General features: G+C 65.8%; 49 protein-coding genes (2 of these 49 cut by a window edge). 26 read left to right on the forward strand and 23 right to left on the reverse strand.

From position 1 onward, the window contains the following. A protein-coding gene (fliE, locus tag FG91_RS04865; protein WP_037512591.1) for a flagellar hook-basal body complex protein FliE crosses the window boundary here: on the reverse strand, positions 1-223 show its 5' portion. Its footprint begins 131 nt before the window's first position; 223 of the gene's 354 nt are visible here — the first part of the coding sequence; it begins with the start codon at positions 221-223; its stop codon lies off the left edge, out of view. A 251-nt stretch (positions 224-474) separates the two neighbouring features. Here fliE and FG91_RS04870 point away from each other — a divergent pair, with 251 nt between their 5' ends. Beyond that, the gene (locus FG91_RS04870; RefSeq protein ID WP_037512592.1) at positions 475-1296 is read left to right on the forward strand and encodes a flagellin N-terminal helical domain-containing protein; all 822 of its coding nucleotides are present in this window, start codon (positions 475-477) and stop codon (positions 1294-1296) included. Positions 1297-1507: 211 nt separating this feature from the next. On the opposite strand, the gene FG91_RS04875 is transcribed toward FG91_RS04870, so the two are convergent. The 7 genes from FG91_RS04875 to FG91_RS04905 all read right to left on the reverse strand — a co-directional run bounded on the left by FG91_RS04875 (position 1508) and on the right by FG91_RS04905 (position 14105). Further along, positions 1508-4786, reverse strand: coding sequence for an error-prone DNA polymerase (locus FG91_RS04875; protein ID WP_037512593.1), 3279 nt, complete (start codon positions 4784-4786; stop codon positions 1508-1510). Continuing rightward, a complete protein-coding gene (locus FG91_RS04880) occupies positions 4783-6333 on the reverse strand; it encodes a Y-family DNA polymerase (RefSeq protein WP_037512594.1) in 1551 nt (516 codons plus the stop codon). Before FG91_RS04880 ends, FG91_RS04875 begins: the two co-directional genes overlap by 4 nt. Continuing rightward, positions 6236-7024: an ImuA family protein gene (locus FG91_RS04885; protein ID WP_037512855.1), complete on the reverse strand. Its 789-nt coding sequence runs from the start codon at positions 7022-7024 to the stop codon at positions 6236-6238. The genes FG91_RS04880 and FG91_RS04885 overlap by 98 nt, the downstream gene beginning before the upstream one ends. 82 nt (positions 7025-7106) lie before the next feature. After that, the gene (locus tag FG91_RS04890; protein ID WP_037512595.1) at positions 7107-8510 is read right to left on the reverse strand and encodes an efflux transporter outer membrane subunit; all 1404 of its coding nucleotides are present in this window, start codon (positions 8508-8510) and stop codon (positions 7107-7109) included. Then, positions 8507-11707: an efflux RND transporter permease subunit gene (locus tag FG91_RS04895; protein WP_037512596.1), complete on the reverse strand. Its 3201-nt coding sequence runs from the start codon at positions 11705-11707 to the stop codon at positions 8507-8509. The genes FG91_RS04890 and FG91_RS04895 overlap by 4 nt, the downstream gene beginning before the upstream one ends. Positions 11708-11713: 6 nt before the next feature. Next, the gene (locus FG91_RS04900) at positions 11714-12895 is read right to left on the reverse strand and encodes an efflux RND transporter periplasmic adaptor subunit (protein ID WP_037512599.1); all 1182 of its coding nucleotides are present in this window, start codon (positions 12893-12895) and stop codon (positions 11714-11716) included. Positions 12896-13049: 154 nt separating this feature from the next. Next, positions 13050-14105 (reverse strand): LacI family DNA-binding transcriptional regulator, encoded by a 1056-nt coding sequence (locus tag FG91_RS04905; protein WP_037512601.1) that lies wholly within the window; start codon positions 14103-14105, stop codon positions 13050-13052. A gap of 171 nt (positions 14106-14276) precedes the next feature. Between FG91_RS04905 and kduI the strand changes: the two genes are divergently transcribed. The 4 genes from kduI (at position 14277) to FG91_RS04925 (ending at position 18539) form a co-directional block, all read left to right on the forward strand. Continuing rightward, positions 14277-15119: a 5-dehydro-4-deoxy-D-glucuronate isomerase gene (gene kduI / locus FG91_RS04910; protein ID WP_037512602.1), complete on the forward strand. Its 843-nt coding sequence runs from the start codon at positions 14277-14279 to the stop codon at positions 15117-15119. 93 nt (positions 15120-15212) lie between these two features. Continuing rightward, on the forward strand, positions 15213-15965 hold the full coding sequence (gene kduD / locus FG91_RS04915) for a 2-dehydro-3-deoxy-D-gluconate 5-dehydrogenase KduD (protein WP_037512857.1): 753 nt from the start codon (positions 15213-15215) through the stop codon (positions 15963-15965). A 47-nt stretch (positions 15966-16012) separates the two neighbouring features. Continuing rightward, positions 16013-17026, forward strand: a complete 1014-nt coding sequence (locus FG91_RS04920) for a sugar kinase (protein WP_037512605.1) — start codon at positions 16013-16015, stop codon at positions 17024-17026. Then, entirely contained in the window at positions 17013-18539 is a 1527-nt protein-coding gene (locus FG91_RS04925) for a carboxylesterase/lipase family protein (RefSeq protein ID WP_037512606.1), read from the forward strand. The genes FG91_RS04920 and FG91_RS04925 overlap by 14 nt, the downstream gene beginning before the upstream one ends. On the opposite strand, the gene FG91_RS04930 is transcribed toward FG91_RS04925, so the two are convergent. From FG91_RS04930 to FG91_RS04940, 3 genes are read right to left on the reverse strand one after another with little or no spacing between them, the layout of a single operon-like run. Beyond that, positions 18536-19510, reverse strand: coding sequence for an alpha/beta hydrolase (locus FG91_RS04930; protein WP_037512607.1), 975 nt, complete (start codon positions 19508-19510; stop codon positions 18536-18538). The two genes, FG91_RS04925 and FG91_RS04930, sit on opposite strands and share 4 nt — an antisense overlap. Beyond that, entirely contained in the window at positions 19507-19908 is a 402-nt protein-coding gene (locus tag FG91_RS04935; RefSeq protein WP_037512608.1) for a cupin domain-containing protein, read from the reverse strand. Before FG91_RS04935 ends, FG91_RS04930 begins: the two co-directional genes overlap by 4 nt. Positions 19909-19910: 2 nt before the next feature. Further along, the gene (locus tag FG91_RS04940) at positions 19911-21284 is read right to left on the reverse strand and encodes a pectate lyase family protein (protein WP_037512610.1); all 1374 of its coding nucleotides are present in this window, start codon (positions 21282-21284) and stop codon (positions 19911-19913) included. A gap of 260 nt (positions 21285-21544) precedes the next feature. On the opposite strand from FG91_RS04940, the gene FG91_RS04945 reads away from it, so the two are divergent. Both FG91_RS04945 and FG91_RS04950 read left to right on the forward strand, forming a co-directional pair. After that, positions 21545-24373, forward strand: coding sequence for a TonB-dependent receptor (locus FG91_RS04945; RefSeq protein ID WP_152568003.1), 2829 nt, complete (start codon positions 21545-21547; stop codon positions 24371-24373). 93 nt (positions 24374-24466) lie between these two features. Continuing rightward, on the forward strand, positions 24467-26062 hold the full coding sequence (locus tag FG91_RS04950) for a family 43 glycosylhydrolase (protein WP_037512859.1): 1596 nt from the start codon (positions 24467-24469) through the stop codon (positions 26060-26062). On the opposite strand, the gene FG91_RS04955 is transcribed toward FG91_RS04950, so the two are convergent. Next, positions 26059-27555, reverse strand: coding sequence for a UxaA family hydrolase (locus FG91_RS04955; protein WP_037512620.1), 1497 nt, complete (start codon positions 27553-27555; stop codon positions 26059-26061). The genes FG91_RS04950 and FG91_RS04955 overlap by 4 nt on opposite strands. 103 nt (positions 27556-27658) lie before the next feature. Here FG91_RS04955 and FG91_RS04960 point away from each other — a divergent pair, with 103 nt between their 5' ends. From FG91_RS04960 to FG91_RS04975, 4 genes are read left to right on the forward strand one after another with little or no spacing between them, the layout of a single operon-like run. After that, a complete protein-coding gene (locus tag FG91_RS04960) occupies positions 27659-28450 on the forward strand; it encodes a 2-keto-4-pentenoate hydratase (RefSeq protein ID WP_327195779.1) in 792 nt (263 codons plus the stop codon). A 22-nt stretch (positions 28451-28472) separates the two neighbouring features. Next, entirely contained in the window at positions 28473-29780 is a 1308-nt protein-coding gene (locus FG91_RS04965; protein ID WP_052187315.1) for an MFS transporter, read from the forward strand. Between the two features lie 4 nt (positions 29781-29784). Then, complete coding sequence (gene uxaC, locus FG91_RS04970) at positions 29785-31197, forward strand: glucuronate isomerase (RefSeq protein ID WP_037512634.1); 1413 nt, start codon at positions 29785-29787, stop codon at positions 31195-31197. Then, positions 31194-32513 (forward strand): mannitol dehydrogenase family protein, encoded by a 1320-nt coding sequence (locus FG91_RS04975; protein ID WP_052187316.1) that lies wholly within the window; start codon positions 31194-31196, stop codon positions 32511-32513. The genes uxaC and FG91_RS04975 overlap by 4 nt, the downstream gene beginning before the upstream one ends. Here FG91_RS04975 and FG91_RS04980 read toward each other — a convergent pair. Next, on the reverse strand, positions 32510-33397 hold the full coding sequence (locus FG91_RS04980; RefSeq protein ID WP_037512636.1) for a LysR family transcriptional regulator: 888 nt from the start codon (positions 33395-33397) through the stop codon (positions 32510-32512). The genes FG91_RS04975 and FG91_RS04980 overlap by 4 nt on opposite strands. Positions 33398-33495: 98 nt before the next feature. On the opposite strand from FG91_RS04980, the gene FG91_RS04985 reads away from it, so the two are divergent. The 12 genes from FG91_RS04985 to mmsB are packed head-to-tail and all read left to right on the forward strand — an operon-like array spanning position 33496 to position 42634. Continuing rightward, complete coding sequence (locus FG91_RS04985) at positions 33496-34989, forward strand: CoA-acylating methylmalonate-semialdehyde dehydrogenase (RefSeq protein WP_037512639.1); 1494 nt, start codon at positions 33496-33498, stop codon at positions 34987-34989. A 4-nt stretch (positions 34990-34993) separates the two neighbouring features. Next, entirely contained in the window at positions 34994-35383 is a 390-nt protein-coding gene (locus tag FG91_RS04990; RefSeq protein ID WP_037512643.1) for a RidA family protein, read from the forward strand. Then, positions 35380-36297 (forward strand): polysaccharide deacetylase family protein, encoded by a 918-nt coding sequence (locus tag FG91_RS04995; RefSeq protein WP_052187317.1) that lies wholly within the window; start codon positions 35380-35382, stop codon positions 36295-36297. Before FG91_RS04990 ends, FG91_RS04995 begins: the two co-directional genes overlap by 4 nt. A gap of 59 nt (positions 36298-36356) precedes the next feature. Further along, the gene (locus FG91_RS05000; RefSeq protein ID WP_037512645.1) at positions 36357-36893 is read left to right on the forward strand and encodes a hypothetical protein; all 537 of its coding nucleotides are present in this window, start codon (positions 36357-36359) and stop codon (positions 36891-36893) included. Positions 36894-36915: 22 nt separating this feature from the next. Continuing rightward, on the forward strand, positions 36916-37224 hold the full coding sequence (locus tag FG91_RS05005) for an I78 family peptidase inhibitor (protein WP_235211946.1): 309 nt from the start codon (positions 36916-36918) through the stop codon (positions 37222-37224). Beyond that, the gene (locus FG91_RS05010; RefSeq protein ID WP_037512650.1) at positions 37217-37627 is read left to right on the forward strand and encodes a RidA family protein; all 411 of its coding nucleotides are present in this window, start codon (positions 37217-37219) and stop codon (positions 37625-37627) included. The genes FG91_RS05005 and FG91_RS05010 overlap by 8 nt, the downstream gene beginning before the upstream one ends. 2 nt (positions 37628-37629) lie before the next feature. Then, a complete protein-coding gene (locus FG91_RS05015) occupies positions 37630-38775 on the forward strand; it encodes an acyl-CoA dehydrogenase family protein (protein ID WP_037512651.1) in 1146 nt (381 codons plus the stop codon). Continuing rightward, on the forward strand, positions 38772-39815 hold the full coding sequence (locus tag FG91_RS05020) for an enoyl-CoA hydratase/isomerase family protein (RefSeq protein ID WP_037512652.1): 1044 nt from the start codon (positions 38772-38774) through the stop codon (positions 39813-39815). Before FG91_RS05015 ends, FG91_RS05020 begins: the two co-directional genes overlap by 4 nt. Next, on the forward strand, positions 39812-40156 hold the full coding sequence (locus FG91_RS05025) for a YunG family protein (protein WP_037512653.1): 345 nt from the start codon (positions 39812-39814) through the stop codon (positions 40154-40156). Before FG91_RS05020 ends, FG91_RS05025 begins: the two co-directional genes overlap by 4 nt. A 14-nt stretch (positions 40157-40170) precedes the next feature. Continuing rightward, positions 40171-40953: an enoyl-CoA hydratase-related protein gene (locus tag FG91_RS05030; protein WP_037512655.1), complete on the forward strand. Its 783-nt coding sequence runs from the start codon at positions 40171-40173 to the stop codon at positions 40951-40953. Further along, the gene (locus FG91_RS05035; protein WP_037512869.1) at positions 40953-41747 is read left to right on the forward strand and encodes an arginase family protein; all 795 of its coding nucleotides are present in this window, start codon (positions 40953-40955) and stop codon (positions 41745-41747) included. Before FG91_RS05030 ends, FG91_RS05035 begins: the two co-directional genes overlap by 1 nt. 11 nt (positions 41748-41758) lie before the next feature. After that, on the forward strand, positions 41759-42634 hold the full coding sequence (gene mmsB / locus FG91_RS05040; RefSeq protein WP_037512880.1) for a 3-hydroxyisobutyrate dehydrogenase: 876 nt from the start codon (positions 41759-41761) through the stop codon (positions 42632-42634). 138 nt (positions 42635-42772) lie between these two features. Here the strand turns inward: mmsB and FG91_RS05045 are convergent, their stop codons facing one another. From FG91_RS05045 to FG91_RS05090, 10 genes are all read right to left on the reverse strand, one after another. Beyond that, entirely contained in the window at positions 42773-43009 is a 237-nt protein-coding gene (locus FG91_RS05045; protein ID WP_037512657.1) for a hypothetical protein, read from the reverse strand. A gap of 233 nt (positions 43010-43242) precedes the next feature. After that, positions 43243-45276: a 3-hydroxyacyl-CoA dehydrogenase NAD-binding domain-containing protein gene (locus FG91_RS05050; protein ID WP_037512659.1), complete on the reverse strand. Its 2034-nt coding sequence runs from the start codon at positions 45274-45276 to the stop codon at positions 43243-43245. 61 nt (positions 45277-45337) lie between these two features. Then, positions 45338-46540, reverse strand: coding sequence for a serine hydrolase domain-containing protein (locus FG91_RS05055; RefSeq protein WP_037512662.1), 1203 nt, complete (start codon positions 46538-46540; stop codon positions 45338-45340). A 13-nt stretch (positions 46541-46553) separates the two neighbouring features. After that, positions 46554-47357: an SDR family NAD(P)-dependent oxidoreductase gene (locus FG91_RS05060; protein WP_037512664.1), complete on the reverse strand. Its 804-nt coding sequence runs from the start codon at positions 47355-47357 to the stop codon at positions 46554-46556. Next, positions 47357-48133, reverse strand: coding sequence for an SDR family NAD(P)-dependent oxidoreductase (locus FG91_RS05065; RefSeq protein WP_037512667.1), 777 nt, complete (start codon positions 48131-48133; stop codon positions 47357-47359). Before FG91_RS05065 ends, FG91_RS05060 begins: the two co-directional genes overlap by 1 nt. Then, positions 48130-49197, reverse strand: coding sequence for a phosphotransferase family protein (locus tag FG91_RS05070; protein ID WP_037512668.1), 1068 nt, complete (start codon positions 49195-49197; stop codon positions 48130-48132). The genes FG91_RS05065 and FG91_RS05070 overlap by 4 nt, the downstream gene beginning before the upstream one ends. Beyond that, the gene (locus tag FG91_RS05075) at positions 49194-50285 is read right to left on the reverse strand and encodes a Zn-dependent alcohol dehydrogenase (protein ID WP_037512670.1); all 1092 of its coding nucleotides are present in this window, start codon (positions 50283-50285) and stop codon (positions 49194-49196) included. Before FG91_RS05075 ends, FG91_RS05070 begins: the two co-directional genes overlap by 4 nt. Before the next feature lie 22 nt (positions 50286-50307). Then, positions 50308-51597, reverse strand: coding sequence for an acyl-CoA dehydrogenase family protein (locus FG91_RS05080; protein WP_037512882.1), 1290 nt, complete (start codon positions 51595-51597; stop codon positions 50308-50310). A gap of 110 nt (positions 51598-51707) precedes the next feature. After that, on the reverse strand, positions 51708-53165 hold the full coding sequence (locus FG91_RS05085) for an MFS transporter (RefSeq protein WP_052187319.1): 1458 nt from the start codon (positions 53163-53165) through the stop codon (positions 51708-51710). Then, the gene (locus FG91_RS05090) at positions 53162-54019 is read right to left on the reverse strand and encodes an SDR family NAD(P)-dependent oxidoreductase (protein ID WP_037512672.1); all 858 of its coding nucleotides are present in this window, start codon (positions 54017-54019) and stop codon (positions 53162-53164) included. The genes FG91_RS05085 and FG91_RS05090 overlap by 4 nt, the downstream gene beginning before the upstream one ends. Positions 54020-54192: 173 nt before the next feature. Here FG91_RS05090 and FG91_RS05095 point away from each other — a divergent pair, with 173 nt between their 5' ends. The 3 genes in view from FG91_RS05095 to FG91_RS05105 are tightly spaced (at most 17 nt apart) and all read left to right on the forward strand, a layout consistent with a single transcriptional unit that may run on beyond the window. Continuing rightward, positions 54193-55374 carry an acyl-CoA dehydrogenase family protein gene (locus tag FG91_RS05095; RefSeq protein WP_037512674.1) on the forward strand — a complete coding sequence of 394 codons (1182 nt, stop codon included), beginning with the start codon at positions 54193-54195 and terminating at the stop codon, positions 55372-55374. Between the two features lie 3 nt (positions 55375-55377). Beyond that, positions 55378-56496, forward strand: a complete 1119-nt coding sequence (locus FG91_RS05100; RefSeq protein ID WP_037512676.1) for an acyl-CoA dehydrogenase family protein — start codon at positions 55378-55380, stop codon at positions 56494-56496. 17 nt (positions 56497-56513) lie between these two features. Continuing rightward, positions 56514-57096 carry the 5' portion of an SDR family oxidoreductase gene (locus tag FG91_RS05105; RefSeq protein WP_037512680.1) on the forward strand. The gene runs 221 nt beyond the window's last position, so 583 of the gene's 804 nt are visible here — the first part of the coding sequence; it begins with the start codon at positions 56514-56516; its stop codon lies beyond the right edge, outside the window.

Genomic DNA, 57096 nt, shown 5'->3' on the forward strand with positions numbered 1-57096 from the left:
GTTCATAGGCTTCGGTGATCTGGCTCGCCTTCGACTGCTGCGCGTTGACCTGTTGCAATGCATTGTTGATCGCCGCGCCGAAATCGGGGGTGCCCGCTGCGCCGCCGACGCCGCCTTCGGCCCCGCCGATGCCGCCGCGACCTGCGGCGCGCTGCAGCGCCTGGTTTTGATTGAGGATCGAACTGCGCATCTGCAGCAGCCGGCTCGGGTCAATCGTGCTCATTGCTTCTTCATCCGTCCTGGTGCGCGGCGGTGCGCCGCACGCACCAAAGAAGAATGCAAAGCTCGTGCCAAAAATTTTAATGGCGTATTTTCAATATATTGATCTAGATGGCCTCGGACTTTCGGGAGCTTTCGGCGTTTTTTTGACGCGCGCGCTTAATCGCCTCCGCGACCCGCCGTTACTGCTTTTCGTGACCGCTCCTCGAGCCCTCACATCACGGGAATGGCCATCGAGGCCGGAAAGGAACAAAGATGACTGTCATCAACACCAATGTGAGCGCGCTTCGCGCCCAGAACAACTCGCGCGTCGCCAGCCAGGCGCAGTCGCAGGCAATGGAACGCCTGTCGAGCGGCAAGCGCATCAACAGCGCCAAGGACGATGCCGCCGGCCTCGCCATCGCGACCCGCATGGAAGCCACCACCCGCGGTTTGACCCAGGCGGTCCGCAACGCCAACGACGGCATTTCGCTGGCGCAGACGGCCGACAGCGCTGCCGGCAGCATTTCGGACATCCTCGTCCGTATGCGCGAATTGTCTGTTCAGTCGGCCAACGGCACCAATGGCACCACCGACCGCGCTGCGCTGCAGACCGAAGTCGCCGCTCTGATCTCGCAGATCGGCGACATCGCGACGCGCACCGACTTCAACGGCAACAAGCTGCTCAACGGCAGCGCCGCGACCGGCTTTAACATCCAGACCGGCACCGCGACGGGCGAGACGGTCAATATCACGATCGCCGATATGCAGGCCGCTGCGCTTGGTGTCGGCGCACTCGATATTTCGACCTCGGCGGGTGCATCGGGTGCACTCGCAACGCTCGACACGGCGATCCAGACGGTCGCGACGCAGCGCGCCAACCTCGGTGCCCAGCAGAATCGCCTGACCTCGGCTGTCGATAATTTGACGTCGACCGTCACGAATCTGTCGGAATCGAAGTCGCGCATCGAAGACGCCGATTTCTCGGTCGAATCGACGAACCTCGCGGCTGCCGGTATCCTGGCGCAGGCATCGACCGCGATGCTCGCCCAGGCGAACCAGAGCTCGCAGGGTGTGATGACCCTGCTCCGCGGCTAAACTTCGCGAACAAATTTCAGGCTATATTCGGTTGGTCCCTTAGATAGCCTGATCCGATGCCCCGGCCCCCACAGCCGGGGCATCATCTTTTTCTGCGAAGGTGCGGCACCGGCCCGCTCCCCCACCCGACCTCCCCACGATAGTATCCTATGGGAGGCCGGGTGGGGGAGCGGGCCGGTGCCGCTTCCGGCGTCAGCCGGAAAACAACCAGCTAATGAAAATCCCGCGACTTGGGCAGGATGCGGACGTCGCGCGGGTGGCCATGCTTCGCCGCATAGCCGCGCGGCAGCTGCGGATGCCGGACCTCGTCGGCGCGGCAGACGTCCGGGTCGAAGCGCCGGTCGCTGCCCAGCGTATCGAGCATCGCGGTGCGATCGACGATGCGCGTCGCCATCAGGTGGATCACGCCTTCCTTGCTCCGCTGCACCTCGCCCTCGGCGAGCATCAGCCGCGACGCCATGACGGCGCGGCGATAGCGTTCGAAATGGCGCGCCCAGAGCAGGATATTGACGATCCCGCCCTCGTCCTCGAGCGTGATGAAGATCGCATTGCCCTTGCCGGGACGCTGGCGGATCAGCACGACGCCAGCGGTGCGCACGATCGATCCGTTCTTCGCCGCCATAACCTCGGCCGCGCTCAGCACGCCCTCACGCGCGAAATCGCGGCGCAGGAAGGCCATAGGATGGCCTTTCAGCGACAGCCGCGTCGTCTGATAATCGGTGAGCACATGTTCGACCATCGGCGTCGGCGGCAGCGCGGCATCCTCCTCGGCGCCGAGCTCGTCGGTTTCGGCTGCGCCGAACAGTGGCAGCACGCCCTGCCGGACGCGCCGCGCGTCCCACAGCGCCGGTCGCCGTTCGAGCCCCATCGAGCGGCACGCATCGGCCTCGGCGAGCAGGCGCAGCGCGCGCGATGGCAGATTTGCCCGACGCGCCAGCTCCTCAATCGACGTGAAGGATGTCGTGCGCGCGTCGACGATCTGTTCCGCCCATTCCTCGCGAAACCCGTCGACCTGCCGGAATCCGAGCCGCAGCGCGAGGCTGCCGTCGACCTTCCGTTCGAGGCTGTTGTTCCAGTCGCTGGCATTCACATCGACCTCGCGCACCTCCACACCATGCTCGCGTGCATCGCGCACCAGCTGTGCGGGCGCATAGAAGCCCATCGGCTGTGAGTTGAGAATGCCGCAGGCGAAGACCGCGGGGTGATAATGCTTGATCCATGACGAGACATAGACGAGCCGCGCGAAGGACTGGGCATGGCTCTCGGGAAAGCCGTAGCTGCCGAAACCCTCTATCTGCTTAAAACAACGCTCGGCGAAGTCTTGCTTGTAGCCCCGCGCGACCATGCCACCGATCATCTTCTCCCGGAAATTCTCGATCGTCCCGACGTTGCGGAAGGTCGCCATCGCGCGGCGGAGGCCGTTCGCTTCTTCGGGGGTGAAGTCCGCCGCGACCATCGCCAGCTTCATCGCCTGTTCCTGAAACAACGGAACGCCGTATGTTTTGCCTAAAACATCATGCAATTCATCGGGCGGGTGGGGCGAAGCGGGTTCAGGAAATTCGACCGGCTCTTCCTTGTTCCGGCGACGCAAATAGGGATGGACCATATCGCCCTCGATCGGGCCGGGGCGAACGATCGCGACCTGCACGACCAGATCGTAGAAAATCTCCGGGCGCAGCCGCGGCAGCATGTTGATCTGCGCCCGGCTTTCGACCTGGAACACGCCGATGCTGTCGCCCTTTTGCAGCATGCCGTAAACCTCGGGATCGTCACAATCGATGTCGACTTCCAGCGTGTGGTTTCCAAGGTCATGCTCGCGCATCAGGTCGAAACATTTGCGGATGCAGGTCAGCATGCCGAGCGCCAGCACATCGACCTTCATCAATCCCAGCGCGTCGATGTCGTCCTTGTCCCATTCGATGAAAGTGCGATCCTCCATCGCGGCATTGTGGATCGGCACCAATTCATCGAGCCGTCCTTCGGTCAGAACGAAGCCGCCGACATGTTGCGACAGGTGACGCGGGGCTTTCAGCAACTCGCCCACAAAGCGGTGCAATCGCTCGATCTCGCCATTGTGCGGATTGAGCCCCGCCTCAACCAGCCGTTCGACCGGCACCTCGTCGCCCCAGCTTCCCCAACTCGTGTCTGCTAGGCGTGCGGTGACATCCTCGCTGAACCCCAGCGCCTTGCCGACCTCGCGGATCGTGCTGCGCGGGCGATAGTGGATGACGGTCGCGGCGATCGCGGCGCGGTCGCGTGTATAGCGATCGTAGATATATTGGATGACCTCTTCGCGGCGCTCATGCTCGAAATCGACGTCGATGTCGGGCGGCTCGTCGCGTTCGGCTGACACAAAGCGCGAGAAGAGAAGGTCGTGCTTCATCGGATCGACCGAGGTCACGCCAAGGAGGAAGCAGACGATCGAATTGGCGGCCGATCCACGCCCCTGGCAGAGAATCGGCGGGTCTTGCGCGCGGGCAAAGCGGACGAGGTCGTAGACTGTGAGGAAATAATAGACGTAGCCGCGGCGGCGGATCAGCCGGAGTTCGTTGCCGGCAAGCTTGCGGACCTTTGGCTTCAGGGGAGCGCCATAACGCTTCTCCGCCGCCGTTTTCACCAGATGATGAAGATAGTTGAACGGCTTCCAGCCCGGCGGCACCGGTTCGTGCGGATATTCATAACGCAGGTCATCGAGCCGGAAATCGATGCGGGCAAGCAGCTTCGCGCTCTCCTTGATCGCTTTCGGATGATCCTTGAACAATCGCTTCATTTCGGCGGGCGCGCGCAGATGGCGTTCGCCATTCGCACGCAAAAGCTTGCCGGCCTTTTGGACCGTGGTGCCTTCGCGGATGCTGGTGATGACATCGTGCAAGGGGCGCTGGGCGATCGTCGCATAGAGCGCATCGTTGGTCGCGAGCAGCGGGACACCCGTTGCGGCCGACAGGCGTTCGAGTTCGATCACCCGCCGCGCATCGGCACCCGATCGCGACATGGTTGCGGCGAGCCATAGCGACTTTCGCCGCGCCTGTTTGAGCGTGCGGAGCAGTGCTTCATCGCCGCCCGTCGCGATCAGTAACAGGTCGTCGCAGTGGTCGAGCAGGTCCTGCAATTCGAGAATGCAATCGCCCTTCTGTGCACGCAGATTCCCGGTCGAGAGAAGGCGTGTCAGACGGCCCCAGCCGTGACGACTGACAGGATAGGCGACGATGTCGGGCGTGCCGTCGGCGAAGACGAGCCTTGCGCCGACCACCAGCCGGAAGCCCTCTACCATCTCGGGCTGCTTCACCTGTTGTTCCTTCAGGAACGCCCATGCCCGCACCACGCCCGCGACGCTGTTACGGTCGGCGATACCGATGCCTTTCATGCCGAGGTTGATCGCCTCCGCAACCATTTCGGCGGGATGCGATGCGCCGCGCAGGAAGCTGTAGTTGGTCGCGGCGACCAGTTCGGCGAAGCCAGGATCGGGGCCGGTTTCAGACGCCTCGTTCATGCGAAGACCCCGTGGATATACCAGCGCGGGTCGGGCTTTTCGTCGTAGAGGCCGTGGCGGAAGAGCCAGAAGCGGCGGCCCTGCGCATCCTCGACGCGGTAATAATCGCGCGTCAGCCCGCCATTGTCGCGGCGGCGCCACCATTCGGCGGCGATGCGCTCGGGGCCTTCGTAGCGGCGCACCGCGTGCGCCTGCCGGCGCCAGCGGAACTGGTGCGGCGGGCCATCGGGCACCTCGGCGATCACCTCGATCGGCTGCGGCGGGTCGAAAAGGTGGAAAGGGCGCGTGGGCGGCTCGCCGGGATCGGGTTCCTGCCAAGGCAGCGGGGGCGGTGCGTCGGCCGCGGGGAGTTCGAGCTGCGCCTGCTCGGGGATATGCGTGTCGGCGGGGCGGAAACGTCGCACACGACCGCGCCCGAGCCGCGTTGCGAGACGGTCGGCGAGCTCGTCGATTGCAGCGCTTTCGTTCGCCGCGCGGACCGCGCCGCCCTCGAGCTTCAATTGCGTCGCGCCGAGCGCCTCGAGCCGGGGCACCGCGAGGCGGATCATGTCGAAGCCGAAGCCGGGGTCGAGCGGGTCGGCGAGGCTATCCATACGCTCGGCGAACAGGCGCATCACCAGCCCCATGTCGCGCGTCGGATGGCCGGTTTCGATCGCGATGCTGCGCGCGAGGCCGTCGCTGCGAAAGAAGGTCGCGCGGAAATGGCGCCCGCCCTTGCCGCGCTCGCCAAGCGCCTCGATCGCTTCGCCAGCGAGTTCTGCCAGCACTTTGGTGGCGTGCGCCGTGCTGCCGAGCGGCTCGGCAAAACGGCGTTCGGCGACCACGGGCGGCAGCGCGATCCGCGGGTCGAGCGGGCTCGGCGCATCGCCGAGCAGGCGGCGCAGCGCCATCGCGGCGTCGGCGCCGAAGCGCGCGGCGATATTCGCCATCGGGCGGCTCGCGAGGTCGCCGATCGTCTTGAGCCCGGCGCGAACGAGCGCGGTCGTCGCCTCGGCTTCGAGTTCGAGCGCGGCGACGGGCAGGCGGCGGATCGCCTGTGCCTCGTCGGGGGCGGGACGCGTCTGGTAACGTGCGAGCGCGCGCGCCGCATCGGCGGTCGGGCCGAGCGCGTGGCGCAAGGTCATGCCGAGCCGCGCAAGGCGCCTTTCGACATCGCGCACGAGCTCCGCTTCGCCGCCGTAGAGATGTTCGGCGCCGGCGATGTCGAGGATCAGCCCGTCGGGTGCGTCGAGCGCGACGAGCGGCGAGTAGCGCGCGCAGCCCTGCGCGAGGCGGTCGAGCCAGTCCTGGTCGAGCACGGGGTCGTGCGGAACGACGGTAAGCTCGCCGATCTGCGCGCGCGCATCGGCGAGCGGCATGCCGACACGCAGCCCGACGCCCAGCGCCGCGGCATCGACGCTGGAAAGGCGCATCGCGCCGCGCTGTTTCTCGGCGAAGACGAGCGGGGCGTCAGGCGGCCGCGGCGCCGTGCGAAGCCATCGCTCGGCGGGCAGGAAGGGGAAGAAGAGCGCCAGATAGCGCCGCTTCCCGGAAAGATTGTTCGTCATGGTTCCAGTCCAGTCGCCAACGCGCGGGCGCAGCGCCGCCGCGCCAGCGCAGCAATTCGAGGTCGAAGGCGGGCGCGCCGGGGGCGTTCGCTTCGAGCGCGTGCGAGGCGGCGGCGGCGACACTCCAGCGCGTCTCGGCGACGCTCGGCGCCGGGGCGGCATTGAGGCGGAGCATCAGCAACGTGGTGCCCGCATCGCGCGCGCCGAGCGCGAGGCGGCGCCCCGCAGTGAGGTCGAGCAAAGGGAATTTGCCCCAGCTTTCGACGATCACCGCCGCCGATCCCGTACAGCGGATCGCATCGTTCGCGCAGGCGAGCAGCATCTTCGGATCGGCGGTCTCGACGAGCAGCAGCCGGTCGGGGTCGCCGCCGAGTTCGGCGATACCGGGCGCGTAGATATGGCCGGTGCGCTTGCCGGCGTCGCTCGTGCGCAGCCAGATCAGCGGCGCCTTGCCCGGCGTGCGCAGCGCGATCAGTGAGGCAAAGGCGGCTGCGCTCGTCGCGTCGAGCGCGTCGGTGGCGAAAAATTCATGGCATCGCCCGATCGCGAGCCCGCCGCCGATCGCCGCGTCGAAGGACGCGTGTCCGCTCGCCAGCCAGCCCTCGGTCCGGCGGCTTTCGAAACCGCCATCGGCGGCCAGCCGGGCGATGCGTTTCCGCAGCCCGGCGAGTAGGGGAGACGACTCGCGCATCATTTGTTCCTGATATGTTCTATTAGCGCTTTCGGGATGGCGCTTGTCAAGATGAGTCAGGAAATGGTGCGGTTATAGGAGGTTAGCGCACACCTGTTTCGCTCCCCGCGCTGCTGTCACCGCCCAGTGTGCGGAACAGCGCGATTCGCGTCTGGGTGAGCAGCAATTGCGTCCCGACCTCGCTCCGCCGCGCCGAATAGAGGCTGCGTTGCGCGTCGAGGCTCGACAGGAAGCTGTCGACGCCGCCCTTGTAGCGCGCGTCGGCGAGCGTTGCGGTGTCGGCGGCGGCTTCGGTGTTCGCCGCCGCGGCGCGGACGCGCTCGGCAATCGTGCCCTGTACCGCGAGCGCATCGGCGACCTCGCGGAACGCGGTCTGGATCGCGCCTTCATAACCCGCGAGCGCCGCGTCGCGCTGCGCTTCGCTGACCGCGACCCCCGCACGGCGGCCGCCGGCGTCGAAGATCGTCGCGGTGGCATCGCCGCCCGCCGACCAGCCCCACGATCCGCTGTCGAACAGGCTGCCGAGCGCATTGCTGGCAAAGCCGAGCAGCCCGGTGAGCGAGATCGACGGGAAGAGCCGCGCGCGCGCGACGCCGATGTCGGCGTTGGCGGCGCGCAGGCCATATTCGGCCTCGATCACGTCGGGACGGCGGAGCAATATTTCGGAACTGACCCCGGCGGGCAGCGACACGATCGCGGGCGTCACTTCGGTCAGGCTCGCCGGGAGCAGCGCGCGGTCGATATCGCCGCCGACGAGCAAGCGGATCAGATTCTCGTCCTGCGCGAGCGCGGTCCTTTGCTGCGCGATCGAATCCTCGGCGGTCGCGAGAATCTGTTCGGCCTGGCGGAGATCGGTGCGCGGCGCGACGCCGCCGTCGAGCCGCGCCCTGGTCAGCCGCACGCTCTCGCGCGCATTGGCGGCGGTGTCCTCGGCGATTTTCAGCAGGTCGCGGTCGGCGCCATAGGCCGCCCACGCGTCGGCGAGGTTCGCGATCAGCGCGAGCCGCACCGTGCGCGACGCCGCCTCGGTGCCGAGCGCGCGGTTGCGGTCGGCTTCGGTCGCGTTGGCGAGCTTGCCGAACAGGTCGAGTTCGAAGGCGGTGACGCCGCCGCGCAGCGAGAAGTCGCCGCTCCCGTTCCCGCTTCCATTGTCCGCATAGCCCGCGCCCGCACTCACCCCGAGCTCGGGGAATTGCCCCGACCGCGTGACACGCACCTGCGCGCGCGCGGCGGCGACATTGGCGTAAGCGACGCGCAGGTCGCGATTGTTCGCGAGCGCCTGATCGGTCAGCGATTGGAGGCGCGGGTCGGTGAAGACGCTTTTGTACGACAGGATCGGCAGCGCCGCCTCGCTTGCAAGCAGATAGGCGTCGCCGGCGGGCCAGCTTTGCGGCACCGGCGGCGTCGGCAGCACCGTCTTCGGCGCGAGCGAGCAGCCGGCGAGCGCGAGCGTGCCCGCCATCAGCAGGGCGCGGGCGCCGGTCATGCCGGCACCTCCGCCGCGCCTTCACCCTTGTTCTTGCCGAACCGCGCGCGCGCCGCCGCAAGGCCGTCGCGCACGCCGCGGCGGACGAGGACGAAGAAGAGCGGGATAAAGAAGATCGCGAGGAAGGCGGCGGTGAGCATGCCGCCGATCACCGAGGTGCCGATCGCGACGCGGCTGTTTGCGCCCGCACCGGTCGCGATCGCGAGCGGCAGCACGCCGAAGATGAAGGCGAAGCTCGTCATCAAAATCGGGCGCAGGCGGATGCGCGCGGCGGCGATCGCGGCCTCGATCACGCGCTTGCCCTTGCGCTCTTCCTGCTCGGCGAACTCGATCATCAGGATCGCGTTTTTCGCGGCGAGGCCCATCGTCGTGAGCAGCCCGATCTGGAGATAGACGTCATTTTCCAGCCCGCGCAAATTGACGGCAAAGATCGCGCCGATCAGCCCGAGCGGAATGACGAGGATCACCGCGAGCGGGATCGACCAGCTTTCGTAAAGCGCCGCGAGGCAGAGGAAGACGACGAGTAGCGACAGGCCATAGAGCAAGGGCGCCTGCCCCGAGGAGAGGCGTTCCTGATAGGAGGAGCCCGACCAGGCGACGCTGGTGCCGGGGATTTCGCCCGCCATCCGCTCCATCTCGTCCATCGCCTCGCCCGAACTGGTGCCCGGCGCGGGCTGGCCCGAGATTTCGAACGCGGGCACGCCCTGGAAACGCGAACTGCTGCTCGGCGTCGTCGACCAGCCGGTCTTGGCGAAGGCGGAGAAGGGCGACATTTCGCCGTCGGCGGACCGCACATACCATTGGCCGAGGTCTTCGGGGCGCGCGCGATAGGGGGCGTCGCCCTGAACATAGACGCGCTTGACGCGCCCCTTGTCGATGAAGTCGTTGACGTAGCGCCCGCCCCACGCGGTCGCGAGGGTCGAATTCACATCGGCATTGTCGATGCCGTACGCGGTCAGCCGCTGCGTATCGACGTCGATCTTCAGCGTCGCGACATCGGGAAGGTCGGACAGGCGCACCGAGGTCAGTTTGGGATTCGCGTTCGCTGCGGCGAGCAATTTTTCGCGCGCTTCGGCGAATTCGGCGCGGCTCATCCCGCTGCGGTTCTGGAACTGCATCGTGAAGCCCGACGAATCGCCGAGCCCGCGCACCGCGCCGGGGACGAGTGCGAAAATCTGGGCATCGCGGAGGCCGCTCAAGGCTTTGCGCGCGCGCTCGGCGATCGCATCGGCGGTATTTTCCTGGCCCGGCCGGTCGTCCCAATGGGTGAGGTTGACGAAGCCCTGCCCAGTGTTCTGGCCCGCCGCTGCACCGCCGCCGCCGCCCGCGATCAGGAACAAGGCCTGCACATTGGCCTTTTCCGCGGTCATCATATATTTTTCGATTTCATCGCGCACTTCCAGCGTGCGCGCCTGCGTCGCGCCGGCGGGCAGGCGGAACTGCACCGAAACGCGCCCCTGATCCTCATTGGGCAGGAAGCCGCTCGGCAGGCGCAGGAACAGGACGACGAGCAGGGCGAGCAGCACGGCGTAGATGCCGAGGAACAGCCATTTGCGGTCGACGACCTTGGTGACGCTGCCGACGTAGCGATCGACCGAGCGGTCGAAGCGGGTGTTGAAGCCGTTCTTCGCGCGTTCCAGAAATGCGTGAATACGCGGGAAGCGTCCGCCGTTGGCGGCTGCGTCGCCGTGCGCCTTGGGCTTGAGCAAGGTCGAGGTCAGCGCGGGGCTGAGGATCAGCGCAACGAGCACCGACAGCGCCATCGCCGAGACGATGGTGACCGAGAACTGGCGATAAATGACGCCGGTCGATCCGCCGAAGAAGGCCATCGGCATGAACACCGCCGACAGCACGAGCGCGATCGCGATCAGCGCGACCTGCAGCTCCTTCATCGACTGGATCGTCGCGTCGCGCGCCGACATGCCGGGGTTTTCTTCCATCAACCGCTCGACATTCTCGACCACGACGATCGCGTCGTCGACGAGCAGGCCGATCGCGAGCGTCAGCCCGAACAGCGTCAGCGTGTTGATGCTGAACCCCAGCATATAGAAGATGGCGAAGGTGCCGAGCAGCACGACGGGCACCGCGATCGCGGGGATCAGCACCGCGCGCCAGCTCTGCAGGAAGACGAACATCACGAGGATGACGAGCAGGATCGCCTCGAACAGCGATTTCTGCACTTCGCTGACCGACAGCTTGATGAAGGCGGTCGAATCATTGGCGTAGCTGTAGGTCAGCCCGTCGGGGAAATCGGCGGCGAGCTCCTCCATCCGCGCCTTGACCCGGTCGGCGGTTTCGAGCGCGTCGGATCCCGGCGACAGCGAGATCGACATGCCCGCGCCCGGATGGCCGTTGATCCGGCTGACGACGGCATAGCTTTCGGCGCCGATCTCGACGCGCGCGACATCCTTGATGCGCACCGTCGATCCGTCGGGCAGCGTCTTCAATACGATATTCTCGAACTCGGGGACGGTCTGCATTCGCGACTGCGCGGTGACGGTCGCGTTGAGCATCTGTCCCTGCGGCGCGGGCAGGCCGCCGACGTCGCCCGCCGCGACTTCGCTGTTCTGCGCGGTGATCGCCGAAATCACGTCGCTCGGCATCAGCGATACCGCGGCGAGCCGCTGCGGATTGAGCCAGATGCGCATCGCGTGGGGCGCGCCGAAGATATTGACCTCGCCGACCCCTTCGACGCGCGACAGCGGATCCTGGATGTTCGACGCCATATAGTCGGACACGTCCTGGTTCACGCGCGTGTTCGTCTCGTCATAGACGCCGACGAGCAGCAGCGTGTCCGAGTTCGACTTGGTGACGCGCACGCCCTGTTGCTGGACCTGCTGCGGCAGGCGCGAGACCGCCGATGCGATCTTGTTCTGGACCTGCACCTGCGCGATGTCGGGGTCGGTGCCCTTTTCGAAGATCGCGGTGATATTCGCCTGTCCGCGCGAGCTCGACTGCGAGCTGAAATAGAGCAGGCCGTCGATCCCGGTCAGCTGTTGTTCGAGCACCTGCGTGACGCTGTTCTCGATCGTTTCGGCCGACGCGCCCGGATAGGAGGCGCGGATATTGACCTGCGCCGGGGCGATATCGGGATATTGCTCGATCGGCAGCGAAAAGAGCGCGCCCGCGCCGCCGAGCATCACGATGATCGCCAGCACCCAAGCGAAGATCGGCCGGTCGATGAAAAGGCGCGACATAAGAGGTTATTTGCCCTTGGCTTGGGCGTCGCCGCCCTTAGGGGCACCGACGCGCTGCGCGCTGCTCGCGGGCACGGGGCGGATCGGTGCGCCTTGCCGCAGATTGCCGATGCCCTGCGTGATCACGCGCTCGCCGGGTTTCAGCCCGTCGGTGACGACCCAATTGGCGCCCGAGGTGCGGTCGGCGACGATCTTGCGCCGCGCCGCCTTATTGTCCTTGCCGACGAGATAGACGAAGGCCGATCCGTCGAAATCGCGCTGCACCGCGGCTTGCGGCAGCAGGATCGCGGTCGGGTTCACCGCCTGGTCGAACAGCGCGGTCACGAACATGCCGGGCAGCAATATGCCCCTGGGATTGGGGAAGCGCGCGCGCAGCGTGATGGTGCCCGTCGCCTCGTTGACCGTGACGTCGGAAAACTGGACGACGCCGGCAAAGGGGTAGGCGCTGCCATCCTCCATGCGCAGGCGCACCGAGGTGCTGCCCGCGGTGACGCCGCCGCTTTCGATCGCCTGGCGCAGCGTGGTGAGCTCGGCGCTCGACTGCTGCATGTCGACATACATCGGGTCGGTCTGCTGGATCACCGCAAGCGGGCTCGCCTGGCTCGCGCTGACGAGCGCGCCGGGGGTCGCGAGGCTGCGGCCGATGCGGCCGCTGATCGGCGCGGTGATCGTCGCAAACCGCAGGTTGATGCGCGCGGTTTCGAGCGCGGCGCCATTCTGTGCGACCGCGGCGCGCGCCATCCGCGCCTGTGCGAGCGCGTCGGTATAATCCTGCTCGGCGACCGCCTGCATCTTCGCAAGCGGTTCGAGCCGCCGCGCGCGTTCGTCGGCCGCCTGCGCGCTCGCACGGGCGCTCGCGAGGTTCGCGGCGGCTTGGTCGACACCCGCCTGATAGAGGCTCGCGTCGATCTGGTAGAGCGGCTGGCCGGCACGCACAAAGCCGCCTTCGGTGAACAGGCGGCGGCGGATCAGGCCATTCACCTGCGGGCGCACTTCGCTCGTCTCGAACGCGACGGTGCGTCCGCCCAGCGACGAGGTCACGGGCACCGGCTCGACCTTGACGGCGACATAACCGACCTCGGGCGCGCCGCGGCCATTCTTGCTTTCATCCTGACCCGAGCAGGCGCCGAGCAACAGAGCTGCGGCACACAGCACTCCGGTCAGCGACAGCGACCTTTTGTCCAGCATAGTTGGTTGTTCTCGTATCGGTTCGCCGGGAGGCGGGGAGGCTTTGCGCCCTTTCAACCCATTGGTTTGCCGCATGCAAGCGCAATGCGGGCGATGCGACAAATTACGACAATTTTTATGCCGCGGCCCATTGTCCGTCGGCGCCGCTGAGCCTTTAGCGCTCCGGCGGCGGTGCGACCGATTGGCGCTCGACAAAGGTCGAGGCGAGCACGGTCCCCTCGTCGTCGACAATCTTGGCGCCCGGACCAAGGAAGTCGGGGACGAGCGTCTGCGCCGCGCGGACGCCCATTTCGCGGATCGGCCAGCGCACGGTGCTGAGCGCGGGCCAGATATGCGTCGCGGTCGGGCTGTCGTCGAAGCCGATGATCGACAGCTCGCCCGGAACCTTGATGCCCTTGCTGTGCGCGACGCTCATCACGCCCGCCGCCATTTCGTCGTTCGAACAGAAGAGCGCGGTCGGGGGAACGGGTAGCGACAGCAAAGCTTCGCCGGCTTCGATCCCCGCGGTATAGCGGTAATTGCCCGGCGCATAGAGCTCGCCCGGAAGGTCGAGCCCGGCCTCGGCGAGCGCTTCGCGGAAACCCTTCTCGCGCTCGGCGGCCGAGCGGAAACCGACGGGGCCGCGCACGAAGCCGATGCGGCGGTGGCCGAGCGCGATCAGCCCGCGCACCGCCTCGGCGACGACCTCGCGGTCGTTCGACGAGATGCAATGCTTCGCATCGTCGATCCGCGCCGACCCGATGCGGACGTAACGCACGCCCAGTTCCTCGCAGAGCGCGGCCAGATCGTCATTCTCCGAAATCGGCGGCAGCAGCATCGCGCCGATCGGCCGCTGTTTCTCGAGGAAGGTGCGCACATCGTCGAGCAGCTTGTCCGACCCGCGATCGACGGGGCGGACGAGCAGCGCAAGGTCGCTGTCCTTGATCGCGTCGAGCACCCCGCGCTGGAAATTGAGCACCGTCTGCGCGTTCGGATTGTCGTGGAGCAAAGCGATGAGGAAGTTGCGGCGAAAGGCGAGCGCGCGCGCCTGCGGATTGGGGACAAAGCCCAACTGCTCTATCGCCTTTTCGACCGTGGCGCGCGTCTTGTCGGTCAGGAATTCGGAGCGGTTGATCACCCGGCTCACGGTCTTTTTCGAAACCCCCGCAAGCGCCGCGACGTCGTTGATCGTCGGCTGCTTGCCCCCCGGCCCCTTGGTCTGTGCCGCCATATTTAAGTCTTTCCCCTGCAAGCCTCTGGCCCGGCTCGCGCTTTCTTTGCTGATGGGCGCTCGAAAGCGTAAAATCAACCGCCCGGCGGGGGTGTCAACACCTCTTGACACCGGTTACCATCAAATCTAGCAAGGCGGCAAGCCAGAAATATCGAACGAGGATGCGATCCCATGTTTTCCAAGACCTATTATGCGACCCATCCGGTGATGATGGAGGAAGTGTCGAACGCCGAGCTGCGCGATCGCTACCTGATCCAGAACCTGTTCCGTGAAGGCGAGTGCGTCCTCAACTACACCCACGCCGACCGCTTCGTGATCGGCGGCGTCGCCGTCGGTTCGGCGCCGGTCAAGCTGCCCGCACAGAGCGAGCCGCCGTCGGCCGCGGGGCACCCGTTCCTCGAACGCCGCGAGCTCGCGATCGTCAACGTCTCTTCGGTGGAAGGCTCCGTCACTGTTGACGGCGAGAGCTTCACGCTCGGCAATAAGGATTGCCTCTATGTGACGATGGGCGCGAAGGACGTCGAATTCGCAGGTGAAGGCGCGCGTTACTATCTGGCGTCGTGCCCGGCGCACAAGGCGTTCACCACGCGCAAGCTCGGCATCGCCGACGCCAATGCGCTCGATCGCGGCAGCCTCGCCGAATCGAACGAACGCACGATCTTCCAGCTTGTCATCCCGGGCGTGTGCGACAGCGCGCAGCTCGTCATGGGGCTGACCGTGCTCAAGGAAGGCAGCGTCTGGAACACGATGCCCCCGCACATCCACGAGCGCCGCAGCGAGATTTATTTCTATTTCGAGCTCGACAATTTGGGCAGCGACCGCGTGATGCATTTCATGGGCGAGGGCGAGGCGACGCGCCACATCGTCATGCAGAATGAGGAAGCGGTGATTTCGCCGCCCTGGTCGATCCACATGGGCGCGGGCACCAAATCCTATGCGTTCATCTGGGCGATGGCGGGTGAGAATCAGGACTATACCGACATGAACGTCCTCGACATCTGTCAGCTGTCGTAATCCATTCATCGTCACCCCGGACTCGATCCGGGGTCCAGACAACGCCGCGGAAATGGATGCCGGATCAAGCCCGGCATGACGAAGGGTAAGAGGATGCAAATGTTCGACCTTACAGGAAAAGTCGCGCTCGTCACCGGCGCGAACACCGGCATCGGGCAGGGGATCGCGCTCGCGCTCGCCGAAGCGGGCGCCGACATCGCCGCCGCGGGCCGCTCGCCCGCCGACGAGACCGTCGGCAAGGTGCGCGGGCTGGGTCGCCGCGGCGAGAATTTCGCCGCCGACCTGTCGAGCGTCGGCGCGGTGCAGCCGCTGGTCGACGCGGTGCTCGCCGAGTTCGGGCGCATCGACATCCTCGTCAACAATGCCGGGATCATCCGCCGCGCCGACGCGGTCGACTTCACCGAGGCCGACTGGGACGCCGTGATGGACACCAATTTGAAGACGCTCTTCTTTCTCTGCCAGAGCGTCGGGCGCCACATGATCGCACGCGGTTCGGGCAAGATCATCAACATCGCCTCGATGCTGACCTTTCAGGGCGGCATCCGCGTGCCGAGCTATACCGCGTCGAAATCGGGGGTTGGCGGCCTCACCAAGCTGCTCGCGAACGAATGGGCGGCGAAAGGCGTGCAGGTCAACGCGATCGCGCCGGGCTATATCGCGACGAACAACACCGCCGCGCTGCAAGGCGACGAGACGCGCAACCGCCAGATCATGGAGCGCATCCCCGCGGGCCGCTGGGGCGACCCCAGCGACATCGGCGGCGCCGCGGTGTTCCTCGCGTCACCGGCGTCGAATTATGTGCAGGGCCATATCCTTGCCGTCGACGGCGGCTGGCTCGCAAGATAACAGGAACGGATCGCCCTCCACGACGGAGGGGGCGAACGGGGAGTGAGATGACCGACGGCCGCCTTGTCTTTTTCGGCGAACTGCTGATCCGCCTGACCGCGCCGGGCAACGAACTGCTGATGCAGTCCCCGTCGCTCGCGCTCCATGTCGGCGGGGCCGAGGCGAATGTCGCGATCGGCCTCGCGCATCTTGGCCACGACTGCGCGATGGTCAGCGCTATTCCCCCGAATGCGCTGGGTCGCGGAGCCGTGGCGGCGGTGCGCGGAGCAGGCGTCGATTGTGCCGCCGTCACGTCGCATCCGGGGCGAATGGGGCTCTATTTCCTCAGCGTCGGCGCCGGGCTGCGCGCGTCGGAGATCGTCTACGACCGTGCGGGATCGAGCTTCGCGGCGACGGGGCCCGAGGATTATGATTTCGACCATTTGCTGGCGGGCGCGGGCCTGCTCCACCTCTCCGGCATCACCCCCGCGCTCGGGCCGCGCTCGGCCGATGCCGCGCTCGCGGCGGCGCGCGCGGCGAAGCGGCTCGGTGTCCCCGTCAGCTTCGACGGCAATTACCGCGCGATGCTGTGGGAGGCATGGGACAGCGATCCGCGCACGATCCTCTCCGAACTGATCGGGACCGCCGACATCCTGTTCGGCAACCACCGCGATTTGTCGCTCGTCCTCGGAAAGGAATTCAGCGGCGAGGGCGAAGACCGGCGGCGCGAAGCCGCCGAAGCGGGTTTCGCCGCTTTCCCAAGCCTCAAGCTGATCGCATCGACCGCGCGGCATACCGCCACCGCCGACCATCACCGCATCGCGGCGCGCGTCGATTTGCGCGACAGCGGCTACCAGACCCCCGAGATCGACGTCACCGGCATCGTCGACCGCATCGGCGCGGGCGATGCCTTTGCCGCGGGCGTGCTCCACGCGCACCTGTCGGGCGGCGACGCGCGCGCGATGGCCGAAAGCGGCCTCGCGCTCACCTGTCTCAAACATTCGCTGCCGGGCGACGCGAGCCGCTTTGCCCAAGCCGATATCGACGCCTTCCACGGCGGCGGGCTCGATGTCCGTCGCTGACGCGGTCAGTCGCCGCGCGCTTCTGGCAACCGCCGGCAGCTCGCTTCTCCTGTCAGCCGTCGCACGGGCCGAGGTCTTCACGCCGGTCCATCATATCGGAGCGGTAGGCGCTCCCGACGGCGTCTATCGTTCGGGCGCATTTCGCAGCTTTGGCGACAACCAGTCTTGGGCTTTCACGGGCATTCGCTATGGCCGCGCCGGGCGTTTCCAGGCTCCGGTCGCCGTAACGAAGGCCGAACAATTGCAGGGCGACATTTTCGGTCCCGCCTGCCCCCAAATGGGTAGCCGCTATCAGCCGCAAGGCGAGGATTGCCTGTTCCTCAATGTCTGGACGTCCGACATCGAAAAGCCCGCAAAGCGCCCGGTCATGGTCTATTTCCACGGCGGCGCCTATTCGACCGGCAGCGTCACCGACCCGGTCAACGACGGTGCCGCGTTGGCTGCGCGCGGCGATGTCGTCGTGATCACCGTCAACCACCGCCTCAACGCGCTCGGCTACCTCTACCTTGCGCGGCTCGACCCGCGCTTCCCCGACAGCGGCAATGCGGGGCAACTCGACCTGATCGCCGCGCTCCAATGGGTCCAGCGCAATATCGCGGCGTTCGGCGGCGACCCCGGCAATGTCACGGTCTTTGGCCAGTCGGGCGGCGGTGCGAAGATCGCGACCTTGATGGCGATGCCCGAAGCGAAGGGATTGTTCCACAAGGCGATCACGATGAGCGGGCAGCAGGTCACCGCGTCGGGCCCGCTCAACGCGACCAAACGCGCGCAGGCTTTCCTCGACAAATTGGGGGAAGGCGTCGACCCCGCGACCGCGCCGGTCGAGCAGCTCGTTGCCGCGCTGTCGGCGACCGATCCGCTCCTCGGTGGCGGGGTCTATATGGGGCCGGTGCTCGATATGAAGCATCTGGTGCGCCACCCCTTCTGGCCCGACGCCGCGCCGCAGTCGCTCGGCATCCCGATGATGCTCGGCAACACGGTGATGGAAACGCGCGCTTTCTACGCCCCCGATGGCAAGCAGCTCGCGGGGCTGAACTTCGACAATCTCGCTCAGCGGATCGCGCCCGAGATGCGCATCGATATCGAGCCATCGTGGGTCGTCGGCCAGTTCCGCGCCCGCTATCCGAAGGCCGCGCCGCTCGAGCTGTTCCACCGCATCGTCACGGCGGCGCGCAGCTGGCGCGGGCAGGTCGAGGAGGCCGAGGCGCGCGCCCGCGCCAGGGCTCCGGGCTTCGTCTACCAGCTCGATTTCGAAAGCGCGAAACACGCCGACGATATCGCGCTCTGCTTCGGCACGATCCCCGATCCCACCCCCGCGCAGCAGGCGATGAGCGACCGTGTGATGGACGCTTTCGTCCGTTTCGCGCGCACCGGCGATCCGGGCTGGGCGCCCTATACGATGGCCAAGCGGCAGACGATGATCTTCGATACGGTCAGCCGCGTCGAAAATGATCCGCGCCAGTGGGAGCGTGAGTTGTTCGCGCGTGTGCCCTACATCCAGCCCGGTAGCTAAACGATCTTGTGCGAGCCGAGCCAGTTCCACAGCAACTCGGGCCAGATCGCAACGGGTAGCCCCGCCGTCTTCATCAACCCAAAGCCATGTTCGCCGCGCTCGAAGAAATGCGCCTCGACGGGGGCGCCGAGGTTGCGCGCGGCCTCGCGCAGCCGCACGCTATTCTCGACCTTCACGACGCTGTCGTCCTCGGCGTGGAGCAACCACAGCGGCGGTTGGTCGGCGCGGACATTGCGCTCGGGCGAATAGAGTTTCTCGCGTGCCGCATCCGGGTTCGCACCGATCAGCTTCTCGCGGCTCACGGCATGCGCAATCGCGGGGTCCATCGACACGACGGGATAGATGGCCGCGAGCGCATCGGGCCGCGCCGGCAGGGCGTCGGCGGCATCGACCGGAGCATAAAGTTTGGCGTCGAAACGCGTAAGCAGGCTCGTCGCGACCTGCCCGCCCGCCGAGAAGCCGCCAAAGGCGACGCGCGCCGGGTCGACGTGGTCGATGGCTGCACGACTGCGCACCAGCCGAACCGCGCGCTGCGCATCGGCGAGCGGGACGTCCGAGCCATTCGTCCAGCCGTCACCGGGCAGGCGGTAAAAGAGGACATAGACGGTGACGCCGCGCTCGCACAGCCAGCGCGCGAGCTCATAGCCTTCCTTGTCGACCACGACGTAGCGATAGCCGCCGCCTGGAGCGAGGATCACTGCCGCGCCACTGGGCTTCGCGGGCCGGAAGATGTCGACCCGCGGACGTGTGATGCCTTGCAGCATCCGGTCGCTCGCATCCGGATCGTCGCTCCGCTGCACGACCGCCTCGACGAGTCCCGCGGGCGGCCGGATATGACCCTCGGGCCAGAGCGCAATGCTCGCGTCGGGTGCCAGACCCGCCGGGCGTGTCCACGCTGCCGGCGCCGCTGCCGCGCTCGCGAAGGGCAGGGCGAGGCCGGCCGTCAGCAACGCGCGGCGGTCGAAGGTCATTCGCTTGCCGCCTTGTTCGGATAGGCGATGATCAGCACCAGCGGTTCGCGGCCCGTCTGGCGGATGCCGACCTTCGCGCCCTTGTAGAGCCACGCCGCGGTTCCGGCCTTGAGTTCCTTCTCTTCGCCGTCCGAATGGACGACGCCAGTGCCCGAGAGGACATAATAAATTTCGTCATGGTCGATCGGATGTACGCCGATCGCCGCGCCGACGTGCAGCGCGCGCTTGCGGAATTCGAAGCTGCGCGGCGCGGGGACCGAATCGCTGATCCGGTACGCGGTCGACATACCGATCGCGCCGTGCGGCGGCGCTTCCTCGCGTACCGTTGCCGTTTCGTCGATCACCACCATTGCGGGAGCGGCTCCCCCGGCAAGGAACAGGGCGAGGAGCGCGCTCATCGTCAATTCGCCGTCCGCGAAGCGCGATCGCGCGCCGACAGATGTTCCTGCGGCAGCGGGGCGGTCTGCCCCGGATAGCGGCCCGACTTCGGCTCCATCGTCGCAAGGTCCCACTCGGCCGCCACAAAAGGCGCGCGCACCTCCTTGATCTGGGGATAACCGCTCACTTCCTTTTCGTCGTCGATCACCTCGCCGCGCCCTTCGGCGACGAAGAAGATCACGCGGATCTCCTCGGCATCGCGCGCCCAGGGCCGCGCGCCGGCGGTCGCGAGCACCGAGGTTTCGACATCGCGCACCGGCAGGATATTGTAGCCGCCGACCGGCGCCAGCGGCGCCTTGGCGCGGATCAGCTTGGCCTGCGTCTCGCCATAGCGGCCGAACTCGGGGAGCGGCTCGCCGTGGCGGTCGACCGCCAGATTGTCCTTGCCATAATATTCGAGGTCGCCGTCGCCGCCGAGCATCAGGAAAGGCAGGCCCGTGTCGGTGTCGTTGCCGCCGCGCATCACATTGCCGACCGCGGTGATCTGACCCGTCACATAATCATGCCCGACCCATTCGAGGTTCATCAGGTTGTAATGCACCGCGCGGTGCTGCGGATTATAGATCAGATTGTTGATCATCAGCGCCTGCCCGCCGCCCTTGATCAGCGGGTTGCGCTCGACATTATGCGCCCAGACGTTGCGGTAAAAGACGATCCCCGTCGCATTGTCGTGGATCAGCGATCCCTTGCTATGCTCGCCCTTCGGATGGCTCGCGTCGGCGAGGCCCTCGGCGGCGAGATTGTTCGAGAAGGTGATGTTGTGGCTGGTGCCCTTGCGCCAGTCTTCCACCGTCTTGCCGGTGAAACGCGGCCCCGACGCCGACATATTCTCGTCGATCCCCCACATGAGCGTGCAATGGTCGACGATGACATTATGCGCCGCGACGGTCGAGAAAGTGTCGGCCTCCCACCCGCTGCGCTTCGGCTGACCGTCGACACCCGTATAGACACGCAAATGGCGCATCACGACGTCGTGCGTCTTCACATCGATGCCGGTGCGGATGAGCGTGATGCCGGGTCCGGGCGCGGTCTGTCCGGCGATGGTCAGGAACGGATGTTTGATCTCGATCGCCCGGCGCCCCATGTCGATCACGCCGCCAACTTCGAACACGATGATGCGCGGCCCCGGCGTCTCGATCGCCGCCTTCAGCGACCCCGGACCGTCGGGCGCGAGCGTGGTCACGCGCAATATCTGCCCGCCGCGTCCGCCCGGGGTCTCTGCCGCGGGACCGACCGCGCCGGGGAAGGCGAGCGGCGCCGCAGCGGCCGCCATCGCCGAACCCGATGACAGGCTAAGGGCCAGAAAAAGCGCAGTTATCCAAGGCTTTTTGGGCATCCTGTCTCTCCTCATCATTGGGGTATTGACATGTTCGTCGCAATCCGCAATCTTTCTGACACCGGTTACCCCAATCGGTCAACGAGAAAATATTTCCAAGGGAGAGGGTCTGATCCGGTTCGCCGCACCTGCGGGCGAGCCATCATCGCTCTCTGAAAGATCAACGGGTGAAGCGGTTTGCCAAATCGCTTTGTCCAGTAAAGTAACCGGTGTCATTCCTTGCGCAAGCGGGGGCAACGGGGCGATAAGGGAGGATGATAATGGCAATATATGCAATGCGGAGCATTCGCACTCTGACCCGGCTGGCGTGCGGTGCATCGCTTGCCGTTCTGGCGGCGACGCCGGCCTGGGCGCAGGATGCTGCCGCGGCCGCCGACGAAACCGTCGCGAGTGGGGACGAGATCGTCGTCACCGGCTTCCGCGCCTCATTGGGCGCCGCGCTCAACGTGAAGCGCGAGTCGGTCGCCGCGGTCGACGCGATCGTCGCCGAGGACATCGCCAAATTTCCCGACCAGAACCTCGCCGAATCGCTGCAGCGCATTCCCGGCATCACGATCCAGCGCGATGGCGGCGAAGGCCGCGGCATCACCGTGCGCGGGCTCGGCTCGCAATTCACCCGCGTCCGCGTCAACGGACTCGAAACCGTCGCGACCTCGACCGACGGCGCGTCGGCGAACCGCGACCGCGCGTTCGACTTCAACGTCTTCGCCTCCGAGCTTTTCAGCTCGATCGTCGTCCACAAGACCGCGTCGGCCGAACTCGACGAAGGCTCGCTCGGCGCGGTGGTCGACCTCAACACCGGCAACCCGCTCGCCGGAAAGGGCGGCTTCACCGCCGCGCTGTCGGCGCAGGGCAGCTACAATGACTTGTCGGAGAACGTCGGCCCGCGCGTCGCCGGACTGCTCAGCTGGGTCAATGATGCGGGCACGCTCGGCTTTGCGGTTTCGGCCGCCTATTCGGACCAGAAGACGCTCGAACTCGGCAACAATTCGGTTCGCTGGGCGCAGGCGCGCTTCGACTCGGTCAATGGTACGCCGTGCTGGACCACCGCCAATTCGGGCGGCACCTATAGGCCAAGCGCGGCTTGCGATTCAGTCGCGCTCGCCTTCCATCCGCGCATCCCGCGCTACGGCGAAATCGCGCACGACAAAAAGCGCCTCGGCATCACCGGGTCGATCCAGTTCGCGCCGAGCGATGCGACCAAAATCTCGCTCGACGGACTCTATTCGAGCTTCAAGCACCAGCGCCGCGAGCGTTGGGCCGAGGTGCTGCTGCGCAGCAACGAACGCTCGATCAACGTCAGCGACTATGAAATCGACGGCGACAACAATCTGATCTCGGCGACGCTCGACGACGCGTGGGTGCGCACCGAACATTATCTGCGTAAGGCGAAGACCGAATTCTATCAGGTCGGCGCGACGTGGGACCAGGATGTCAGCGATACGTTCCGCTTCACCCTGCTCGGCGGCCTGTCGAAATCGACCGCATCGATTCCGCTCGAAACGACGATCGTCTTCGACGACCGCGATGCGCAGGATTATCGCTACGACTATAGCGACATGGAACGCCCGCTGCTGACCTTTGGCACCAGCGTCACCAATCCGGCGAATTTCCAGCTCGCCGAAATCCGCGACCGCCCGTCGGAGGTCGCGAACAAGTTCCGTACCGCGCAGCTGCGCACCGAATGGGACATCAGCGACGATTTCACGGTCAAGGCGGGCGGCGTCTATCGCCGCTTCGACTTCGCCAGCATCGCCTTCACGCGCGACACCGTCGTGTGCGGCAACGGCGGGGTCGACCGTGTCCTCGGCACGCTCGCCTGCTCGCCGTCGTCGGCCTTCGGCCCGGCCGCGGTCTACGGCTTCCCGGTCACCTCGGCACTCGCCGACCTGTTCACGCTTGGCAAGGCGGGTCAGCCGTCGGGCACGACGACCGAGTGGCTGGTCGCCAATCTCGACGCGACGACGGCTTTCACCAAGCTTTACGACCGCGTCGCCGCGGTCGACGCCGGGAACAACCGCGCGGTGCGCGAAGAGGTCACCGGCGGCTATCTGCAGTTCGACGCCAAGGGCGAGCTTGGCGGCCTGCGCTATGCGCTGAACGCCGGGGTGCGCTACGTCCACACCGACCAGACGTCGAGCGGGCTCAGCAGCGGCGCGGCGGTGACAGTGAAGCGCAGCTATGAAGACTGGCTGCCGTCGATGAACCTCGCGCTGTTCCCGCACGACGACATCATCATTCGCGCCGCGGTCGCCGATGTGATGACGCGCCCGACGCTCGGCAATCTCACCCCCGGCGGCTCGGTCGACGGCTTCAACTATCGCATCAACTACGGCAATCCGTTCCTCGATCCGTTCCGTGCGACCGCCTATGATCTCGCGTTCGAATGGTATTTCGCGCCGCAGTCGATCTTCTCGGTCGCCTTGTTCAAAAAGGACATCGCCAGCTTCCCGGTCGCGACGACGACCAGCGGCACCTTTGCCTCGACCGGCCTGCCGACGTCGATCATCCCGCCGAGCAGCCCCGCGTCGATCAATCCCGAGGGCCAGATCTGGACGATCAACTCGATCGGCAACGGCGAAGGCGCAAAGCTGAAAGGCATCGAAGTCTCGCTGCAGGCACCGTTCAAATTCCTGCCGGGTTTCCTGTCGAACTTCGGCGGCATCGTGAACGCGACCTATGTCGACTCGGATGCCGACTATTCGGTCGCCGGCCCGTCGATCGTCCCGGGCGGCGCCAATGTCGGCGCGATCCGCAACGGCACGCTCTTCAACCTGTCGAAGCGCGCGTACAACGGCACGCTCTATTATGACGACGGCAAGTTCAGCGCGCGCGCCTCGGTCAGCTATCGCAGCCGCTATGCCGATGCGAACAGCGGCACCGGCAACGTCTTCGAAGGCTATGGTTCGACGATCAATGTCGATGCCTCGGTCCGTTACGCGATCACCGACAATATCGAAATCTCGGTCGAGGGCATCAACCTGACCGACGAATATCGCTATCGCTTCACCGATATCGATGCCGATCGCAATTACGAGAATAACCACTTCGGCCGCACCTTCCTGTTCGGCGCGCGCGTCAAGATCTGACACGAATGGGTTCGTCCCGGTGAGGCCCGGTTTCCGTTTTCAGGGGACCGGGCCTTCCTTTTTGAGGAGAGACGCGTGACCGATCGCCGCGATATGCTGAAACTCGCCGGGGGCGGCCTGCTAGCGACCGGCCTGTCGGGCCTCGGCGCGCCCACCGCATGGGCGGGGGCGGCGCCTGTGTCTTCAGGTTCGGTTCCGGCTTGGGCCAAGGGTTTCGACGGCCAGCGCAAGGCCGACCTCGGCGACGGGCGATTCCTCAACCCGATCATGGCCGGCGACCATCCCGATCCGTCGATCCTGAAGGACGGCGCCGATTATTATATGACCTTCTCGACCTTTGACTCCTATCCGGGGCTGGTCATCTGGCATTCGCGCGACCTGGTGAACTGGCGCCCGATCGGCCCCGCGCTCCACAAGAATATCGGCTCGGTCTGGGCGCCCGAGCTGTGCAAGCACAAGGGCCGCTATTATCTCTACATCCCCACGAAAGGCCCGAACACGAGCTGGGTGATCTGGGCCGACCGGATCGAGGGGCCGTGGAGCGAGCCGGTCGATCTGAACCTGCCCAATCATATCGACCCCGGCCATGCGGTCGGCGAGGATGGGTCGCGCTGGCTGTTCCTGTCGGGCGGCGACCGCGTCCGCCTCTCGGACGACGGGCTGTCGCGCGTCGGCGAGCCCGAGCATGTCTATGATCCGTGGCGCTATCCCGCCGACTGGGTTGTCGAAGGCTTCGCGCCCGAGGGGCCGAAGATCACGCGGCGCGGCGACTATTATTACATGATCACCGCGGTCGGCGGCACCGCGGGGCCGCCGACCGGCCATATGGTCATCGCCGCGCGCTCGACATCGATCCACGGACCGTGGGAAAATTGTCCCGCGAACCCGCTCGTCCGCACGACGTCGGCGGCCGAAAAATGGTGGTCGCGCGGCCATGCGACGCTCGTCGAGGGACCCGCGGGCGACTGGTGGAGCGTCTATCACGGCTTCGAAAATGGCTATTGGACATTGGGCCGCCAGGCTTTGCTCGACCCGATCGAATGGACCGACGACGGCTGGTTCCGCATGAAGGGCGGCGACCTATCGCAGCCGATCGCCAAGCCGAAGGGCGGCACGATCGCGGGACCGCACGGCATGGCGCTCTCCGACGATTTCGCCACGCTTGCGCTCGGCGCGAAATGGAATTTCTTCAAGCCCGCCGCCGACGAACGCCGCCGCGCGCGCGTCGAGGATGGCGCGCTCGTCCTCGCGGCGCGCGGCAAGGCGCCGGTCGATTCATCGCCCTTGCTGCTGATCGCGGGCGATCAGGCGTACCGTTTCGAATGCGATATCGAGATCGCGCCCGGCGGCACCGCAGGGCTGATCCTCTTCTATGACGAGAGGCTCTATTGCGGGCTCGGCTTCGACGGCGAGCGTTTCGTCACGCACCAATATGGCATCGAACGCGCGCGGCCCGTCAACCCGCACGGCCGCAAGATGCGGATGCGCGTCACCAACAATCGCCATATCGTCACCTATGACACCAGCGGCGACGGCGGAAAGACGTGGGTCCGCTTCGACCGCGGCATGGAGGTTTCGGGCTATCACCATAATGTGCGCGGCGGTTTTCTGATGCTGCGTCCCGGCCTCTATTCGGCGGGGCAGGGCGAGGCGCGTTTCCGCAACTTCACCTTCGACGCGCTCGATTAAAGCGTCACGCCCGATTTCCAGATCGCGATATCGCGTTCCTCATTGGCTTCGGCCCTCGTCGGCGCGCCGGATGCGGTGGCGGCGATCAGGTCGAGCAGCGCGTCCGCCGCGCTTTCGAAGCCCGCTTCGAGCACCGTCCCCGCATCGAAATCGATCCAGCCCGCCTTGCGCTGCGCCAGCGCGCTGTTCGACGCGATTTTCAGCGTCGGCGCCGGAAAGCCGAGCGGGGTGCCGCGGCCGGTGGTGAACAGGATGATCGTCGCCCCCGCCGCGGTCAGCGCGGTCGACGAGACCGCGTCATTGCCCGGCGCCTCAAGCAGCGTCAGCCCCGGCAGCGTGGCTTCGCCGCCGTAGCGCCGGACGTCGACGACGGGCACCTTGCCGCCCTTTTGCACCGCGCCGAGCGACTTTTCCTCGAGCGTGGTGATCCCGCCCGCGATATTGCCGGGCGAGGGATTCTCGCTCACCGGCTCGCCGTTGCGAATGAAATAATGTTTGAAATCCCGCACCAACGCGACCGTATCGTCGAACACCGCGCGCGACACCGCGCGGTCCATCAGCAGCTGTTCGGCGCCGAAAATCTCGGGGATTTCGGTCAGCACGACCTTGCCGCCCGCCGCCGCGACGACATCGGCCATGCGCCCGACGAGCGGGTTCGCGGTCAGCCCCGACAGCCCGTCCGAGCCGCCGCATTTCACCCCCAGCACCAGCTGCGACAGTGGTACGTCGCGGCGCGGCGTATCGGCACAGCCCGCGACCAGCTCGTCGACCAGTCCAAGGCACGCCGCTTCGTCATCCTCGACCGCCTGCGCCGACAGCGTGCGGATATGCGCACGTCGCTCGGCCGGGATCCGGTCGACCAGCGCGCCGAGCTGATTGCTCTCGCACCCCAGCCCGACGATCAGCACCCCGCCGGCATTGGGATGCTGCGCGAGCGCCGCGAGCAAGGCGCGCGTATGTCCCAGATCGTCGCCAAGCTGCGAACAGCCAAAGGGATGCTTGAACGCATGAACCCCGTCGACGGAGCCCGCATGGCGCGCGCCCGCGATCCGCGCCACGCGCGCGGCCAGATTGCCGACGCAGCCGACGGTCGGCAGGATCCAGATCTCGTTGCGCGTGCCGACGCGGCCGTCGGGGCGGACATAGCCGCCGAAGGTCGGCGCCGGCTTGGCATCTGGTGTCGCTTCGCTGGCGCCCGGCACATAATGATAATCGCCATCGCTGCCGAGCGCGGTCGCCAGATTGTGGCTGTGGACATGGTCGCCCGGCGCGATGTCGGCGGTCGCGATTCCGATCGGGAAGCCATATTTGATCACCGCTTCGCCGTGCGCGATCGGCGCGAGGGCGATCTTGTGCCCGCGCCCCACGGCAACCGATGCGCGAAGATCGCTGTCGGCGAACAGGGGCGCGCCTGCCGCGATATCGGCAATCACCGTCGCGACATTATCCACCTCATGGACGCGGATCGCATGGATTCGGCTGTTGCCGGTCATCGCCGCTCAGCAGCATCCGGCATGGCGGAGCAATTTGTCATACATCTGATATTCGCTTGCCTTTGACACCGGTGTCTCTTACACCGCTTCGCGGAAGAGGGAAATGAGAAAGATGCTGGCGACAAGCGATCAACAGAATGTGGCGCGTGCACTAATCGACGCACGCGCGGGAAAGACACCGCTTACCGTCTATCCCGGCGCGATGCCGCAGACGATGGCCGAGGCCTATGCGATCCAGGACAGCGCGATCGCGCTCGACGGCCGGCGCATCGGCGGATGGAAGGTCGGGCGAATCGCCGCCGAGCTCGTCGATCGCTATGGCCGCAACCGCCTGACCGGCCCGATCTTCGCGGACGAAATCGTCGATGGCGCCGCCGATCCGGTGATGCCGGTTTATGCTGACGGCTTCGCTGCCGCCGAGGCCGAAGTGCTGCTCTGCTTTGGCGAGGTGGGCACGCGCGATTACGATATCGACAGCGTGCGCGAGTGCATCGCCGACGTCCGCACGGGCATCGAGATCGCAAGCTCGCCCTTTCCCGAAATCAACCGCCACGGCCCCGCGGTCACCGCGTCGGACTATGGCAACAACAAGGGGCTGATCCTCGGCCCGTCGATCGCCGATTGGCAAGGTGCCGACCTGATCCGCATGCCGGTCGAAATGGCGATCGACGGCGAAGCCGTCGGCGCGGCGACGATGGAGGCGATGCTCGATGGCCCGTTCGGATCGGCGCTCTTCCTGATCGATATCCTGCGCGCGCGCGGCATAGCTATTTCACCCGGGACGTGGGTGTCCGCGGGCGCGATCACCGGTATTCATGAAATCAGGCCCGGCCAGCGCGCCGAAGCGCTGTTCGACGGAAAAATCCGCGTCGGCTGCTCGATCAAAAGCTACTAAAGCAACATAACGGGAGAGGTTTATGGCACAGGCATTCGCGGACGGAGGTACGGCGGCGCCGGTGCCAAGGTCCGGCCGCTACCGCTGGCTGATCGTCGCGGTGCTGTTCGCCGCGACCACGGTCAATTATATCGATCGCACCATGCTCGGCCTGCTCGCGCCGACGCTCGGCACCGAGCTTGGGTGGAGCGAGAATGACTATGGCAACATCGTCACCGCTTTCCAGGCCGCCTATGCGCTGGGTTTTCTGCTCATGGGCTGGCTGATCGACCGCTTCGGCCCGAAGGTCGGTTATGCGATCGCGATCAGTATCTGGACCGTTGGCCATGTCGCGCACGGCTTCGCGTCCTCGATCGTCTCTTTCATGCTTGCGCGCATCATACTCGGTGTCGGCGAGGCGGGGCATTTCCCCGCGGTCGTCCGCGCGTCGAGCGAATGGTTCCCGCAAAAGGAGCGCTCCTACGCGATCGGCTGGGTCAACAGCGCGACGACGATCGGCGTGATCCTGACCGCGCCGACCGTTGCGCTGTTCATGCGCGTGCTCGGCTTCGACTGGCGCGAAACCTTTATCTACACCGGCGCCTTCGGCGTCCTTCTCCTGATCCTCTGGCTCTGGCTCTACAGCAACCCGCGTGAAAGCGGGAAGGTCAGCGAGGCCGAACTCGCGTGGATCGAACATGATCCGCCCGAACAGGTCGAACGCATCGGCTGGGGCCGGATCGTCACCAAGCGCGAGGCGTGGGCGTTCGCAGTCGCCAAATTCCTTATCGATCCCGTCTGGTTCCTGATGCTCTTCTGGCTGCCCAAATATTTCAGCTCGACCTATAACGTCGATCTCAAGGTCGTGCTGCTGCCGATGGTCATCATGTATCTGCTGTCCGATGTCGGCAGCATCTTTGGCGGCTGGACCTCGTCGAAACTGATCCAGCAGGGCCACAGCGTCAATTTCGCACGCAAGGTGACGATGGCGATCGCCGGTTGTTTCGTCCTGCCGTTGCTGTTCGTCACCGGCCTCGACAATATGTGGCTCGCGGTCGTGTTGATCGGTCTCGCGCTCGCCGGGCACCAGGCGTTTTCGTCGACGCTCCTGTCGATCCCGCCCGACATGTTCCCCAAACGCGCGGTCGGGTCAGTGATCGGGCTCGGCGGCTTTATGGGCGGCGTCGGCGGGATGATCATGGCGAAGTCGACCGGGCTCGTGCTCGACGCGACGGGCGGCAATTACACCCTCATTTTCGCCGCCTGCACGACGGTCTATTTCCTCGCCGTGCTGGCGATCCACCTCCTCAGCCCGCGCCTCGCGCCAGTCACCGTGGAAAGCAAAGCCTGATCCGATGCCGCGTCCGCTGGTCCTCTCTCCCGACCGCCTCTTTCCCACCGACCCGGCGCAGCGCGACATCGCGCGCCGGCTCTACAAGGAAGTGGCGGGCCTGCCGATCGTCAGCCCGCACGGGCATACCGATCCGGCGTGGTTCGCGGGCAACGCGTCGTTCGGCAATGCCGCCGAGTTCCTGCTGCATCCGGATCATTATGCGTTCCGGATGCTCTATTCGCAGGGTATTTCGCTCGATGCGCTCGGCATCCGCAACAAGGCTGCCGACCCGCGCGAGAGCTGGCGGTTGTTCGCGCAAAACTACTATCTGTTCCGCGGCACGCCGACGCGGATGTGGATGGACTGGGTGTTCGCCGAGGCGTTCGGGTTCGACGTGCAGTTCTCGGGCGAGACGTCGGACCTCTATTACGACCGCATTACCGAGAAGCTGGCGACCGACGCCTTCCGCCCGCGCGCACTCTACGATCGGTACGGGATCGAGGTGATCGCCACGACCGAAAGCCCGCTCGACACGCTCGATCACCACGCGGTGATCCGCGCGGCCAATGCGGGCGGCGAATGGGCGGGGCGGGTGATTACCGCCTATCGCCCCGATCCGGTCGTCGATCCCGAGTTCGAGGGCTTTCGCGACAATCTGGGGCGCTTCTCCGAGCTGAGCGGCGAGGATGCCTATAGCTACGCGGGCTATCTCGCTGCGCACCGCAATCGCCGCGCCTTTTTCGCAGAGATGGGCGCGACCTCGACCGATCATGGTCATCCGACCGCAGCGACCGCCGACCTGTCGGGGGCCGAGGCCGAAGCCCTCTTCGCGCGCGTCACCGGGGGCAGCGTCAGTGCCGCCGACGCCGAGCTGTTCCGCGCGCATATGCTGACCGTGATGGCGGGGATGAGCCTCGACGACGGGCTCGTGATGCAGATCCATCCGGGCAGTTTCCGCAACCACAACCCGTGGCTGTTCGACCATTATGGCCGCGACAAGGGCGCCGATATTCCCACGGCGACCGACTATGTCCACGCGCTGCGCCCGTTGCTCGGCAAATATGGCAACGAAGCTGCTTTGACCCTCATCCTCTTCACGCTCGACGAGACCTCTTACGCGCGCGAACTTGCACCGCTCGCGGGCCACTATCCAGCGCTGAAGCTTGGCCCCGCCTGGTGGTTCCACGATAGCCCGGAAGGGATGCGGCGCTTTCGCAGTCACACGACCGAGACCGCGGGCTTCTACAATACGGTGGGTTTCAACGACGACACCCGCGCCTTCCTGTCGATCCCGGCGCGCCACGACGTCGCGCGGCGCATCGACTGCGGCTTCCTCGCGCAGCTCGTCGCCGAGCACCGGATGGAGGAATGGGAGGCCGCCGAGCTTGCCGTCGACCTCAGCTATAATCTCGCCAAGGCGGCCTACAAGCTGTGAGGCTGTCGGCGCAAACGCCGCTCCCGGCGTCGGTACAGGCGCCGGGCTACGACCGCGAGCGCCAAGCCGCGGGGATCGTCCATATCGGCATCGGCGCGTTCCACCGCGCGCATCAGGCGGTCTACACCGACGATGCGATGAACGCTGGCGATCGCGACTGGGGCATCATCGGCATGTCGCTGCGATCGGGCGATGTCGCGGCACAGCTGAACCTGCAGGACGGCCTCTATACGGTGAGCACGCGGAGCGCCGCCGGAAGCGAATTGCGCCTGATCGGCGCGGTGCAGAAGGTGCTCGTCGCGGCCGACGATCCGCAGGCGGTGATCGACGCGATTGCCGCGCCGACGACACATATCGTCAGCTTCACGGTGACCGAAAAGGGCTATCTGCGGCGTCCAGACGGATCGCTCGACCTCGCCGCAGCGGTTGGCAGCGCAAGTCTCTATCGCTTCATCGCCGCAGGACTGGCCGCGCGTAAAGCGGCCGGACTGCGCGGCGTCACCTTGCTCAGCTGCGACAATCTCGCGGGCAACGGTGCCGTGCTGCGCCGCCTGATGCGCGAATATCTCGCTGCCTATCAACCAGACTTGTCGGCATGGTTCGACGGCGAATGCACGTGCCCCGCCACGATGATCGACCGCATCGTCCCCGCGACCACTGAGGCCGACCGCGCGGACGTCGAGGCCATGCTCGGCGTCCGCGACGAGGGCGTCGTGGTCACCGAGGCGTTTAGCCAGTGGGTCATCGAGGACAATTTTGCCGGTCCGCGGCCGCGCTGGGAAATGGTCGGCGCCGAGCTGGTCGCCGATGTCGCACCCTATGAGACCGCGAAGCTGCGCATGCTCAACGGCGCGCATTCGGCGCTCGCCTATATCGGGCTTGGGTCAGGGCATGCACTTGTTCATCAGGCGATCGCCGATCCGGCGATCCGGCCGCTCATCGACCGGTTGATGCGCGAAGAGGCCGCGCCGACGATCGATGCCGCACCGGGGCAGGACCTTGCCGCCTATGCCGATGCGCTGCTCGATCGCTTCGCCAACCCCGCGCTCCACCACCGCCTGATCCAGATCGCGATGGACGGCAGCCAGAAGATCCCGCAGCGCTGGCTCGAAACGCTCGCATGGCATCGGGTGCGCGGGCAGTGCTGCCCGTCGCTCGAAGCCGCGATTGCCGCGTGGATCGCCTTCCTGCGTAGCGACCACCCGATTGACGATCCGCTGGCGGGCAAGCTCCGCGAAGCGGCCGCCGGTCCAGATGCCATGGAACGCCTGTTCGGCGACGGCGGCCTGATCGCATCTGAATGGCGCCCCGCCTAAGCCGGAACCAGCAACCCCCGGCTCTCGCGCACCTCGGCATCGAGCCAGTCGATAAACGCGCGGATACGCGGCTGCGGTGCGACGTCGCGGTGGAGCGCGAGCCAGAAGGCGCGCGCGACCGTCTGCTCGGGCCGCACCCGCACCAGCCCCGGATCGCCCGCCGCGAGGAAACAGGGGAGCACGCCGATCCCCGCGCCGCCCGCGATCATCCGCCGCTGCGCGAGAATGCTCGACGAGCGCACCGTCGCGCGCAGTCCCGGCTCGATCTCGCCCAGATAGTCGAGTTCGGGCGCGTAGAGGATGTCGGGCATATAACCGATCACCGGGATACCCGTGCGCGACAGCGGCGCGGCGGCAACCGCCGCCTGCCAGTCGGGACGGTCGGCGGGGGCATAGATGCCGAGGCTGTAATCCGACAGCTTGCGCGTGATCAGCGGACCCTTGCGCGGCCGCGCCAGCAGCACCGCCATATCGGCCTCGCGCCGCGACGGGTTGAGGAAGCCCGACGAGGCGACAAGGTCGATCTCGAGTTCGGGATGCGCCGCCACGAAACCCGCTAACCGCGGAGCGATGAAGCTGTTGCCGAACCCTTCGGACACACTCACTCGCAACTGCCCCGACAGTGCCGCCGCATCCTCGCGTGCCGAATGGATACGCGCCGCCGCCGCCGCCATCGCTTCGGCGTGCGGAACGAGCGCCCGGCCCGCTGCGGTCAGAACGAAACCCGACGGTGCGCGCTCGAACAAAGTCTGGCCGAGCGCGGCTTCCAATGCGCTCACCCGGCGGCTGACCGTCGTCGCATCGACGTGCAGCGCGGCGCTGGCGCGCGCGAGCGTGCCGTGGCGCGCGACGAACAGGAAATATTGCAGCCTATCCCAATCCATGACCTGCAAATATGCAGTATCGTCCTGCAAGTCTATCCCTTGCAAAAAGGACGCACATGGTCTGTGGCAGCGGCAAGATTTTACGGGAGACTCGGGATATGCGACAGATCGACCATCACATCGTCGGCGGTGCCGGCGGCAGCGCCCGCCAGGGCGACGTCTTCGACCCCAACAGCGGCGGCGTGCAGGCGCAGGTCGCGCTCGGCGACGCGGCATTGCTCGACCGCGCGGTCGCTGCGGCGAAGAAGGCGCAGCCCGCATGGGCAGCAACGAACCCGCAGCGCCGCGCGCGCGTCATGTTCGAATTCAAGCGCCTCGTCGAAGCCAATATGGATGCGCTCGCGCACATGTTGTCGAGCGAGCATGGCAAGGTGATCGCCGATTCAAAGGGCGATATTCAGCGCGGACTCGAAGTCATCGAATTCTGCTGCGGCATCCCGCATGTGCTGAAGGGCGAATATACGCAGGGCGCCGGCCCCGGCATCGACGTCTATTCGATGCGCCAGCCGATCGGCATCGGCGCGGGCATCACCCCGTTCAACTTCCCCGCGATGATCCCGCTGTGGATGTCGGGCGTCGCGATCGCGACGGGCAACGCCTTCATCATCAAGCCGAGCGAGCGCGATCCGTCGGTCCCCGTGCGCCTCGCCGAACTCTTCCTCGAAGCCGGACTTCCCGAAGGCATCTGCCAGGTCGTCCACGGCGACAAGGAAATGGTCGACGCGATCCTCGACCATCCCGATATCGGCGCGGTCAGCTTCGTCGGCTCGTCGGACATCGCGCATTATGTCTACAATCGCGGCGTCGCGAACGGAAAGCGCGTGCAGGCGATGGGCGGCGCGAAGAACCACGGCATCGTCATGCCCGACGCCGATCTCGACCAGGTCGTCAATGATTTGACCGGCGCGGCCTTCGGCTCGGCGGGCGAACGCTGCATGGCGCTCCCGGTGGTCGTCCCCGTCGGCGAGGAGACCGCCAATCGCCTCCGCGAAAAGCTGATCCCCGCGATTGCCGCGCTGCGCGTCGGCGTGTCGACCGATGCCGAAGCGCATTACGGTCCGGTGGTGACGCAGGCGCACAAGGAAAAGGTCGAAGGCTGGATCCAGAAGTGCGCCGACGAAGGCGCCGAGCTGGTCGTCGACGGCCGCGGCTTCTCGCTGCAGGGGCATGAAAAGGGCTTCTTCATCGGCCCGACCTTGTTCGACCATGTCACCACCGACATGGAAAGCTACAAGGAAGAAATCTTCGGCCCCGTGCTGCAGATCGTCCGCGCCCCCGATTTCGAAACCGCGCTCGAACTTCCCTCCAAGCACCAGTACGGCAACGGCGTCGCGATCTTCACGCGCAATGGCCACGCCGCGCGCGAATTCGCCGCACGCGTCAACGTCGGCATGGTCGGCATCAACGTGCCGATCCCGGTGCCCGTCGCCTATCACAGCTTCGGCGGCTGGAAGCGCTCGGCGTTCGGGGACACCAACCAGCACGGCATGGAAGGCGTGAAATTCTGGACCAAGGTCAAGACGATCACCCAGCGCTGGCCCGACGGATCGCCTGACGGGGGCAACGCCTTCGTCATCCCGACGATGGGGTAAGGCGATGGAGATGATCCCCCATAATCCGACCGAGGGCGTTTACGCGACCGGCGGTGACTGGGTGCATGCGATGGAGGTTCGCGGGGCCGGGCGGCTGCTGTTCGTCAGTGGCACGATGGGTTTGAGACCGGATTTTTCCGCCCCCGCGACGCTGGAAGAACAGCTCGATTGCGTGTGGAACAATCTCCGCGCGATTCTGGCCAGCGCAGATATGGACACCGCCAATATCGTCCGGCTGACCAGCTATTTGCGCGATGCAAGCTATGCGGAGGCCAATGCCGCCGCCCGGCTCAAGGCGCTTGGTACGCGGCGCATTCCAACCACCGCGATCGTCGCGCAGACGCTCGAAAGCGATTGGCTGGTCGAGATCGAGATCGTGGCGGCCGCCGAATGAGGCTGTGGCTCGCGATCCTTTTCCTGCTTCTCGCGCCGCCCGCGCACGCGCAAAAGCAGATCGCGCTCAGCTTCGACGATGCCCCGCGCCATGCCGGCGCCTTCTTCACCCCCGACGAGCGCACGCAGCGCATCATTGCCGAGCTTAAGAAAGCGAAGGCGCCGCAGGCGGTCTTCTTCGTCAATCCGGGTGCGATCGGGCAGGGCGACGGCGTGGGCGGGGCGGAACGCATCGCCGCCTATGTCGCCGAGGGCCATGTGATCGCGAACCATAGCAACAGCCACAAGCGGCTGAGCACGACCGACACCGCGGCCTATCTCGCCGACCTCGACGCCGCCGAGGTGTGGCTCAAGGACCGCCCCGGCTATCGTCCCTGGTTCCGCTTTCCCTTTCTTGACGAGGGCGGGAAGGACAAGGCGAAGCGCGACGCCTTGCGCGCGGGCCTCGCCGAACGCGGCCTGCGCAACGGCTATGTCACCGCCGAATCGTCCGACTGGCACCTCGAAAACCTGACGCGCGAGGCCGTGCAGGCGGGAAAGACAATCGACCGCAAGGCGCTCGGCGAGCTCTATGTCGGCTGGCATGTCGAGGCGGCCGATTTCGCCGATGCGATGATGCGGCGTGTCACCGGCCGCCAGCCGGTGCAGATGATGCTACTCCACGAAACCGATCTCGCCGCGCTCCATATCGGCGACCTCGTCCGCGCGCTCCGTAAGGCCGGCTGGACCGTCGTCAGCGCCGACACCGCCTATGCCGACCCGCTCGGCAAGGAAATGCCAGATACGCCGGCCGCGAACGGCACACTGACCGAGGCGCTGGCCTGGGCTGCGGGCATCCCCGCGCCGCGCTGGTATCGCTATAACCAGACCGACCTCGCGACCGCAGTGTTCCGTGAAAAGGTGCTGGGCGAATGATGCGCGGCGATGAAACCCGCATGCCGCGCCGGGCATTCTCCTTTCGAAGGAGATTGTCGATGACCCGCCTCATGCTTCCCGCCAGCTTGCTGCTGCTCGCCGCGTGCAGCGGCGGCGAGGACAAATCCCAGCCCGAAGACAGCGCGGCGATCTCGCCGCTGCAAAAGGCCGAGCGCCCGGCGCCCGCCGAACCGGCGGAGCCGGCGGTCGATGCGGACCTGCCCGAAGCGGCCGAAGAAACGCCAGCAAAGCCCGAACCCAAAACCGCTGGCAACGGCAAGACGATCCCGCCCACAATCCGCGGCCGCTGGGCGCTCAAGGTCGCCGATTGCAAGGCGAAGAAGGGCACCGACCTCACCGCGCTGACGATCGATGCGACGAACCTGCGTTTCTACGAATCGCATGGCGAACTGTCGCGTGTTCGTGAGAGTGACGCGAACCGCATCGTCGCCGATTATAAATTCAGCGGCGAGGGCGTCGAATGGGATCGCCGGATGCAACTCGACCTCGCCGATGGCGGCAAGACGCTCGTCCGCCGCGACTCCGGCGAGGGTGCCGCCGCGGGCGCGATGCGCTATACGCGCTGCGCCGAATGAAGATTTTTTGAAAGGGAGATACATGATGGACATTCGCATGCTCGCAATTGCCGCCATTCTGCCGCTCGCCGCCTGCTCGAGCAGCGAGACGCCTGTCGAATCGACCCCGACCCCGCCGTCCGCCGAGGCGACGTGCAAAGCCGATGCGGTCCAATCCTATATCGGCCAGACCGCGACCCCCGACCTTGGCGGCACGATCCTCAAGGCGTCGGGCGCGCGCACGCTCCGCTGGGGTCCGCCGCGCTCGGCGATGACGATGGATTACCGCCAGGACCGGGTGAACGTGATGTACGACGATGCGTACAAGATCACGCAGGTCACCTGTGGCTGACACGCCATCGAAGACCGGGGGGCGCCGTAACCACAGCTCGGCGTCCCCGTTCGAACCGGTCTATGGCTATAGCCGGGCGGTTCGGGTGGGTGACCGGATCAGCGTCGGCGGCACCGCGCCGATCGAGCCCGACGGGTCGTCGACCGTCGGCGATGCCGGGGTACAGGCGGCGCGCTGCCTGACGATCATCGGCGAAGCGCTCGCCGCGCTCGGCGGCAGCATGGCCGATGTCGTGCGCACCCGCATGTTCATCACCGACGCCGCCGACGCCGACCTCGTTGGTCGCGCGCACGGATCGGCATTCAAAAACATCCAACCGGCATCGACAATGGTCGTTGTCTCCGCGCTGATCCGGCCCGAGTGGAAAGTCGAAATCGAAGCCGAAGCCATCATCGAGAAATGACCATGACCGACCAGTTCCAGCTTACCGACGACCAGCTCGCCATCCAGGATATGGCGCGCAAATTCACCGCCGATCGCATCACGCCCTTCGCGGCGGAATGGGACGAGAAACATCATTATCCCGTCGATGTGTGGAAGGCGGCGGGTGAGCTCGGCTTCGGCGCGATTTACGTCGCCGAGGAATCGGGCGGCATCGGGCTTGGTCGGCTCGAGGCGGCGCTGATCATGGAGGCGATGGCCTATGGCTGCCCCGCGACCAGCGCTTATGTCTCGATCCACAATATGGCGACATGGATGATCGACCGCTTCGGCGGCGCCGAGGTCAAGGCGCGCTTCCTGCCCGACCTCGTCAGCATGGAGAAGATCGCCAGCTATTGCCTGACCGAACCGGGTTCGGGGTCCGACGCCGCGGCGCTCAAGGCGACGGCGAAGCGCGACGGCGATCATTATGTCCTGAACGGCACCAAGCAGTTCATCTCGGGCGCGGGTTATAACGACATCTATGTCTGCATGGTCCGCACCAGCGAGGAAAAGTCGAAGGGGATCAGCTGCCTCGTCATCGAAAAGGACACGCCGGGATTGAGCTTCGGCGCCCCCGAGAAAAAGCTCGGCTGGAACGCTTCGCCGACCGCGCAGGTGATCTTCGAAGACTGCCGCGTGCCGGTCGAAAATCTCGTCGGCGCCGAGGGCGACGGCTTCCGCTTCGCGATGGCGGGGCTCGACGGCGGGCGCCTCAACATCGGCGCCTGCTCGCTCGGCGGCGCGCAGCGCTGTCTCGACGAAGCGATCGCCTACACCAAGGACCGCCAGCAGTTCGGCCAGCCGATCGCCGATTTCCAGAACACCCAGTTCATGCTCGCCGACATGGCGACCGACCTCGAAGCCGCGCGCGCCTTGCTCTATATGGCGGCGGCAAAGGTCACTGCGAACGCCCCCGACAAGTCGCGCTTCTCGGCGATGGCAAAGCGGCTCGCGACCGACAATGGCAGCAAGATCGTCAACGACGCGCTCCAGCTGTTCGGCGGCTATGGCTATCTGCGCGACTATCCGATCGAACGCTTCTGGCGCGACCTGCGCGTCCACTCGATCCTCGAAGGCACCAATCAGGTGATGCGGATGATCGTCGGAAGGGACCTGCTGCGCCAATGACCGAAGATGTGCTTGTAGGGACCGACGTCCGCGTCGGCCGCCTGTCGCTCAATCGCCCGAAGGCGATCCACGCACTTAACCTCGCCATGTGCGAAGCGATGATCGACGCGCTCGTCAAATGGCAGGGCGACGATGCGGTCGAGGCGGTGATGATCGACCATAGCGAGGGCCGCGGCTTCTGCGCCGGCGGCGATATCCGCATGCTCGCGGAAAGCGGGGCGAAGGATGGCAAGGAAGCGCGGCTTTTCTTCCACACCGAATATCGCCTCAACCACCTCCTCTTCACCTATTCCAAGCCCGTCGTCGCCTTCATGGACGGCATCACGATGGGCGGCGGGGTCGGCATTTCGCAGCCGGCGAAATATCGCGTCGCGACCGAGCATACGCGCTTCGCGATGCCCGAAACGGGGATCGGTCTGTTCCCCGACGTCGGCGGCGGCTGGTATCTGCCGCGCCTCGAAGGCCGCGTCGGCGTCTATCTCGCGCTCACCGGCGCACGGCTCGACGGCGCGGAGTGTTTGGCGCTCGGCCTCGCCACCCATTATCTGCCCTCCGAAAAGCTCGCCGAGGCGAAGGCGCGCATCGCGGTCGACCCCGACCGCATCGGCGGCATCTTGGGCGAGCTGTCGGTCACCGCGCCGCCCGCCGGAATCACCCAGCATCTCGAACGGATCAACCGCCTGTTCGCGAGCGACACCTATGAGGATATCCTCGCCGCGCTCGAAGCCGATGGCGGCGAATGGGCGACCAAAGAACTGGCGACGCTCCACGGCAAATCGCCCCAAACGTGCAAGGTCGCGCTCCGCCAGCTCAAGGAAGGCGGCGAGATGCACGACTTCGCCGCGCAGATGCGCCAAGAATATGCGATCGGCAGCCGCGTCGTGCAGATGCACGATTTCATCGAGGGTGTCCGCGCGCTGATCATCGACAAGGACAACAGCCCCAAATGGGACCCGTCGACCGCCGAGGCCGTCACCGACGAGTGGATCGACGCGATCTTCGCGCCGCTGCCCGAGAATGAGAAATGGACCCCGCTATGAGCTTTTCCGATCCGATCGCTCTTTATCATGCGGTGAAGCGGAGCTGGTCGGACGAGACGATTCCGGGCTCGTTCGACCCCGCGAACCCCTGTTTCAACCAGTGCGCGGTGACCGCCCTCGCCGTCCATCATCATTTCGGCGGCGATATCGTGAAGACCGCGACCAAGGGCGGCACGCATTTCTACAACCGGATCGACGGGCGCTACTGGGATCTCGCGACCGACCAATTCGACGAACCCATTCCCTACGACAACCAGCCGACCTCGACCGACGAGGCGCATGAACATGCCACCCGGGCGCAGCTTGAAGTGCTGCTGCGCAATATCGACGCCAATCGCTGACACAGGACAAGACCATGAGCTATGAAACCCTCCTCGTCGAAACGCGCGGGGCCGTCACGCTGGTGACGCTCAACCGCCCGCAGGCGCTCAACGCGCTCAATTCGGGCGTGCTCGACGACCTGATCGCAGCCTTCGCGGCGTTCGAAGCCGATCCCGGCCAGCGCTGCGCCGTCCTCACCGGCTCGGGCGACAAGGCTTTCGCCGCGGGCGCCGACATCAAGGAAATGGCCGACAAGCCGGCGTCCGATTTCTACCTCGAAGATTTCTTCTCGAAATGGACGAGCGACTTCGTGAAGAAGGTCCGCAAACCCTGGATCGCCGCGGTCAACGGCTTCGCATTGGGCGGCGGCTGCGAGCTTGCGATGATGGCCGACTTCATCATCGCGTCGGACAAGGCGAAATTCGGCCAGCCCGAAATCAAGCTCGGCGTCGCGCCGGGCATGGGCGGGTCGCAGCGGCTGACGCGCGCGATCGGCAAGGCGAAGGCGATGGAAATGTGCCTCACCGGCCGGATGATGGACGCCGCCGAAGCCGAACGGTCGGGCCTCGTCGCGCGCGTCGTCGACCATGCGACGCTGGTCGAGGAAGCGGTGAAGACCGCGACCACGATCGCGTCGATGCCGCCGATGGCCGCGATGGTGAACAAGGACATGGTCAACGCCGCGTTCGAAACCACGCTCGACCAGGGGCTGATCTACGAACGCCGCCTGTTCCAGATCCTCGCCGCGACCGAGGACAAGGCCGAAGGCATGGCCGCCTTTATCGAAAAGCGCGAAGGCGTGTGGAAGGGGCGGTGATGTCGCGCGCGTTCGACCTCGTCCTCGCCTATCCGCAATGGCAGGGGTCGGGACGCCATGAACATCTTCCGCGCGGCGCCGCCGCCGCCGCTGCGGTGTGTGCCGCTTTCGGACCCATCGCCGAGGTTCCTATCAGCACCGAGCGTGCCGATGGCCATGGGGTTCAGCGCTGGGATGCTATTTTTGAACAGTTTGGCAGCGCCCAAGCGATATTGGCCGCATCGGGTGCGCGCCGGGTTCTGACCGCGGGGGGCGACTGCGCGGTCGATATTGCGGTGATCGATCATTTGAATCGCGTCCATGCCGACCTGTCGGTCGTCTGGATCGACGCCCATATCGACGGCAACAGCCCCGAAACCTCTCCCAGCGGAAGTTTCCATGGGATGCCCGTCGCCGCGCTGCTGGGGCAGGCGCCGCCGCCAATGCGCGCGCTGCTCGGCGCGCCGATCGACCCTGCACGCTTTCGCTATTTCGGGATCGAGACCGGCGACGAGGGCGACTGGGCCTTTCAGCGCGCCTTTGACCTTGCGACGCTCGATCCCGGCGCATTGCCGCGCGGGCCGGTTCACGTCCACTTCGACCTCGATGTGCTCGACCCCGCCGAATTTCCTTATCTTGCCTATACCGACGGCAAGTTGGCTATCGACGACGCGGTCGCGCTCGTTCGCCGTATCGCGACTGCGGGCGATCTGGTCGGTTTGACCATTACCGAATTCGCACCCGCCGATCAGGACCAGGCCGAACGGGGCAGCCGGATGATCGCGCGTCTTTGCGCCGCCGCTTTGGGACAATGAAGGAATATCCAATGAAAATCGCATTCATCGGGCTCGGCAACATGGGCGGCGGGATGGCCGCGAACCTTGCGAAGGCGGGGCATGAGGTCCGCGCCTTCGATCTCAGTGAAGAAGCGCTGGTACGCGCGGTCGAGGCGGGCTGTTCGCGCGCCGCGTCGGCAGCGGAAGCCGTCACCGGCGCAGAGGCGGTGGTGACGATGCTCCCCGCGGGCAAGCACGTCGCTGCTGTATATCAGGACGCCGTTTTCCCGCACGCCGATGACGGCACGCTATTGCTCGATTGCTCGACAATCGATGTGGCAACCGCGCGGAGCAATATTGAAGCCGCCGCCAACGCTGGTCTCGTCGCGGTCGACGCGCCCGTCTCGGGCGGCATCGCCGCCGCCAACGCGGGCACGCTGACCTTCATGGTCGGCGGGAGCGACGCAGGCTTCGCGCGCGCCGAACCGATCCTCGCCAAAATGGGCAAGGCGGTGATCCACGCCGGCGACGCGGGCGCGGGGCAGGCGGCGAAGATCTGCAACAATATGCTGCTCGGCGCGTCGATGGTCGCGACGTGCGAGACGCTGGCGCTGGCGCAGAAATTGGGGCTCGATCCGCAGAAATTCTTCGACATCGCGAGCGTGTCGTCGGGTCAATGCTGGTCGCTCACCAGCTACGCGCCGCTGCCCGGCGTCGGGCCAGTGACCCCTGCCGACAATGACTACAAGGGCGGTTTCGCCGCGGCGCTGATGCTCAAGGATTTGCGCCTCGCGATGGAGGCCGCGGCGAGTGTCGACGCCGACGTCCCGATGGGGTCGAAGGCGCGCGAGCTGTACGAAGCCTTCGTCGAAGCCGACAAGGACGGCCGCGACTTCTCGGCGATCATCCAGACGCTGCAGGGCTGACCATTCCCCATTTTCGTCATCCCGGACTTGATCCGGGATCCCACTGGCGGCGTCGAAGTCATGGACCCCGGATCAAGTCCGGGGTGACGATGGTATGGAGATCATCCTGTGGTCGGAATCCGATCGCGGCGACGGGGCTTAGTAAAAGTCGGCCGTCTCGCCGCCGTCGCGGCGTTCGGTGCGATGCACCTGCGTCGGGGCCTTACGCTCGCCGGTCCGGACCTCGATCCGGTCACCGACGCGCCGCACCTCGGCGGGCGCCAATATCCGCGCGTGCGCCACGCCGACCGCAGCAACCTGCGGCGTCGCCACCGGGGCGGCCACCGGCACGCTGCCGGTCAGCAGGAGGACGGCGAGGGCGGACATGGCGTTCATGCTCTGCCCTAACGGCAGGTCTTGCCAGCGCTTTAACCCTGAATCGCAAGTTTCCGGTCGCACCTGCGGCGGCGCGAAGGCAAAAGAAAGGCCGCCTGCCCCGCGCTGGGACAGACGGCCTCTGTTTCATAAAGCTGTGCGCACCCGCGAAGGCGGGTGCCTATCTCCTGTCGGTGCGAGTTTGAACCCATCGGAGATGGGTCCCCGCCTTCGCGGGGACACACAAACTTGCGTTAGAAGCCCGCCTTCGCCTCCGCCTTCTCTTTGAGCAGCGGTGCGACTGCGAAGCCATGTTTCTCGAGCGCCGCGACGATCTTGTCGGTGCCTTCGAGCCCCGCCCAGAACATCGGGCCGCCGCGATAGACTGGCCAGCCATAGCCATAGATCCACACGACATCGATATCCGACGCGCGCTGCGCCTTGCCTTCCGCCAGGATCAGCGCGCCTTCGTTGACCATCGGATAGAGCGTGCGCTCGATGATTTCCTGATCGCTGATCTCGCGCTTCGCCTTGTTCGACCGCTGGCGGAAATCCTCGATGATCTCGGCGACTTCGGCGCTGGGCGACGGATTGCGTTTTTCGTCATAATCGTAAAAGCCCTTGCCGGTCTTCTGCCCCCAGCGGCCGACCGCGGCGAGCGCGTCGCGGATGCTCTCGATGCGCGTCGGGTCGCGGTGCCAGCCGATGTCGACACCCGCAAGGTCGCTCATCTGGAACGGCCCCATCGGCATGCCGAATTCGACATGGACCTTGTCGATCTGCTGCGGCGTCGCGCCTTCCATCAGCAGGTTCATCGCCTCGACCTGGCGCGGTTTGAGCATGCGGTTGCCGATGAAGCCATCGCACACGCCCGCGACCACCGCGACCTTGCCGATCTTCTTGCCGATCGCCATCGCCGTCGCGAGTGCGTCGGGCGCGGTCTTTTCGCCGCGGACGACCTCGAGCAGCTTCATGACGTTTGCGGGCGAGAAGAAGTGCATGCCGAGCACGTCGCCGGGGCGGCTCGTCGCGGTCGCGATCTCGTCGACGTCGAGGTAGCTGGTGTTCGACGCGAGGATCGCGCCGGGCTTGGCGATTTTGTCGAGCTTGCCGAAGATGTCCTTCTTGACGTCCATATTCTCATAGACCGCCTCGATGATCAGGTCGCAGTCGGCGAGATCGTCGAGGCTGAGCGTCGGGGTCAATATGCCCATCATCGCCTCGACCTGCTCGGGCTTGAAGCGCCCCTTGGCGGCCGACGCCTCGTAATTCTTGCGGATCACGCCGGTGCCGCGGTCGAGTGCTTCCTGCTGCATCTCGACGATCGTGACGGGGATGCCCTTCTGGAGGAAGTTCATCGAAATGCCGCCGCCCATCGTGCCGGCGCCGATGACGCCGACCTTCTTGATGTCGCGCAGCTGGGTGTCCTTGGGCAGGCCGTCGATCTTCGCCGCCTGACGCTCGGCGAAGAAGATGTGGCGCTGCGCCGCCGACTGGCTGCCGAACATCAGCTTCATGAACTGCTCGCGCTCGAAAGCGAGGCCCTCGTCGAACGGAAGCCGCGTCGCGGCCTCGACGCAGGCGAGGTTGGCGTAAGGCGCCTCGAAGCCGCGCCAGCGCTTGGCGTTTGCGGTCTTGAGCTGTTCGATCACCGCGACGTCGCCGAACACCGGGCGCTCGCGCGTCGGGCGCGGGCCATCGGCGATCTTCGCGCGCGCAAAGGCGATCGCGTCGGCGGCCAAGCTATCTTCGCCCGCGAGTTCGTCGACGAGGCCGAGTTCCTTCGCCTTCGTGGCGGGCAGCGGATCGCCGGTCGAGGTCATCGTCGCCGCCGCTTCGACGCCGACGACGCGCGGCAGGCGCTGCGTGCCGCCCGCGCCGGGGAGCAGGCCGAGCTTCACTTCGGGCACGCCGAGCTTCGCCGACGGCACCGCGATGCGGTAATGGCAGACGAGCGCGGTTTCGAGACCGCCGCCGAGCGCCGTCCCGTGGATCGCGGCGACGACCGGCTTCGACGCCGCTTCGATGCTGTTGAGCACCGCGTTGAAATCGGGACCGCGCGGCGGCTTGCCGAATTCGCTGATGTCGGCGCCCGCGATAAAGGTCGCGCCCGCGCAGCGCAGCACGATCGCTTTGACGCTGTCGTCACCGAGCGCGGCGGCGAAATGATCCTCGAGCCCCTGACGGACGTGCCAGCTCAGCGCGTTGACGGGCGGGTTGTTGACGATGATGACGGCGATTTCGCCATCCTTTTCCAGCGTGACGCTGACGGGGGTTTCTTCGGACATGGGAGACTCCTTCAATCTGGAACCCGTTCGCGCGCGGCGAACGGAAAGGGGTGTTGCATCTTCAATCGTCGATGGCGGCGTGGACAAAGGTCTTGACCTCGCGCCGCACGGGGTAGGTGGAGGAGGGCATGAGCTGGGTCATAAAGACCATGCAGATCTCTTCGACCGGATCGACGAAGAAGCCGGTCGAAAACATGCCGCCCCAGTAAAAATCGCCGACCGAGCCGGGAATGCCCGCGCGCGCGGGGTCGAGCGTGACCGCGAAGCCGAGGCCGAAGCCGATTCCGGCATTTTCGTCCTCGGAAAAGATGCCGACGCTGTGCTGCGTCAGGTCGCCGCCGCCGGGTAGGTGGTTCGACGTCATCAGCGCCAATGTCTTGCGGCTGATGATCCGCACATCGCCGAGCTTACCGCCGCCGAGCAGCATCAGACAGAAGCGATGATAGTCGTGAAGCGTCGAGGCAAGCCCGCCGCCGCCCGAATGAAAGCTGCGATCCTTCGTCCAGCGGCTGCGCGCGCCGGCGTCGAAATCCTGCTTCCTGTCCTTGGGATGGAAGGCGTAGGCGTCGGCCAGCCTGTGCTGCTGGTCGGCGGGGACCTTGAAGCCGGTATCGACCATGCCGAGCGGGCCGAAGATGCGCTCCTGCAACACTTGCGCAAAGGGTTTGCCCTCGATGCGCTCGATCACCGCGCCGAGCACGTCGGTCGCCATCGAATAATTCCAGTGCGCGCCGGGGTCGAACTGGAGCGGGATCTTCGCGAGGTCGGCGATGAAGCTGTCCATCGTATAATCGGCGTCGAAATCGTCGATCTTTGCCTTGCGATACGCGCCGTCGACCGGGGTGCGCTCCTGAAAGCCATAGGTCAGTCCCGCGGTGTGGCGCAGCAGGTCGACCATGCGGATCGGCGACGCGGGCGGCCGCGTCAGGAAGGGGACATTGCCCCCGCCAGCGACGAACACGCCGGTGTCCTTGAACTCGGGGCAGAATTTCACCAGCGGGTCCGACAGCGCGACCTTGCCCTCCTCGACCAGCATCATGAAGGCGATGCTGGTGATCGGCTTGGTCATGCTGGCGATGCGGAAGATCGCATCCTCCTTCAGCGCTTCGCCCGGCCGTGCCTCGCCGATGCACGACAGATGCGCGATCTCCCCGCGCCGCGACACGAGCGTCGCCGCGTGCGGCAACCGGCCGGTGTCGACATATTTGGCGGCGAGAAAGGCGGGAATGCGGTCCAGCCGCGCGGTGTCGAATCCATGTGTCATGCTGATCGATCTATCAGTGCGAGGTCTGGCCGAGCAACTGGCGCGTCACCGGATGCGAACTGGTCAGCCCGCCGTCGACCGCGATCGCCTGTCCGTTGACATAGCTCGCCTGATCGCTCGCGAGGAACAGCGCGACATTCGCGAGTTCCTCGGGCTGCGCCGCGCGGCGCAGCGGGTTCAATTGGCCGAGCTTGTGCGTGACTTCCTTCGCCTTGGCATAGTCGAAGGTCGGCTTGGTCATCCCCGTCTCGGTGAGGCCGGGGCAGACCGCGTTGACGCGCACGCCGCTGGTCGAGAGCTGCTGCGCGGCGACCTTGGCGAGGTTGATCACCCCCGCCTTCGACGCCGAATAGGCGCCCGGGCCCGCGCCCGAATTCAAACCCGCGACGCTCGCGGTCAGAACGATCGCGCCGCCGCGGCCCTGATCGACCATCGCCTTGCCGGCGTGTTTCACCATCAGCGCGGGGCCGATCAGATTGACGCGCAAAGTCTCGGCCCAGGCGTCGGGATCGAAGTCGAAAATGCCGCCCATGTCGCCGATGATCCCGGCATTGGCGAAGGCGACGTCGAGCGCACCGTAGGTGTCCTTGGCGGTCGCGACGAGCGAGGCGACATCGGCTTCGACGCCCGCGTCGATTTCGAGCGCGACGGCCTCGCCGCCGGCATCCTTTACCAGCTTTGCGGTCTCGTGCACCGCCGCCGTCTTGTCGCCGATGACGAGCTTCGCGCCCTCGGCGGCGAAGCGCAGCGCGCTCGCGCGGCCGATGCCGCTGCCCGCGCCCGTGATGATCGCAACCTTGCCGTCCAATGCGCCCATCATGCGCCTCCCGAAATCGTGGCTCCGCCATCGCACACGATGGTCTGGCCGGTGGTGAAAGCCCCCGCCTTGCTGGCGAGGAAGACCGCGGCGCCCGCGATCTCGTGCGGCTCGCCGATCCGCTTCAAGGTCGAGGCGGCGGTCGATCGTTTGAGGTTTTCCTCATTTTCCCACAAGGCGCGCGCCATGTCGGTGCGGATCAGGCCGGGGGCGATGCAGTTGACGCGCACGCCGCGCGGTCCGAACTCGACCGCGAAGTTGCGCGCGACCTGCATGTCGGCGGCTTTCGAAATCCCGTAGGCGCCGATGATCGGCGATCCCTTGAGCCCGCCGATCGAGCTGATGATCGTGATCGACCCTTCGCCGCGTTCGAGCATCTCGGGCGCGACCATCGAAATCAGCCAGTGGTTGGACAATATGTTGTTGTCCATAATCTTGCGGAACTGGTCGTCGCTGATCCCGAGCCCGGGGCCGTAATAAGGGTTCGATGCGGCGTTGCAGACGAGCGTCGTGATCTTGCCGAAGGCGCGGCGCGTTTCGGCGACCAATATCTCCAGCTCTTCCTTCGACGAGATATTGGCGCGCACGGGAAGCGCGGTGCCTTCGCCGAAACGCGCGTTGATCTCCGCCGCGGTTTCCTCGCAGGCGTCGGCCTTGCGGCTCGAAATCACGACCTTCGCACCCTGTTCGGCCATCGCTTCGGCGGTCGCCTTGCCGATGCCGCGCGACGATCCGGTGATCAGCGCGACCTGCCCGGTCATGTCGAACAGGCTCATGCGCCGGCCTTCTTTGCAAAATCCCACGCCTTTTCGGCGAGCGGTCGGACGCGTTCGGACATGTCCTTCGCATGCTGCGACGAGGCGGTGCCCTCGATCACGCGCTTCTTGATGCCCTGGATAATCCCCGCGAGGCGGAAGAAATTATAGGCGAAATACCAGTTCATGTCGGGCACGCCGTCGCGGCCGGTGGCGGCGCAATAGCGTTCGACCATCTCGTCGAGTTCGGGAATGCCGAGCGCGGCACGGTCGAGATCCATCACCCCCGAACGACCGCCATTCTCGGTCACCCACGCCATCGCGACATAGGTGAAATCGGCGAGCGGATCGCCCAAGGTCGACAGCTCCCAGTCGAGCACCGCGAGAACCTCGGGACGGTCCTTGGCATAAATCATATTGTCGATGCGGTAATCGCCGTGGACGACGCTGGTGCGCGTCTGTTCGGGCAGGGTCGCGGGCAGCCACGCGATCAGCTGCTCCATCTCGTCCATCGTCTCGGTTTCGGCGAGGCGATATTGCTTGGTCCAGCGGTCGACCTGGCGGCCGAAATAATTGCCCGGCTTGCCGAAGTCCGAAAGCCCCGCGGCCTCGACATCGACCTTGTGCAGCGCGGCGAGTGTGTCGATCATCGCCTCGTACGTGGCGCGGCGGTTCTCCGGCGTCGATCCCGGCATCGCGCCGTCCCAGATCGTGTGGCCGTCGACCATCCCCATCACATAGAACCAGCTGCCGACGACGCTGTCATCGGTGCACAGGCCATATTGGCGCGCGACGGGGAAGCCCATTTTGTGGAGCCCCGCCTGCACCTTATACTCGCGGTCGACAGCGTGCGCCGAGGGGAGCAGCGGACCGAAGGGTTTGCGGCGCAGCACATAATTGCCCGACGGCGCGCTGATCTTGTAGGTCGGGTTCGACTGGCCGCCGGCAAATTTGCTTTGCGTCAGCGGGCCTTCGAAGCCGTCGACATTCGCCTCCATCCACGCCGTCAGTTTCGCCTCGTCGAGGACGTCGGCGCCCTCGGGGGCGACGGTGCCGCTGAAGGCCTTTTGCGCGTCGAGCGTCATTGGTCGAATACGATCACCGACCGTGCGGCGTCGCCCTTCTTCATCTTGTCGAAGCCCTCGTTGATCCGCTCCAGCGGGATCGTCTCGGCGACGATGCTGTCGAGGTCGAGCAGCCCGCGCAGATAGAAGTCGACGAGGCGCGGAATGTCGACCGGGAAGCGGTTGCCGCCCATGATCGCGCCCTGCAATTTCTTGCCCGAGAGCAGGTCCATCGCGCTGAGCCCGACCTTTTCGGCGAGCGGCATCATGCCGAGGATCGTCGCGGTGCCCCCGCGGCGCAGCGAGGCGACCGCGAGGCTCGCCGAGGCCGGCCGGCCGACGGCCTCGATCGCATGATCGACACCGCCCTTGGTCAGTTCGACGATCTGTTTCGCGGCATCGTCGGCGAGCGCGTCGACGACGTCGGTCGCGCCGAGCTTGACCGCGAGTGCGCGCTTTTCAGGAACCGGGTCGGCGGCGATGATCCGCCCCGCGCCCGCGATCTTCGCGGCGTTGATCGTGGCGAGGCCGACGCCGCCGCAACCGACGACCGCGACCGTCTCGCCCGGCGTCACCTTGCACGCGTTGAAGATCGTGCCCGCGCCCGTCGTCACCGCGCAGCCGATCACCGCGGCGCGATCGAGCGGCATGTCGGGGTCGATCGCGACGCACGCATGTTCGTGGACAAGCATCGTTTCGGCAAAGGCCGAGAGGTTGAGCATCTGGTTGACGATGCTGCCATCGGGGCGCGTGATGCGCGGCGCCGATCCGACCGGACGGCGTGTGTCGCCGCCCATGCACAGCGACATGCGCCCGCTGACACAGAACTCGCAATGGCCGCAGAAGGCCGACAGGCAGGTGACGACCGCGTCGCCGACCTTGACCGTGCGCACTTCGCTGCCGACCGCCTCGACGATGCCCGCGGCTTCATGGCCGGGGATCGCGGGGAGGGGGTGCGGATAGGCGCCGTCGATGAAATGCAGGTCCGAATGGCAGAGCCCGCACGCGGCGGTGCGGATGCGCACCTCGTGCGGGCCGCAGTCGGCAATCTGCACCGTCTCGATCGACAGCGGCTTGCCCGGTTCGATCAGAATCGCGGCTTTGGTCACAATATCTCTCCGAATTCAGGTTTTAACGCGAAACGCCGATGTCGCCCGACGAGAAGCCCGGCTCGCTTGCTTCGCTATGCTTGGCGAATTCGATGCGCGCGATCGCGCGTTCGTGCACCTCGTCGGGTCCGTCGGCGAGGCGCAGCGTGCGCTGATGCGCATAGGCTTTGGCCAGCCCGAAATCTTCGGACACGCCGCCGCCGCCATGCGCCTGGATCGCGTCGTCGATGATCTTCAGCGCCATGTTCGGCGCCTGCACCTTGATCATCGCGATTTCGGCCGCGGCCGACTTGTTGCCGACCTTGTCCATCATGTCGGCGGCCTTGAGGCAGAGCAGGCGCGTCATTTCGATGTCGATGCGCGCGCGCGCGAGGCGATGTTCCCAGATGCTATATTCGGCGACCTTCTTGCCAAAGGCGACGCGCGACTGCAGCCGCTTCGCCATCTTGGCGATCGCTTCTTCCGCGACGCCGATCGTGCGCATGCAGTGATGGATGCGGCCCGGCCCGAGGCGCCCCTGCGCGATCTCGAAGCCGCGGCCTTCGCCGAGCAGCATCGCTTCCTCGGCGTTGACGCGGACGTCCTTCAATTCGATTTCCATATGGCCGTGCGGCGCATCGTCATAACCGAAGACGGGCAGGTGGCGCAGGATATTCACGCCGGGCGCGTTCAGCGGCATCAGCACCATCGACTGCTGCGCATGGCGCTTCGCCGCGAAATCGGTCTTGCCCATCACGATCGCGACCTCGCAGCGCGGATCGCCCGCGCCCGACGACCACCATTTGGTGCCGTTGATCACATAATCGTCGCCGTCGCGCTCGATCCGCGTTTCGATATTCGTCGCGTCGGACGAGGCGACGCGCGGCTCGGTCATCAGAAAGGCCGAGCGGATCTCGCCGTTCATCAGGCGGCCGAGATATTTATCCTTCTGCGCGCGCGTGCCGTAGCGATGGAACACTTCCATATTGCCGGTGTCGGGCGCCGAGCAGTTGAATACCTCGCTCGCAAAGCCGACGCGGCCCATTTCCTCGGCGCACAGCGCATATTCGAGGTTCGAAAGGCCGGGGCCTTCGAATTCGAAACTCTCGTCGACATGGTGATGCGCGGCCGACTTGGGCGGCATGAACAGGTTCCAGATGCCCGCTTCTTTCGCCTCGGCCTTCAGATCCTCGACGATCTGGATCACCTTCCAGCGGTCGCCCGCCTTGTCCTGCTCGTTATAGGTCGGGACCGCGGGGCGAACCTTGCGCTCGATAAAATCGCGGACCCGGTCGCGCCAATAGACCTGCCGGTCGGTGAGATCGAAGTCCATCTGCGCGTCCTTTCCCTTTACGTTCACGTAAACCTTTGGACCGATTCGTCGGCCTTGCCAAGTCCCGCGGCCCTAAAATTACATCATTCCGCCGCCGCGCGACATTCTCGTTACGGATGCGCGCCTGTGGCGTCGGGTTCACCGCGTGCGACATCGCCCAGCAGCGCGAGCCGCGCCTCATGATCGGCGCGCGAAATCGGGAAGCGCCGCATGACGATCAGCCCCAGCGTCCCGATGACAAGGATCGCGAGCGCATAGCCGAGCGCGAGATTGCCGAGCACGTCAGCGCCGACCTCACCCGGTTTCGCGTCCGCCGGAAAGGACGCGAGGGACAGGATCAGCCCGGCGGCGAAGATGCCGATGCCGGTCGCGCATTTCTGCATGAAGAAATAGCCCGCGAAGAACAGGCCTTCGGAGCGCCGTCCGGTTTCGCTCTGCGACGCCTCGACGACATCGGCCATCATCGACGACGACAGGATCATCAGGATGATCGAGAAGCTGTTCGATACGAACACCAGCGCGAACATCGCCGCGACGCTCGGCTTGCCGGGCAGGCCGGGGAAGAAACCCTGGATCCACGCGAAATAGATGCCGCTGTTGACGAGCAGCGCAATCGCGCCCGCGAAAATGGCGCCGTCGCGCTTGCCGAGCCGCGCCGACACGGGGGCGACGAGCACGAAAGCCGCGATCATCGAGGCGAACAGCAGGAAGACATAAGCGACCATCTCGCCCTGCGTGAACTGCCAGAAGAAACCGAGCAGATAATTGTTCATCGAAAAGGTGATGCCCTGATTCACGAAGCCGAACAGCGCGGCGAAGATCAGCCACAGGAAGGCGCGGTTCGACAGCGTGTCGCGCATTTCGCCGAGGACCTGGCGCAGCGTCATTACGGGTTTCGTATCGGCGACGTTCGACACCGCGATGCGGCTGTGCTGCCCCGCGGCGGAGGTCAGGACCGCGCCCGCCATCAGCAGCGCGCCGGTCAGCGCATAGGGGAAATAGCCGTTGGGATCGACGAGCCCCTTCGCGCCCCCGAAAAATACCCCATAGGCGAGCAGCAGGATCAGCAGCCCGCCGCCCCAGCCGAAGAGGAAACGATAGCGCATGACGACGGTGCGCTCGTCATAATCGCCGGTGAGTTCGGGCACGATCGCAACCGACGGCACTTCGCACATCGAGACGAGCGAGCGGACGATGATCGCAAAGCCGATCAGCCAGGCGACGGTCATCGCATTGCTCATTTCGGGCGGATGCCACAGCAGCATCCACATGATCGCGAGCGGGATCGGTGCGCCATAAAGCCACGGCAGGCGGCGCCCCCAGCGGCTGCGCGTGCGGTCGGTGAGTTCGCCGATGATCGGATCGACAAAGGCGTCGGCGATCAGCGCGACCATGATCGCGGCACCGACGACGCCGGGATCAAGCCCGATCACCTGATTGTAGAACAGCAGCAGGAAAGTCGAAAAGCCGTTGTCCTTGACGCCATAAGCGATGCTGCCCAGCCCATGCATGACCTTCAGCCGGACCGGCAGGCGCGTGGCTTTCGGCGCGGCGATCGCCGCGTTCACGCCGGCGCCCCGGCCTTCGCCGCATCCTCCATTGCGACAAGCGCGTCGAACAACCCGGGTGCCTCAGGGTCCCACGCATGGCGCTGGCCGATCGTCAGCCCGCCGTCGACCAGCATATGCGTGCCGGTCATAAAGCTCGACTCCTCGCTCGCGAGGTACGCGACCGCGTTGGCGATATCTTCGGGCTGGCCGCCGCGCGCGACGGGCTGCGCGGCTTCGCTCATCCCCGCGATGATCGCCTTCGCCTGATCCTTATGCTCGTCGGGCACGTCGAGCGACGAGGTGAAGATATTGGTGTTGATGAAGCCGGGGCAGATCGCGTTGACGCGAATGCCGTAGCGCGCGAGGTCGGTCGCGGCGATCTTGGAAAGGTGGAGCACACCCGCCTTCGCGACAGCATAGGCGATCGGCGAATAGCCCGCGCCGAGCGCCGCGACGCTCGCGGTGTTGACGATGCTCGCACCCTTGCGCCCCTTCATATGCGGCGCGGCGTAGCGGATTCCCATCGCGACCGATTTCAGCACCAGATCCATCGTCAGGTCCCAGCCCTCGGGGCTGATCTCGTCGATCGGCGCGCGGTCGCCCGCGGCGGCGGCGTTGTTGAACACGATGTCGATGCCCCCGGCTTTCGAGGCGGCTTCATTCATCAGCGCCTCGATATCCGACGGCTTGGTGACGTCGCAGCGGACGAAGTCGATCTTGCCGTTCGACTGTTCGGCGAGCGCGCGCCCGCCCGCCTCGTCGATGTCGGCGGCGAAGACGTGAGCGCCCTCGCTCGCCAGTTTCAAAACCGCTGCCTTGCCGATGCCCGACGCCGCTCCGGTGACGACGGCTATCTTGCCTGCGAATCGCATTGACCCATTCTCCCGTTTTCTTTTGCCACTTAGCTTAGGCGCCAAAGGTGACGCGTCAACGGCGGTCAAACCGACGCTACGGCGCCGTAAGGGCAGGCGCGCCGATCCAAGTTGACGCTTGCGTAAACTAGCGAAGCGGACGTAGATTTGGCCGCAGAAGAGGAGCCAAAAGGATGAGCGAACTGGACGCTTTCCGCGCCGAGGTGCGGGACTGGCTGGAGGCGAACTGCCCCGCCGAAATGCGCGAGCCCGTGCGGGACGAAGGCGACGTCTGCTGGGGCGGCCGCAACTGGGTGTTCAAGAACGAAGCCCAGAAACGGTGGCTCGAAGCGTGCGTCGCGAAGGGTTACACCGTTCCCGACTGGCCCAAACCCTATGGCGGTGCCGGGCTGACCCCCGAGCAGACCAAGGTCCTCAAACAGGAAATGAAGCGCATCCACGCGCGCTCGCCGCTCGACAGCTTCGGCATCTGGATGCTCGGCCCCGCGCTGCTGCAATTCGGCACCGAGGAGCAGAAGGTCCAGTATCTGAACCCGATCGCGCGCGGCGAAATCCGCTGGTGCCAGGGCTATTCGGAACCCGGCTCGGGCAGCGACCTTGTTTCGCTCCAGACCTTTGGCGAAGACAAGGGCGATCACTGGGTCGTCAACGGGTCGAAAATCTGGACCAGCTACGCCGACAAGGCCGACTGGATCTTCTGCCTTGTCCGCACCGACAAGGCGAACAAATATCAGGGCATCACCTTCATGCTCTTCGACATGGCGAGCAAGGGTGTCACGACCAAGCCGATCCTCCTGATCAGCGGCAACTCGCCCTTCTGCGAAACCTTCTTCGACGATGTCGAAGTGCCGAAGACGCAGTTCATCGGCGAGATCAACCGCGGCTGGGACGTCGCCAAATATCTGCTCGGCCACGAACGCGAGATGATCTCGGGCGGCGGCGCGGGCGGCGACATGGTCAGCATCGGCGGCGCCTTTGCCAAGGCGTTCGGCAAGAACGCCGCGGGCGAACTCGACGACCCGATCCTGCGCGCCGAAATGGCGGCGTTCGACGTCGATGTCTTCGCCTACCGCGCGATGGGCGAGCGTTTCATGGACATGTGGAAGACCGGCCGTGCGCATCCCGCATCGTCGAACATGATGAAATATGTCGGCACCGAGCTCAACAAGCGCCGCCACGAACTCGTCATGTCGGGCGGCGGCAGCGAAGCGCTCGAATGGGACAGCGAAGAGACCAAGGGCGGCGCGCGCGCGCGCGGCTGGCTGCGCACCAAGGCCAATTCGATAGAAGGCGGGACGAGCGAAGTCATGCTCAATGTCATCGCCAAGCGTATCCTCGACCTGCCCGGAGCCTGACCCATGCCTTTGTATCACAATGACGACCAGGCGATGCTCAAGGACAGCGTCGCGCCCTTCGTGGCCGAACAGGCGCCGGTTTCGCACCTGCGCAACCTCCGCGACAGCGCCGACGCGACGGGCTTTTCGCGCGACCTCTGGGCGCAGTTCACCGAAATGGGGCTGCCCGGCATGCTCGTTCCCGAGGCGCACGGCGGGCTCGGCATGGGGCATATGGAGGCGGGCATCGTGCTCGAGGAAATCGGCCGCAACCTGACCCCGTCGCCCTTCCTCTCGACCAGCGTTGGCGCCGTCGCCGCACTCGCGAAAGCGGGCGGCACGCAGGCGAGCCGCTGGCTTCCCGCGATCGCAAGCGGCGAGGCGATCGTCGCGCTCGCGATCGACGAGGGCGCGAAGCACCGCCCCGACCGCATCGCGACCACGGCGACGCGCGCGGGCAACGGCTTCCGGCTCGACGGCAAGAAGAGCTTCGTCCTCCACGGCCATGTCGCTGACATGAGCATCGTCGCGGCGAAAACCGACGGCGGGATCACGCTGTTCGCGGTGCCGAAGGATGCGAAGGGCGTCACCGCCGACCCGCGCCGCCTCGTCGACAGCAGCTTGGCGAGCCACGTCACGCTCGACGGGGTCGAAGTCGATGCCGACGCGGTGATCGGCGAGGTCGATGCGGGCGGTGAAATCCTCGACGCGCTTCTCGCCGCCACCCGCACCGGTGCCGCCGCCGAAATGGTCGGCGTCGGGCAGGGCGCGATGGACATGACGGTGAATTACCTCAAGGAACGCAAGCAGTTCGGCAAGCTGATCGGCGAGTTCCAGGGCCTGCAGCACCGCGCCGCGCATCTCTATGGCGAGATGGAAGTCGCGCGCGCCACCGTGATGAAGGCGCAGCAGCTGCTCGACGAAGGCAGCGAAGGCGCGAAGCTGATGGTCTCGGTCGCAAAGGCGAAGGCCGGCCGCGCCGCCAACCTCGCGGTGCGCGAGGGCGTGCAGATGCACGGCGGCATCGGCATGACCGACGAATATGACATCGGCCTCTATATGAAACGCGACCGCGCGCTCGCCGAATATATGGGCGACGTGCATTATCACATCGACCAGGTTGCCCGGATGAACGGCTACTAAGCCGCAGGAGAAATCGAATGAACCTTCAGGATATGTTCGGCCTCGATGGCCGCATCGCACTCGTCACCGGCGGCTCGCGCGGCATCGGCAAGATGATCGTCGAGGGCTATCTCGCCGCGGGCGCCGCGCGCGTCTACATCTCGGCGCGCAAAAGCGCGCAGATCGAGGAAGCCGTCGCCGATTTCGAAACGCGCTATCCGGGCAAGGTGATCGGGCTGCCCGTCGACCTGTCGACCGTCGAAGGGTGCCGCGCGCTCGCGTCGGAACTCGAAGCGCGCGAGGAGCGCCTCGACATCCTCGTCAACAATGCCGGCGCCGCATGGGGCGAACCGTTCGAGGGTTTCCCCGAGGCGGGCTGGGACAAGGTGATGGACATCAACGTCAAATCGCCCTTCTTCCTGACACAGGCGCTCCACGGGCTGCTGAAGGGCGGTGGCACCGCCGACCGCCCCGCGAAGGTGATCAACATCGGCTCGATCGACGGCCAGCGTTTGAACCCGTGGGAAACCTACAGCTACCACGCCTCGAAGGCGGCGATCCTCTACCTCACCAAGCGCCTCGCGGCGCGGCTGGTGCAGGATCATATCCTCGTAACCGCGA

Origin of the sequence: Sphingopyxis sp. LC81 (assembly GCF_000756375.1) — a bacterium.
Taxonomy (GTDB): Bacteria; Pseudomonadota; Alphaproteobacteria; order Sphingomonadales; family Sphingomonadaceae; genus Sphingopyxis.

What these genes read in the sequence shown, in the direction of transcription:
- FG91_RS05100 (WP_037512676.1), top strand. Translation starts at nt 55,378, where the DNA reads ATGCCTTTGTATCACAATGACGACCAGGCGATGCTCAAGGACAGCGTC.
- FG91_RS05005 (WP_235211946.1), top strand. Translation starts at nt 36,916, where the DNA reads ATGATGGACATTCGCATGCTCGCAATTGCCGCCATTCTGCCGCTCGCC.
- FG91_RS04985 (WP_037512639.1), top strand. Translation starts at nt 33,496, where the DNA reads ATGCGACAGATCGACCATCACATCGTCGGCGGTGCCGGCGGCAGCGCC.
- FG91_RS05065 (WP_037512667.1), bottom strand. Translation starts at nt 48,133, where the DNA reads ATGAGCCTGTTCGACATGACCGGGCAGGTCGCGCTGATCACCGGATCG.
- FG91_RS05030 (WP_037512655.1), top strand. Translation starts at nt 40,171, where the DNA reads ATGAGCTATGAAACCCTCCTCGTCGAAACGCGCGGGGCCGTCACGCTG.
- FG91_RS05055 (WP_037512662.1), bottom strand. Translation starts at nt 46,540, where the DNA reads ATGACACATGGATTCGACACCGCGCGGCTGGACCGCATTCCCGCCTTT.
- FG91_RS04955 (WP_037512620.1), bottom strand. Translation starts at nt 27,555, where the DNA reads ATGACCGGCAACAGCCGAATCCATGCGATCCGCGTCCATGAGGTGGAT.
- FG91_RS05025 (WP_037512653.1), top strand. Translation starts at nt 39,812, where the DNA reads ATGAGCTTTTCCGATCCGATCGCTCTTTATCATGCGGTGAAGCGGAGC.
- FG91_RS05045 (WP_037512657.1), bottom strand. Translation starts at nt 43,009, where the DNA reads ATGAACGCCATGTCCGCCCTCGCCGTCCTCCTGCTGACCGGCAGCGTG.
- FG91_RS05080 (WP_037512882.1), bottom strand. Translation starts at nt 51,597, where the DNA reads ATGGACTTCGATCTCACCGACCGGCAGGTCTATTGGCGCGACCGGGTC.
- FG91_RS04880 (WP_037512594.1), bottom strand. Translation starts at nt 6,333, where the DNA reads ATGACGAACAATCTTTCCGGGAAGCGGCGCTATCTGGCGCTCTTCTTC.
- FG91_RS04870 (WP_037512592.1), top strand. Translation starts at nt 475, where the DNA reads ATGACTGTCATCAACACCAATGTGAGCGCGCTTCGCGCCCAGAACAAC.
- FG91_RS04980 (WP_037512636.1), bottom strand. Translation starts at nt 33,397, where the DNA reads ATGGATTGGGATAGGCTGCAATATTTCCTGTTCGTCGCGCGCCACGGC.
- FG91_RS05035 (WP_037512869.1), top strand. Translation starts at nt 40,953, where the DNA reads ATGTCGCGCGCGTTCGACCTCGTCCTCGCCTATCCGCAATGGCAGGGG.
- FG91_RS04995 (WP_052187317.1), top strand. Translation starts at nt 35,380, where the DNA reads ATGAGGCTGTGGCTCGCGATCCTTTTCCTGCTTCTCGCGCCGCCCGCG.
- FG91_RS04900 (WP_037512599.1), bottom strand. Translation starts at nt 12,895, where the DNA reads ATGCTGGACAAAAGGTCGCTGTCGCTGACCGGAGTGCTGTGTGCCGCA.
- FG91_RS04895 (WP_037512596.1), bottom strand. Translation starts at nt 11,707, where the DNA reads ATGTCGCGCCTTTTCATCGACCGGCCGATCTTCGCTTGGGTGCTGGCG.
- FG91_RS04885 (WP_037512855.1), bottom strand. Translation starts at nt 7,024, where the DNA reads ATGCGCGAGTCGTCTCCCCTACTCGCCGGGCTGCGGAAACGCATCGCC.
- uxaC (WP_037512634.1), top strand. Translation starts at nt 29,785, where the DNA reads ATGCCGCGTCCGCTGGTCCTCTCTCCCGACCGCCTCTTTCCCACCGAC.
- mmsB (WP_037512880.1), top strand. Translation starts at nt 41,759, where the DNA reads ATGAAAATCGCATTCATCGGGCTCGGCAACATGGGCGGCGGGATGGCC.
- FG91_RS04945 (WP_152568003.1), top strand. Translation starts at nt 21,545, where the DNA reads ATGGCAATATATGCAATGCGGAGCATTCGCACTCTGACCCGGCTGGCG.
- FG91_RS05095 (WP_037512674.1), top strand. Translation starts at nt 54,193, where the DNA reads ATGAGCGAACTGGACGCTTTCCGCGCCGAGGTGCGGGACTGGCTGGAG.
- FG91_RS04950 (WP_037512859.1), top strand. Translation starts at nt 24,467, where the DNA reads ATGCTGAAACTCGCCGGGGGCGGCCTGCTAGCGACCGGCCTGTCGGGC.
- FG91_RS05070 (WP_037512668.1), bottom strand. Translation starts at nt 49,197, where the DNA reads ATGACGCTCGACGCGCAAAAGGCCTTCAGCGGCACCGTCGCCCCCGAG.
- kduD (WP_037512857.1), top strand. Translation starts at nt 15,213, where the DNA reads ATGCAAATGTTCGACCTTACAGGAAAAGTCGCGCTCGTCACCGGCGCG.
- FG91_RS04905 (WP_037512601.1), bottom strand. Translation starts at nt 14,105, where the DNA reads ATGGCGGCACAGACCAAGGGGCCGGGGGGCAAGCAGCCGACGATCAAC.
- FG91_RS04925 (WP_037512606.1), top strand. Translation starts at nt 17,013, where the DNA reads ATGTCCGTCGCTGACGCGGTCAGTCGCCGCGCGCTTCTGGCAACCGCC.
- FG91_RS05060 (WP_037512664.1), bottom strand. Translation starts at nt 47,357, where the DNA reads ATGGGCGCATTGGACGGCAAGGTTGCGATCATCACGGGCGCGGGCAGC.
- FG91_RS04960 (WP_327195779.1), top strand. Translation starts at nt 27,659, where the DNA reads ATGAGAAAGATGCTGGCGACAAGCGATCAACAGAATGTGGCGCGTGCA.
- FG91_RS04935 (WP_037512608.1), bottom strand. Translation starts at nt 19,908, where the DNA reads ATGAGCGCGCTCCTCGCCCTGTTCCTTGCCGGGGGAGCCGCTCCCGCA.
- FG91_RS04940 (WP_037512610.1), bottom strand. Translation starts at nt 21,284, where the DNA reads ATGCCCAAAAAGCCTTGGATAACTGCGCTTTTTCTGGCCCTTAGCCTG.
- FG91_RS04965 (WP_052187315.1), top strand. Translation starts at nt 28,473, where the DNA reads ATGGCACAGGCATTCGCGGACGGAGGTACGGCGGCGCCGGTGCCAAGG.
- FG91_RS04920 (WP_037512605.1), top strand. Translation starts at nt 16,013, where the DNA reads ATGACCGACGGCCGCCTTGTCTTTTTCGGCGAACTGCTGATCCGCCTG.
- FG91_RS04930 (WP_037512607.1), bottom strand. Translation starts at nt 19,510, where the DNA reads ATGACCTTCGACCGCCGCGCGTTGCTGACGGCCGGCCTCGCCCTGCCC.
- FG91_RS04875 (WP_037512593.1), bottom strand. Translation starts at nt 4,786, where the DNA reads ATGAACGAGGCGTCTGAAACCGGCCCCGATCCTGGCTTCGCCGAACTG.
- FG91_RS04890 (WP_037512595.1), bottom strand. Translation starts at nt 8,510, where the DNA reads ATGACCGGCGCCCGCGCCCTGCTGATGGCGGGCACGCTCGCGCTCGCC.
- kduI (WP_037512602.1), top strand. Translation starts at nt 14,277, where the DNA reads ATGTTTTCCAAGACCTATTATGCGACCCATCCGGTGATGATGGAGGAA.
- FG91_RS05000 (WP_037512645.1), top strand. Translation starts at nt 36,357, where the DNA reads ATGACCCGCCTCATGCTTCCCGCCAGCTTGCTGCTGCTCGCCGCGTGC.
- FG91_RS04990 (WP_037512643.1), top strand. Translation starts at nt 34,994, where the DNA reads ATGGAGATGATCCCCCATAATCCGACCGAGGGCGTTTACGCGACCGGC.
- FG91_RS05020 (WP_037512652.1), top strand. Translation starts at nt 38,772, where the DNA reads ATGACCGAAGATGTGCTTGTAGGGACCGACGTCCGCGTCGGCCGCCTG.
- FG91_RS05015 (WP_037512651.1), top strand. Translation starts at nt 37,630, where the DNA reads ATGACCGACCAGTTCCAGCTTACCGACGACCAGCTCGCCATCCAGGAT.
- FG91_RS05050 (WP_037512659.1), bottom strand. Translation starts at nt 45,276, where the DNA reads ATGTCCGAAGAAACCCCCGTCAGCGTCACGCTGGAAAAGGATGGCGAA.
- FG91_RS05090 (WP_037512672.1), bottom strand. Translation starts at nt 54,019, where the DNA reads ATGCGATTCGCAGGCAAGATAGCCGTCGTCACCGGAGCGGCGTCGGGC.